Here is a 57,671-nt window from a genome sequence, read left to right on the forward strand (position 1 = left end):
TTCGATGTAATCGACTTTGAGCGCGCACGCAAAAAGAAAATAGGTGGATATTTGCGCTTGCTTAATTCACCAGAAAACATTGCAAATGAATTTACGCGGCAGCAATTCCGTGGTGGTGATTTTTTCAACATGCTCCCGTTGTATGAATCGCTCACGCTGGAAGAGGTAAACCGCAGATTGAAAGAGCATATCCGTTGGGATCAGCTGGCGATATCGCTTGTCGTGAGTCCTTAATATGGAGAGGGGAACAGGACAATTGAAGCCAATCGGGGAAATGACGGTACTTGTAACGGGCGCTAGTGGAGGCATTGGAGCAGCTATTGCAGAGCGCTTTGCCAAGGTGGGCATGAATGTAGTAATTCACTATATGAAATCGCATGAAGCAGCCAATGAAGCTGCGAGAAGATGCATGGAACAGGGCAGTGGTAAGGTCATGACGGTGTCTGCTGATCTTCGCAGCAGGGAACAAATTGAACGTATGCGTGAGAAGCTGGAATCACATGGGCTGATGCCGGATATTTTGGTGAACAATGCAGGGATATCACATTATGGAATGCTGTCCGATGTTACGGAAGAGATCTGGGATGAAGTGATGGCGATCAACCTGAAAGGTACATTCATGTGTACACAGGAAATGATGCCTCACATGATCTCCCAAAGATATGGTCGAATCATTAATGTGTCGTCTATTTGGGGACTTTCGGGTGCCTCTTGTGAAGTGTTGTATTCTACGACCAAAGGCGGTGTAAATGCATTCACCAAAGCTCTTGCAAAAGAGTTGGCTCCATCTGGAGTAACGGTGAATGCTGTAGCTCCGGGTGCCGTTCAAACATCCATGTTGAACCATCTGGATCAGGATGAACTAAAAATGCTGGAAGAGGAAATTCCGGCAGGAAGACTTGCCCAGCCAGATGAAATCTCATCACTGGTCTACTTCCTTGCACTTCCCGAGTCCGGCTACATTAATGGGCAGATTATAAGTCCAAATGGTGGCTGGCTCACGTAATATATTGAGTCAAATTCCATTTTCATTTATCTTCGAGGTAGTGTCTTGATGGAAATTAATGATTTGCAGATGATTTTCGATTAATTCAAAAATGCTCGTATATAAAATGCCAGGGAAGCACATATTACAACTGTTGATTTTAAATCTCATGCGTCAAGCAAAGGAGGATTTATCATGTCAACAGACAAAACGGTGCTCACAAGTTTTGACACTTGGAAGAAGTTTTTGGGTGACCGCGTACAGCAAGCAGAGAAGATGGGGATGAATGAAGAAACCATCAACAAACTTGCGTATGAAATTGGTGACTTCCTGGATGAGAAAGTAGATCCGGCGAACCCTTCCAACCGGGCATTGAAAGAACTATGGGAAGTCGGCGACGAGAATGAACGTCGTACGATTGCGTGCCTGATGGTCAAATTGGCCAAACAAAACGCATAAGATTACAGATGGAAAGCTCCCGCAAGGGGGCTTTTCTCTAATGATTACACATTGATTACAGACCTGTTCTTGTAATTCATTTTCATTTTATATATCATTAACGTGACCCATTTTTAGAAGATATCTCAGATTGTCGTCCAATGGACGCGTTCTGTTACTGTCGAATAATGTGGAATAATGCTTTACGGGGTGTTTAAATGGAATCTAAACAATGGTATATGGAGTATAAAATACATAAGAACAGACCTGGCCTGTTAGGGGATATTGCCTCGATGCTGGGGATGCTTGAAGTAAATATATTGACCATTAACGGTGTTGAAGGCAAAACCCGGGGCATGCTGCTGGAATCAGACGATGACGAGAAGATTCGTCTGCTGGGTGAAATGCTTGGCAAAGTGAACAGCATAACTGTGTCTGCTTTGCGTCAACCGAAACTGGTAGATATTCTGGCTGTACGTCATGGTCGATATATTGATCGTGATTCGGATGATCGCAAAACATTTCGTTTCACACGGGACGAACTTGGGTTACTTGTGGACTTTTTGGGTGAAGTATTTAAGAGGGAAGGAAATCAAGTCATTGGATTACGTGGAATGCCGCGTGTAGGTAAAACGGAATCCATTATTGCGGGCAGCGTATGTGCGATGAAACGCTGGACGTTTGTTTCCTCCACACTTCTTCGTCAGACCATAAGAAGTCAGCTATCCGAGGACGAATTGAATCCAAACAATGTTTTTATCATTGACGGAATTGTCAGTACCATTCGTTCCAGCGAACGGCATTATAATCTGCTACAGGATATCATGACGATGCCTAGCACCAAGGTCATTGAACATCCGGATATTTTTGTCCAGGAGTCCGAATATGATTTTAACGATTTTGACATTATTATTGAACTCCGCAACAATCCGAATGAAGAAATTATTTATGATACGTTTACGGCCAGCTACACCGACGAACTGTAATGCTCCGTACGGGATCATGGAATAGATAAGCAACAACCACAGAGATAAACATAAGGAGGAGATGGCATGTCTGAACTGGGTCAGCAGTTAAGAGAGGCCCGGCTGCAAAAAGGGATGAGTCTTGACGATGTACAGGAAATGACTAAAATTCGCAAGAGGTATTTGGAGGCAATAGAGGCAGGGGACTACAAAGTGCTGCCTGGCAGCTTCTATGTGCGTGCGTTTATCAAAACCTATGCGGAAACGGTGGGACTGAACCCTGATGAGCTGCTGGAGGGACATAAGAAAGATGTACCTGCAGAAGAAACGGAAGCAACAATGGAGCCGGTTATTCAGAAGCGTTCAAGTCGTCCGGTAGAGCGAAGTAACCGCTGGATGTCTGTTGCATTAATGTGGACTTTCCCGGTGTTAATTCTTGTGCTGTTGTACGTGTATGTAGTGATGAACAAGGATGATTCGAATACCCAAGGGCTGGATCAGACGAAGATCACAGATAGCCAGCAGCAACCTCAAGATAAACCGGATGAGCCTACAGATAATGGCCAAGCTTCTAATCCTCCAGCTAATGAATCGGGTAGCGGAGAAACGAATGAAGGCGAGGCCGGTGGTAACGGTGGCGGAACGGCAGAGGGACAGACTGACGGACAAACGGATGGGCAAACGACGGGTGAAAATGAAGAGAACCCTACAGATAATTCGCCAGCTTCTGTAACCGTTGCTGAAGACGGGAAATCAGGCAATATTACGAACTTTAAAGTGAACGGCAGCGCAGGGCAGCCTGTAACGGTTACGATTAAAGCAACGGGGCATAGTTGGCTGGAAGTATACAAGGGCGAGAACTCTAGTGGAGAAAAGTTGGAGTACGGAAACACCGCTGAGGGAGACAGCTATACCTTCGAATTGGACAGTGCAGGAATGTACATTAAGTCCGGTTACGCGGCAGCGACCACTATTGAGGTTGCAGGGCAGGTTGTGACCGACGGGAAAGCGACGAACCGCATTCGGTTAAGACTTGGTGAGGATACGTCCTCCTCGGGTACTGAAGGCACTTCGACGAATGAATCAGGAAGCACGACCGAAGGAACCACCGGCACTAGCGGCGAATAACCAAAGTTTCTGCGGGAGACACTAACCTTGTCTTAACTTGCAGTCAACTTTTGGTGAAGTGAGGTGGATGGCTGTGACAGTCAGCTGGATCGTAACAGGTTTGGGGATCATTGTCAGCCTCCTGGGTTATTACTTGACTCCCACTGCCTGGGGTTACGGAATTTTGGGTTTTGGACTTGCGCATGTGCTTCTGGGTGTGCTTGACATGTTCAGACAGCCTAATCGCAGCCGCTATTAGAAGGGCAGCCGCACGGCAAGCATTTTTGGCAACCATTTCAAGTGGCAGCCAAAAATGCTTTTTTATTTTGAAAAACCTCATAAAATTAGACTTTTGCTTGGCGTATCCTCTATAATGTTACAGAACATATGATTAACTGAAAGGGTGACTGGTTTGAGTTCAGAAAATTCATTTGATATCGTGTCCAAAATGGACTTGCAGGAATTGACAAATGCCGTTACACAAACGGAAAAGGAAATTGGCACGCGTTATGACTTCAAGGGCAGCAAGAGCAGTCTGAAACTGGATAAGGATGCGTTAACGATCGTATCTGATGATGAGACCAAACTCAAGGCTGTTATCGATGTACTGCAATCCAAGATGGCTAAGCGGGGTTTACCTTTAAAAAACATTGATTATGCAAAAGTAGAGCCAGCTTCTTCAGGTACAGTCCGCCAGCGTTTGAATTTCAAGCAGGGGATTGATCAGGATATCGCTAAAAAAATCAATATTCTGATTCGTGACTCCAAGATGAAAGTGAAGAGTCAGATTCAGGGAGATCAACTCCGGGTAACAGGTAAAAGTAAGAATGATTTGCAAGCAGTAATGCAATTGTTGAATGGTGCCAATCTGCCTCTGGACCTGCAATATACAAATTTCAAATAATATCTCCTTACTGTAGCTAGATGTGTTTTTTGACACTGCAATTGGCGTATATTATACTAAGTGTGCATTGCTGGCAGATAAGCATCAAAGCCCAGTCATCATCGTTTGCTGACTTTGTGAAAAGCAGTACATCTTCTGAAAGTCACCGGAACGTTTAAAACGGTTTTGCGTTTGAACGGTTGACTTTATTTTTTGCGTTTTTACATAGTGAGAGCACTTTAGTGCTGATTGACAGTGAAACTGTAAATTTCATGTTCCGGATGATGAATACGGAATTAAGATGAATGTTTGGAGTAATGGAGGATAAGAGGGAGGGCGTCTTGTGAATTTACCCAACCGGATTACGCTTGCACGAATTTGCTTAATCCCTTTTTTGATGGTGTTCCTGCTCGTGGATTTTCCGTTCTATCCAGAGCCGTTGCAATTGGGAAGCTTATCGCTTCCGTATAATCAATTGATTGCTGCTGTCATTTTTATCATTGCAGCAAGCACGGATGGAATTGACGGCTATCTGGCGCGGAAAAATAATATGGTCACCAACCTGGGGAAATTACTTGACCCGCTGGCTGACAAATTGTTGGTTACTGCGGTGCTGATTTCGCTTGTAGAAATGGGTAAGTTAGATTCCTGGATTGCTGTGGTCATTATTAGTCGTGAGTTTGCGGTTACCGGCTTGCGTCAGATTGCATTACTGGATGGTTCGGTTGTTGCGGCAAGTGCCTGGGGCAAACTGAAGACTGTCGTGCAAATTGTGGCCATTGTACTGCTGCTGCTGAATAATTTCCCGTTCTCATTCACGGGTATTCACATGGACGTTATCGCCGTTTGGGCTGCAGCAATTATTACGATATGGTCAGGTATTGATTACTTTATCAAAAACAAAGATTTGCTTCATTTATCAAAGGCGTAACGGTTTGAGGTTAAATGGGGAAGCATGAAGAAATCATTTGTATGAAGGGCAATAGGAAATTATCCTATTGCCCTTTGATCACTCACCACGTGTACAGGAGGATGCTGAATGAAGGCAGAAATCATTGCAGTTGGCACAGAATTGTTGCTTGGACAAATTGTGAATACCAATGCCCGATATTTATCCCGTGAATTGGCTGCGATCGGGATTGATGTATATTTCCAAACGGTGGTTGGTGATAATTTAAATCGACTTAGTGACGCCATTCGCATCGCTCAGGGTCGTGCTGACGTCATTTTATTTTCAGGGGGCATCGGTCCTACACAGGATGACCTGACCAAGGATGCGATCGCGGCGGTCTTGAACCGAAAGCTTCATATAGATCGAATGGCGATGGATAAAATCGAGAGCTTCTTCCGAGATCGCAATGTGGACATGACTGAAAACAATCGTCGTCAGGCGATCGTTATAGAAGGCGGGACACCGCTGGCGAACGAAACAGGCCTTGCCGCAGGAAATGCAATTTCCGACAATGGCAAGCACTATGTAGTGATGCCTGGACCACCGAAAGAGCTTATTCCTATGTTTGAACAGGAAGTTAAGCCTTGGTTGTTCCAGCATGTACTGACAGAAGAAATGCCGATCTACTCGAAAATGCTGAAGTTTGCAGGAATCGGCGAATCGGCATTGGAAGACCGACTCCTTGATCTCATTGATACACAGACAGATCCTACCATTGCTCCTTATGCAAGTGAGGGAGAAGTTACGGTACGTGTATCTACAAAGGCTCCAAGTGAGAGTGAGGCGATGCTGAAGCTGGATGCAATGGAAGTTCAGATTCGGGAACGATTGCCAGAGCATCTCTACGCGAACGAGGATGTGCCTATAGAGTACACAATTGTAACTATGATGTCTGATATGGGTCTGACCCTTAGCGCGGCTGAGAGCTGCACAGGAGGGCTCGTCATGCAGAGTCTGACATCAGTTCCTGGCAGTGCGTCGATGCTTAAGGGCGGAATTGTATGTTACTCCAATGAAATTAAGGAAAAGCTGCTCCATGTGCCGCATTCCTATCTGGAAGGTGAAGATGCACCGGGCGCAGTGAGTCCGGAAGTGGCCAAAGTGCTGGCAGAGCAGATTCGCATGATTGGGGATGCGGACTTCGGTCTGTCGGTTACAGGTGTTGCGGGACCTGGTTATTCCGAACGCAAACCGCCAGGACTTGTCTTCATCGCTCTTGCCCAACGTGGTAAAGAGACAGAAATTCATGAACTGCGCATTAATGGCAATCGGGAGACGGTTCGAATTCGTTCAGCGAAAGCGATTCTTTACCGTTTGTGGCGCAAGCTTGTGGAGATGGACTAGTTCACAGCTCGGATTGCATTTGCCAAGGCAAGCAAGTATAATAAAGGAAGACGGAAGAACCGTAGAATCAGGCTTAACAGCCTTGTTTACGGTTCTTTTTTCTGTTTATTGGAAAGTTTCCTTGAGGAAGAGGCGCCTCGGCCTTTACAAAAAAAACGAATGTATGTTCGAAAAAAAGCTTGGCAAACGTGTTAAAACAAGGTATCATTATCTTATAAACAGTAAAGGGTGTGAGCTTATTGTCAGACCGTCGTGCCGCGCTTGATATGGCGCTCCGTCAAATAGAGAAGCAATTTGGTAAAGGATCCATCATGAAACTGGGTGAGTCGACTCACATGAATGTGGAAATCATACCCAGCGGTTCCTTGGCTTTGGATATTGCATTAGGAACAGGCGGCTTGCCTAAAGGCCGTATTGTTGAAATATATGGACCTGAATCTTCTGGTAAAACAACCGTAGCATTGCATGCTATCGCTGAAGTACAAAGAGTGGGTGGACAAGCTGCATTTATCGATGCCGAGCATGCTCTTGACCCACAATACGCAAGCAAACTTGGTGTTAACATTGACGAATTGCTTCTGTCTCAGCCAGATACGGGTGAGCAAGGGCTTGAAATTGCAGAAGCGCTTGTACGTAGTGGTGCTGTGGATATTGTCGTTATCGACTCTGTGGCTGCACTGGTACCAAAAGCAGAAATCGAAGGCGAAATGGGTGATTCCCATGTCGGTTTGCAAGCACGTTTGATGTCTCAGGCGCTGCGTAAACTGTCTGGTGCAATCAGTAAATCCAAAACGATCGCGATCTTTATCAACCAACTTCGTGAAAAAGTCGGAGTTATGTTTGGTAACCCAGAAACAACACCTGGTGGTCGTGCCCTGAAATTTTATTCCACGGTACGTCTGGATGTACGCCGTATTGAGAGTATCAAATCAGGAAATGACATGATTGGTAACCGTACACGTATTAAAGTGGTGAAAAACAAAGTAGCACCTCCGTTTAAACAAGCGGAAGTGGATATCATGTACGGTGAGGGTATTTCGAGAGAAGGCAGTATTATTGACATTGGTACAGAGCTGGACATCGTCAATAAAAGTGGTGCATGGTACTCATACGAAGGCGAGCGTTTAGGACAAGGCCGTGAGAACGCGAAGCAGTTCATGAAAGAGCATAAAGATATTGCTGAAATCATTGAACAAAAAATTCGTGTAGCCAGCAACTTGACTACTGCAGTTCCTGCGCCAACTAGCGAAGAGCAACAAAAAGAAGCAGCAGAAGAACAAGAACTATTTGAAATTAACGAGTAACCTCCCAGGATTCCTGAAGCTTGTTTGATTGAGCTTGGCTCGATCTAGCTTGGGGTATGGTGTGTGCGTTCGCGCTGTCCAACAGCCTCTGTCCGAATGGGCAGGGGCTGTTGGCACGTTTACTGTTAGGGAAAGGCCGGACATTGTTTCCGGCCTTTTGTATTAGCGTCAGCTATCTTCAGTGAGAAATGCAAAGCGTTTAGTGAAGCTTCGTTGTCTCCATCGGAGATATGCTGTCCGTATGTGAAGAAGTCTTTTATTTTGCTATGTACTTGTCAGTTAGGCCATGCAGTTCAGACACACAAAATGACATGGAAGGAGAGACCGAAATGGATCAACATGAAGATGATTTATATGAAGAAGCCGAGCTGGAGGGAATCTCCCAATTCCCGGATAACGAAGAACTTACCATTACACGAGTTGAACGAACGAAGAGCAGGGAAGCTCGTTACCGGATTACCTTTGGTTTATATTCAATCACGGTGCTTGAAGATGTAATGATTAAATATCGGATGACCCGAGGAAATACATTTCTGAAAAAGGACTTGGAAGATATCATTGTAGCTGACGAGCGACAGCGGACGTATGTGCAGTCTTTGCGATATCTGGAGCATAAACCCCGCACACGCCACGAATTAAGTCAGAAACTTCGTCAGAAAGAGTTTGCTGCATCGTTGATTGAAGAGGCCCTGGATCGGCTTGAGCGGGAGAATTTGGTCGATGATGAACTGTATGCGAAGGAATGGACACGTCAGCGTATGGAGGGCCAGCGGAAGGGGAAACTGTGGATAAGGCAAGAGCTGCGTCAGAAGGGCATTGCCAGTGAGCTGATTGCTGAAGCGCTGGAAGGTGTAAGTACAGATACGGAATTTGAGACTGCTCTAACCGCCGGACGAAAAAAATGGAATCAGGTCAAAGGAGACATCAAGGAGAAGAAACGTAAAACGCTTCCCTTCTTGATGCGACGAGGTTTTTCCATGGATATGGTGCGTCGGGTCGTGAATTGTTTAATTGAAGAAGACGAGGCGGGGGACCCCGAAGAAGACGAAGCGTTGTTATGGGATTAGCAGACTGTACTCACTATACTGCATTCTCTTGACAATTTCTTTCGTCAAATACTAAAATGGACATGAGTCTGTAAGAAATGGACAACCCTTTTTCCTTCCAAAAAAGCGGTTTCTGTTTTTGAAGATTTATACCATTCATGATTATGGGTTCGCTGGAGACGGTGAATAGTACGTGGCAACATGTACACTTGAAATGAAAATCGGCGGGGGATCGCCGTGAGTATTCGTTATTCCCAAAAATATGTTAGGTTTGAAAACTGCAAATTGACCCAAGGAATGCCTTGGAGGAACCAACGAGGAGGTGAACAGTATGAATCCTGCAATCACGATCGCTCTCGTTGCAGCCGCGCTATTCATTGGGTTCGGAGTAGGATATTTTATTCGCAAATCTCTTGCAGAAGCTAAGATCTCCAGTGCGGAAGAAGCTGCTGTACAAATCGTGGAGAACGCGAAGAAAGAGGCAGAAGCACTGAAGAAAGAAACGGTGTTGGAAGCGAAGGATGAAATCCATCGCATTCGCGCCGAAGCTGAAAAAGACACTCGTGAACGTCGGAACGAAATTCAACGACAAGAAAGACGATTGTTGCAAAAAGAAGAGTCGCTGGATAAAAAATTGGAATCACTCGAACGTAAAGAAGAGCAAGTGGCTAACAAAGAGAAACGAATTGATGAGACACAGCAGCAGATCGAGATGATCTACAAAAACCAGGTGACGGAGCTGGAGCGCATATCCAACCTCACCATGGAAGACGCACGCAGCATCATACTGTCCAACGTAGAACAGGAAGTTCGTCATGAGACGGCTCAAATGATCAAGGACATTGAACAGCAAGCGAAGGAAGAAGCGGACAAAAAGTCCCGCGAGATTATTACACTCGCCATCCAACGTTGTGCGGCTGATCACGTGGCGGAGACAACGGTATCCGTTGTTACTTTGCCAAATGAAGAAATGAAAGGCCGGATTATCGGTCGTGAAGGACGTAACATCCGTGCGCTTGAAACCCTTACCGGGATTGACCTCATTATCGATGATACGCCAGAAGCTGTTATTCTGTCGGGCTTTGACCCGATTCGCCGTGAAATCGCTCGTACTGCCCTCGAGAAATTGGTGGCTGATGGACGTATTCACCCGGCACGGATTGAAGAGATGGTGGAGAAATCCCGTAAAGAAGTGGACGAGCGTATCCGTGAATACGGTGAGCAAGCTACCTTTGAAGTGGGCGTGCATGGTCTGCATCCGGACTTGATTAAAATTCTGGGCCGGTTGAAGTTCCGTACAAGCTACGGTCAAAACGTCTTGAAACATTCGATGGAAGTTGCTTATCTGGCCGGATTGATGGCTGGCGAACTCGGAGAAGACGTAACCCTGGCAAGACGTGCAGGTCTATTGCATGACATCGGTAAAGCGCTGGATCACGAAGTGGAAGGATCACACGTCGAAATCGGCGTGGAACTAGCGAAGAAATACAAAGAACATCCGGTTGTAATCAACAGTATCGCGTCCCATCACGGGGATTGCGAAGCGACTTCGGTTATTGCCATGTTGGTTGGTGCAGCAGATGCGCTTTCCGCAGCAAGACCAGGCGCACGCCGCGAAACGCTGGAAACGTATATCAAACGACTGGAGAAGCTGGAAGAGATTTCGGAATCGTTCGAAGGTGTCGAGAAATCGTATGCCATTCAGGCCGGACGCGAAGTTCGCGTTATGGTACAGCCTGAGAAAATCGATGATGCTGAAGCATTCCGCCTCGCGCGTGACATCACGAAGATGATCGAGAACGAACTCGATTATCCGGGTCACATCAAGGTCACCGTCATCCGGGAAACCCGTGCGGTTGAATACGCAAAATAGAGCATTACGGAAAAGTGGCCGCAGTAGTGGGCCACTTTTCCTGTTGATAGCCTGTTAAAAGGCATTTTCATAATAAAATGAATGAGCAAGAGATAGAGGTCCTGCGAAGTTTCGGATGCTTTGAAGAAGGCTGCGCTTGGTAGGGATTAAGGAGGCAGTAAAATGAAAGTTTTGTTTATTGGTGATATTGTGGGGAACGTGGGGCGTAAGGCATTGAAGGAAAACCTCCCCTACCTCAAAACGAAGTATAAGCCACATGTGGTCATTGTAAATGGTGAAAATGCAGCGGCAGGCCGGGGCATTACCGGTGCAATTGCGAATGAATTTTTCAACTGGGGTGTGCATGGTATCACCCTCGGTAACCATACCTGGGACAATAAGGACATATTTGATTTTATAGATGATGAGCCACGTATGATTCGTCCTGCGAACTTTCCTCCAGGAACACCGGGGCGCGGTTACACGGTAGTCAAAGGCGAAGGCAAGGAGTTGGCGATTGTGAATCTGCAAGGGCGGACGTTCCTGCCTGCTCTGGATTGTCCATTCCGCGTTGCCGATGAAATTGTGGATGAACTGCGTCAAGACCATAAATGCATTCTGGTCGATATGCATGCTGAAGCAACGTCAGAGAAGATTGCTATGGGTTGGCATCTCGATGGACGTGCTTCGCTGGTCGTAGGTACACATACACATGTGCAGAGCAATGATGATCGTATTTTGCCAGGAGGAACAGCTTATTTAACCGATGCGGGCATGGTAGGGCCGCGTGACGGCATATTGGGCATGGAGCGTGAAGCGGTGCTTCGCAAGTTCTACACCCAGCTTCCGGTACGATTTGTTGTTGATGATGGCAAATGGCATTTCCATGGTGTTTTTGTGGAGATTGATGAAGCCACAGGTGCTGCAACACGCATTGAGAAAATTCGTCTGATGGAGGACGAGTGGCGCATGGAATAGGGGTTTTGTCTCATTTTGCAGGGAAACCCATCTAAAAAGAAGGAATTTTTTTGCCTCCCGCGAATAACATCTAGTAAGTGGAAACAAACATTCAACATTCCCAGGGAGGTACTTACCATGGATGTATTAAAAGTTTCAGCAAAGTCCAATCCTAATTCTGTAGCCGGCGCTCTTGCAGGGGTTCTTCGTGAACGTGGAAATGCTGAACTGCAGGCAATTGGAGCAGGAGCACTGAACCAAGCCATTAAAGCGGTAGCGATAGCCCGGGGATTTGTAGCACCAAGCGGAGTTGACTTGATTTGTATTCCAGCTTTTACAGACATTGTGATCGACGGTGAGGATCGAACAGCCATTAAGTTGATTGTGGAGCCCAGATAATACATGCACTTATGCATTGAACCTGTTTACGAAGTAGACAGGTTTTTTTGCGTTTTGTTTTATTACTGTGTAGAAGGAGAGATTGTGATGCATAACTGGCAAGTAGCCGATTTTCATTGTGATGCTTTAAGTAAAATGCTGATGAACCCTAGCTTTTCATTTGAAAATGCTTCACAGCTGGATGTAAATCTGGACCGAATGAGGGCTGGCAACATTGGTTTACAGGCCTTTGCCATCTATTTGCCCGAAGTGCTTGGCAGAGGCAAGTTTGAACATGTGATGGGCCAGTTGGACATCTACCGAAAGCGAGTGGAGATGACTAAAGAACGAGATGAAGGCACACATACATTGTTATGGAGGGAGCAACTTACACAGGTAGGCCAGACGGACAAACCATGGGGATTAATTACACTTGAAGGTGTCGATGGATTGGAAGGCAACCTCTTTTATCTGGAGTTATGTTATCAGATGGGTGTGCGGATCATTGGGCTTACCTGGAACTATGCCAATTGGGCAGCTGATGGTGTATTGGAGAAACGTGGGGCGGGACTTACGGAGAAGGGCAGGGAGCTGGTTCACCTTTGTAACCAAATTGGCATGCTGCTGGATGTGTCACATCTGACCGAAAAAGGGTTCTGGGAACTTGCTGACCTTAGTGAGCGGCCTTTTATCGCTTCTCACTCCAACAGTTATGCCATATGCCCGCATGTGCGCAATTTGAAGAATGATCAGATTCGGGCCATTATTGCCCGGGAAGGACGTATCGGATTGACGTTTGTACCTTGGTTTGTGAAGCAGGAAGGCGAAGTGCGTATCGAAGATCTGTTGCCACATATTGAGCAGATTTGTTCCCTGGGTGGGGAGCATCATCTGATGATGGGGTCTGATTTTGACGGGATTTCTACGTATATCCATGACCTTGAACATACCGGGCAGTATCCTAAACTAATTAATACGCTGCTTAAGCACTACGACGAATCACTGGTTCGCGGTTGGATGTGGGGCAATGCCATGAATTATTTAAGGGAAAACTTGCCTGAGAAAAACTTGAAGATGGAACATTCAAAATGATGAAGCTGTTGGTATCTTGAAGAGTCTCCTGAAGAGTCTTCTGAAAAAAACGGGATGGAAGCAGAAAGCGTCCATGTCCAGATGGATTTACTAAATTCAGGAAAATAATGATTGCAAAATAAGTGTATTTCATGAATTTTCAGCAGTTCGTTTTCATTTCACTTCAAAAAGGGGTATAATACCATAGGAATGTTAAGAGCCTGGCTACAGGCCATAGATAAACAAGGAGTGAAATTCACAATGAGCAAAACAGTACCTGTGGGCGTATCTGCCCGTCACATTCATGTATCTCAAGAGCATGTAGAAATTTTGTTTGGTAAAGGCTACGAATTGACTGAGTTTAAACCTCTGTCCCAACCTGGGCAATATGCTGCTAACGAAACAGTAGCGGTTATTGGTTCGAAAGGACAGTTTGATAAAGTGCGTATCCTTGGACCTGTTCGTCCGGAAACACAACTGGAAATCTCGATGACAGACTCTTTCGCTATTGGTGTTAAGGCACCTGTACGTGAATCCGGAAGCATCGAAGGTACTCCAGGTATCACGATTAAAGGACCTGCTGGCGAAGTTACCATTGATAAAGGTGTTATCGTTGCTGCTCGTCACATCCACTTCCATACTTCTGATGCTGCTAAATGGGGTATCGAGGACAAACAATTACTGAAAGTTCGCCTGGGTGGAGATCGTGGTCTGGTACTGGAAAATGTACTGGCTCGTGTATCTGACTCCTTTGCACTGGACATGCATATTGATACGGATGAAGCTAATGCAGCTGGCGCGCGTAACGGCGATACTGCTGAAATCATTGATTAATCACATAGAACAACATTCAGCTGTGATCCTGGCGGCTTGATGAACTTATAAACCTGAGTATATCCACAGCGTCGACTACATTCGATCTGAGGGTAAGCTCAGGTTTTTGTGTATTTTCGGGTTGTTTAGCAGACTTGCACAAATTTCAAGATAGGCGAAGGGGGAGCGGCTTTGGATGTGGAACTACAGCCCAATTCATGTTATAATTTGCTGTAATGCTCTTTTGATGTATAAAGCGTGCAAATCACGTGAAACAAGATGAAATAACGATTTTTTATTAATAGAGGCTGTAAGGAGTGACCGAAGGAAATGGCTAAAGACTCAAAAAAGGATTACTCCCAATATTTTGATTTCTCCGATGCCAAAGTAATTTCGCAAGATGAATTCAGCAAAAAAATAAGAATCCGGGGCCGGGAGATTAACATCAAATCGGAACCCAATCATCGTCAGGAGAAACAACGGGGCAAGCAAGACGTTCAGGTGCTTTACGAAACGGCCTTACCCGATGAACTGAAAAGCGTGGGGAAAGGCAAACATTATATCGTATATACGTATGGATGCCAGATGAACGAGCATGATTCGGAGACCATTAAAGGACTGCTTGAATCGATGGGGTATCAGGCTACCGAGGATCGCAAAGAAGCGGATATCATACTGCTGAACACGTGTGCGATTCGGGAAAATGCGGAAGATAAAGTGTTTGGTGAGCTGGGTCACCTGAAAACCCTAAAAACCGAGCGTCCAGGCTTGTTGCTGGGTGTCTGTGGTTGTATGTCGCAGGAAGAAGGCGTCGTCAACCGGATCATGCAGAAGCATGGCTTTGTGGATATGATTTTTGGTACACACAACGTACATCGCTTGCCACATCTGATTCAGGAAGCGCTGTTCAGTAAAGAAATGGTTGTTGAGGTATGGTCCAAGGAAGGCGATATCATCGAGAACCTGCCGAAAAAACGTGAGGGCATGCGCGGCTGGGTGAACATTATGTATGGTTGCGACAAATTCTGTACATATTGCATCGTCCCGTTTACACGGGGTAAAGAGCGCAGTCGACGTCCGGAAGATGTCATTGCCGAAGTTCGCGAACTGGCAAGACAAGGCTTCAAGGAAATCACACTGCTCGGTCAGAACGTCAATGCCTATGGCAAGGACTTTACAGACCTGAAGTACAGCTTCGGTGACCTGATGGATGACATTCGCAAAATCGATATTCCACGGGTACGATTTACAACGAGTCATCCACGTGACTTCGATGATCATCTGATCGAGGTGCTTGCGAAGGGCGGGAACCTGGTGGAACACATCCATTTGCCTGTGCAGTCTGGCAGCACGGAAGTGCTGAAACGTATGAGCCGCAAGTACAGTCGGGAACACTACCTGAAGCTTGCTGACAAAATTAAAACTGCGATTCCGGATGTCGTGTTAACCACTGATATTATCGTTGGTTTCCCGGGGGAAACGGAAGAACAGTTTGAAGATACGCTGTCACTGGTCAAGGAAGTTGGTTACGACTTTGCCTATACTTTCATCTACTCTCCGCGTGAAGGTACACCTGCTGCAGTGATGGAGGACAACGTGCCAATGGACGTGAAGAAGGAACGTTTGAAACGCTTGAACGAGACGATCAACGCATACAGCCACAGCAGCAATGAAAAGCAGCGTGGCAAGGTTGTTGAGGTACTTGTCGAAGGTGAGAGCAAACGGAATTCTAATGTTCTGGCAGGACGTACACGCAGCAACAAGCTGGTGCATTTTGAAGGACCTAAAGATTTGATCGGTACTTTTGTACATGTGGAAATCACCGATCCAATGACTTTCTATATTCGGGGCAATCTGCTCTCAGAGCCAGTAGCCGCCAATCAGTAATACACAAACCTAATAAGATGAATCTTGGTGGCTTAATATAAAGGTTTGGACATACAGCGCAAGTAGCGAAGGGAACGGAATCGATTCTGTAGAAGCGAAGCGTTCGCCTTTGTCTCCGAATTTTAAACCTTTGAAAAATATAATCAAGAAAATTCGGAGACAACAGCGATCAAAAGAACGATCCGTAACCGTAGCGGTCATGGAGCAATCGTCTGAATTTATATTGAGCCAGGTTTTCATCTTATATCATCTCATAGAATGGAGCGATTTCGAGTGGCGCAGGAAGAAGTGCAGTACAACCATTATGGAATGCCTACCTACGATACGCGCAATCTGGTCATAAGCGACGACATTATGGGAAAAGCCAAAGAATTGGCTGATATGCTTGGAACGAGCGAGGAAGTTAAACAGTTCCAACAGGCGGAGTCCAAAATTCGTGATCATGAACGCATCCAGCAATTGATTGCAACGATCAAGAAGAAGCAAAAGGAAATCGTTGCTTTTGAAAGCTTCAAAAATGCAGACATGGTCAGCAAAATTGAACAGGAAATTGAGGATCTGCAGGGAGAGTTGGACGGCATTCCACTCGTTACGGAATTCCAGCAAAGTCAAAGCGATATCAATTATTTGCTTCAGCTTGTTATTTCTGTAATTCGGGATACCGTCTCCGAGAAAGTGAACGTGGAGGCTGGTACGGATTCACCTCCGACCAGCTGCGGGTAAATGAAGTGAAGGGTGCGGACGCAGTCCGTGCCTTTTTTGATCATATCATGCTCCACGTTGTGGGGTTATTTTGTGTGGTGGTCTGTTCAAGACAACTTCACTGGATAAGACCTGTTCCGTAAGAGCAGGCTTAATATAATGACGAAGCACTTTAGATCAACTACGAAGAGAACCAATGCTGGGAAAATCATCATAACAACATACATCATGGGCTTTATACTTAAAGTGCACTAAAGGGGAAATCATAATGGGTATTTTGGACAAAATGGTTGAAGAAGGAAACGGAAGATTTTGGGGTTTTCTCGGTTGTCGTTTTATTAAAGGCGACGGAAAAGAAGTTCAGATCGCGTTGACAGCGGGCGAACACCACACCAACTCCATGGGGATTATTCATGGTGGTGTGTTGACATCCCTGATGGATCAGGCGATGGGCATGGTAGCTACAGCCGCAATGGAGGTAGACAGTTGTGTGACGACCAATCTGAATGTACATTTTTTGGCACCTATGAGACAAGGTGAATTAATTGTGACGTCCACGATACTGCATCAGGCTGGCCGCAGTGTGACGGCACAATCCGAGGTGCGTGATGCATCAGGTACGCTGGGATGCATGGCGACTGCGACATTCCGCATAGCGCGAGCAAAAACGCAAAGCACGGAATCTCAAGGTTGACAAAAGATATTATTATGTCATAATGAAAATATCAAAATGAGAATAGTCGGTGGTGCCCATGAGCGAAAACTACGAACAATTCAATGCTGAAAGCGATGAACAGGCAGCACGTGCCTATAGTTCCAAGAAATATCGTACTCCCGATGGCGTTCCCGCCGATATCGTCATGTTCACCTTGACCAAGCGGGAGCGCAAGACGGTAACCAAGACACTTCCCATCCGGGAGTTGAAGGTAATGCTGATCAAACGCAAAGGTTGGCCTTTTGCCGGAAGATGGGCATTGCCGGGTGGATTTTGTCAGGAAAATGAATCCATCTATGGGGCTGCTAAGCGCGAGTTAATGGAAGAGACAGGTGTGGACGGTGGACATCTGGAGTACTTGAATGTATATAGTCAGCCTGGGCGTGACCCCAGAGGATGGATTATCTCACATGCGTTTTTTGCGCTGGTAGAGGAATGGATGCTGGAACACCGTCAGGCAGCGGATGATGCTGAGGATGTTGGATTGTTTTCGATTCAGGAAGCCTTGCAAGAGCTCGAGCTTGCCTTTGATCACCGGACGATTATAGAAGATGCGTACCGGCGTATTCAGCAGCAAATGCTGGAAACGACGATTGCACGACAGTTCCTGCCTCGTGACTTTACACTAAGCGAGTTATACCAAGTGATTCAGAGTGTTGTACCTGACTTTGAAGAGCCGAACTTCATTCGTAAGATCACTTCAACTCGCAGCCGCAAAGGCATAGTGGAAGAGGTTAGGGATGAGGAGGGCAACCTGCTAAGCTCCAATCAATACTCACAGCGGCCGGCGCAGCTATACCGTTTTACCGAGCTTGTACCTCGTCTTTCCATCTATACTTAATTCGCAAGCGAATCATGATGAATTGAATCAGGATCAGCCTATTCTCAAAAAGGGAGTGTGGACGATGAAAGCACTGATTGTAATTGATTTTACACGTGATTTTGTGACAGGTTCGTTGCCTGTAGGCCAGCCTGCTGTGGAGATTGAAGAGACGATCGCATCGATAACGGAGGCTTATTGCAATAATAAACATGAAGTTATTATGGCTGTCGATTTGCATGAAGAGAGTGATCCTTACCATCCGGAAACTGCCCTTTTTCCGCCCCATAACATCAGGGATACGGAGGGAAGACTGCTTTATGGTCGTCTAGCTCAGGTCATGAAAGAACGGGAAGCTCAGATCCGATGGATGGATAAAACAAGATACAGCGCATTCTGCGGCACAGATCTGGAGCTGCGACTGCGTGAACGTGGAATAACAGACATTGCACTGATCGGTGTATGTACGGATATTTGCGTACTGCACACGGCAATGGATGCTTATAATAAAGGTTTTCACATAACGGTATATGAAGATGCTGTAGCGAGCTTCAATCAAGCGGGACATGATTGGGCGCTTGGACATTTTCGTTCCAGCCTTGGGGCTCAGGTAATCAAAGCGAGCGATACCGTTATCGCAGGCTTGAACCTGTAAACGAACCTTTCATCATATCCTGCTGAACGAATGTTATGTTGCTGAGGAATATGGTGAATAGGAATAAACCGGAGACTTATGCAATGGTACGTTTACCAGAATCATGAATCATGAGGATTGAGTCTCCACATGTTGACCCGTGTCTGCAGGCTGGGCCTGTGGCACAAGCGGAAGTCAGAGAGGATGAGACAAATGCAGACGACTAGCCTGGCTTTACATACGGATAAATATCAAATCAATATGATGTACGCTCACTGGGTGAATGGAACTCATAAACGGAAAGCGGTGTTTGAAGCCTATTTCCGCAAGCTTCCTTTTGGTAACGGATATGCCGTTTTTGCCGGATTGGAACGGATTGTGAATTATATCAGCCAGCTTCGTTTTACGATGGAGGACATCAAATATTTATCCAAACAAGAGGAAAATTACGATCCGGTCTTTCTGGAAGAGTTGCTCCAGTTTTCATTTCAGGGGACGATTCATTCCATGAAGGAAGGGGCACTCGTTTTTCCTGACGAACCGCTCATTCGGGTAGAAGGCTCCATTATGGAGACACAACTGGTGGAGACGGCGATACTTAACTTCATGAATTATCAGACGTTAATTGCAACGAAGGCATCCCGGATCAAACAGGTGGCGAGTCAGGACACATTGCTCGAATTTGGAACACGACGGGCACAGGAAGCGGATGCGGCCATTTGGGGGGCGCGTGCCTCCTATGTGGCAGGATTCCATGCTACGTCCAATATGCTGGCTGGAGAGCGCTTTGGAATTCCAACAGCAGGGACACATGCCCATTCATGGGTGCAAAGTTTTATGAGTGAGCAGGAGGCGTTTGACGTCTATGCCAAAGTGCTGCCAGATCAAGTGACACTGCTGGTGGATACTTTCGATACATTAAACAGTGGTGTTCCCCATGCAATCAAGACAGCCAAGAAGCTGGAAAGCCAAGGCAAAAAAATGAACGCGATTCGTCTGGATAGCGGTGACCTTGCGTATCTTTCCATTCAAGCCCGGCAGATGCTGGACGACGCTGGACTGGATTACGTCAAGATTGTAGCTTCCAACGACCTGGATGAAAATACAATTTTCAACCTTAAGGCGCAAGGAGCTCGCATCGATACATGGGGAGTAGGTACACAGCTAATTACAGCTTCCGACCAGCCTTCTTTGGGTGGTGTGTACAAATTGGTGGAGCGTGAAGTGGATGGTGCCATGCTGCCTACGATCAAAATCTCGGCCAATCCTGAAAAAGTCTCCACACCAGGTAAAAAAGAAGTCTTTCGGATCATTGATCCGAAAGATGGCAAGGCGATTGCAGATTATATCTGCTATCCAGGAGAAGAGCAGCCGCTACAGGGTGGGCCGCTCAAGCTGTTCAATCCGCTACACCCTTATCTGAAGAAGACAGTAACCCGCTACGAAGCAGTGAATATGCTGGAACCGATCTTTGTGAATGGGCGCAAAGTGTATGAACTGCCTACCCTTGATGAGATCCGCAGTTATCACCGGGAGCAGATGGATCTGTTCTGGCCTGAATATCTGCGTAAACTCAATCCTGAGATTTACCGTGTAAATATCAGCCCTGCGGCCTGGAATATGAAGCAGAAGCTTATTGCTGAACACGTGCAGTCCACGGAAGAATGAACAACTAAAGGGCATAACCGGAAGAAAGTATACCGTGTTATGCCTTTTTGCTCTTCCGCCATTATGTCCAACAGGACGTCGGACTGTGTGTGAAACATCATGGACAGACTGTGCATGAACTGCGGTATACTATACCTTCAACGGACGCAGGCTCACAAGGGAAATTTAAAGCAATTATTTCTCGGGAAAGCGCAGGAGACGCCAAATCCCGCATCTTTCCGAGCTTGCCTTTCGACATAATCCATTTCTGTGGCTGTTTCAACAGCGCATCGGCCGGGGATGAAAGAAAGAGGAGGTGCAACCATGAGATGGATGTTGGCATTGATCTGGGTGGCCTTTATTGTGTATGCCTGGTTGTGGGTACCTGGGCAGTCACTTGGGAGTGACCCTGTGTTTTAAAGAGCTGGTTACACTGCAAAGCAAGGAACCCTGGCTGCTGACCGTATTTTCGTGGCTTGGGATTTATCCGGCGATTTTCGCTTGTCTTTTGTTAAGGAAGTCAGTGAAAGCGAGAGGATCTCATGTACCTGCTTGGCCCTTTGTACTGCTGTCTTTCGGTTTGGGAGCCTTTGCGCTGCTGCCGTATTTTGCATGGTCCTCGCCAACGTACAGAGGTTCGGGCTACGAATGCCTCTCCTTTGGCAGTCAGCGTGAATCGGGTATTGGACGTGTGGCAGCTCATAAGTTGACCCATGTGATCTTGTTGCTGCTTATACTGGGTACAGGCTTCTATGCAGTGCAGTGACTCAAGGCAATCCTGATGTATACATGGAAGCGTTCAGGGATTCTTCCTTTGTACATATTATGACGATTGATTTCGTCATGCTGACATTACTTTCCGTGATCGCATTGTTCAGGGATGCTTCTGGCACTCGTCGTTCTCGCGGGTGGGCAGTTGCAGGGGTAATCCCATTGATAGGCCCACTCATTTATTTAATGACAAGCCAGAGAGCTTGAGTTTGACGGATTCCCTACTTATGCTTGTTTAAGCTGAAGGCGAACAATTCACCAAGTGAATAGAAATATATGTAAATTATAACTAAGGAGAGGATATCGAATGGAAAATACTTTTCCTGCCTATGTCGTACGTAAAGAAGAACAGGGTGGCGTAAAGGCTGCTATGGAGCAGCTGACGAAAGAGGATTTGCCTAATGGTGACGTAACCTTACAGGTTCAATACTCAAGCGTCAATTTTAAAGATGGACTTGCCACAACAGAAAAGGGTGGTGTGGTTCGCGCATATCCGATCGTGCCGGGAATCGATCTTGCAGGGATTGTAGAGGAATCCGTGAGCGGTCGGTTTGCACCGGGGGATCGGGTAATCAGCACAGGTTTCGAGCCGGGCGTGTCTCATTTTGGCGGGTATAGTCAATATGCGCGTCTGCGCAGCGAATGGCTCGTTCCTCTACCGCATGGACTCAGTGAGAAGGAAGCGATGGCGATTGGAACGGCAGGGTTCACGGCAGCACTTTCGGTAGATGCATTGCTGCGGGCTGGAGTGACTCCGGAAATGGGCAATATTTTGGTGACGGGAGCAACCGGAGGGGTAGGCAGTATGGCGGTGGCTATTCTGGCGAAGCTGGGATTTGAAGTGACAGCAAGTACAGGCAAAAAAGATCAACAGGAGCAATTGCTTCGGGATTTGGGCGCCTCACATGTCATTTCACGCGAAGAAGCGGATGCGCCAGCCAAGGGTGCGATGGGCAAACAGCTCTGGGCAGGTGTTATTGATCCAGCCGCAGGTCCGGCACTGGCGGAGCGTCTGAAGCAGATTCAATACGGAGGCGCTGTCGCCGTATCAGGCTTAACCGGAGGAGCTGCATTCGAGTCCACCGTATTTCCGTTCATTTTGCGGGGGATTCAATTGATTGGGATTGACTCTGTCTATTGTCCGATGGAACGGCGGGAACGGATATGGAAGCTGCTTGGCGGAGAATGGAAGCCGGACCGGGCACTGGAGCTGGGGATTCGGGAAATCTCATGGGCACAGCTGCCTCAGACACTGGAGACGATCCTCAAGGGCGGTGCTGTAGGTCGTACTGTAGTCAATACGATGTCGGATACGTCTGCCGAATAAGATTCTTTTCTCCTAGACATGCTAACTCTACCTGAGAGCGTCACGGTGAATGTGGCGAGAAAGGAAGGATGAGTATGCGTGTTGGCGGAAAAGGATTGCACCCTAACTCTGGCCGTGTGAAGTCTGCCCTGTTCAGTATAATCATGGTGATGTGTGTATTATCCCTAGTGGCTTGTTCAGCATCATCTGTTGAGCAGGAGCGGAAAATATATACCCGACAAGCGACAGATGAAGGCATTGTACGGGCAAAGAGCCAGGGCCACGGGTTAAACGGTCCATTGATTCAGGAGCTGGATGACGCTTTTACTGCAAAAGGCATCAAATTGATGAATAATATGTCTGCAGATGATGGTGAGGACGGAATCTCTTACATGTACTTGCTGAATGGAAGTGGCAGACATATTGTAAAGGTCCACATTTTCAGGGATGTCGGTACACGAATTGCGCGGATGAATGAAATGTATGGTAATGATGGCGATGAGGCTGTGATGGAAAATGTTCTTGGCAAAACAACGATCCGCAGCAAAGATTACGTTTCACTGGTCTATACGGCTTCAGGTGGAGAAAAGGACGATTATGAAGAGAACGTCATGCAGGTATTCCAGCATGTGCTTGAGCAACTGAAGTGATAGAGACGTCTAAAATAAACCCGAAAAACCCGTCTGATCATTCAGACGGGTTTATATATTTCACGCATAACATGCCTAAGCTCTGGCAAAATGAGTTTTTCCATTGCCAGCTTGACCGCTCCTTTGGAGCCTGGCATGGAGAATACGGCCGTACGCCCAATCGTTCCGGCAACCGCCCGGCTAAGAATGGCAGCAGAACCGATATCCTCGGTATAACTGAGGAAGCGAAAGATTTCTCCAAAGCCCGGCAGCTCCTTATCGAGTAGTGAGGATACAGCCTCATATGTTGTATCACGGGGTGCAATTCCGGTTCCGCCACTGAGCAGTACGGCTTCGATATCGTCACGAACCGCTGCATCTTGCAGGATGCTTTGAATGGTTTCGGTTTCATCCGGTGTAATAATATAATCAACGATTTGATAGCCTGATTCAGTCAACAGCTTATGCATAAGCTGTCCGCTTGTATCAGTGTCCTTGGTGCGGGTATCCGATACGGTTACAATCATGCAGGATACCGTGTCAGGGGCTTCCTGACGATGTTGTTCCACTGAATTGGTCATAACGCATCCTCCTCCAATCAACATGTTCTCATAGCATAGACCATTCAGTAGAATGAGGCAATGCACTTACAAATAGAAGGCCAGGATTGCACAAAGATTGCAGGATAGTGTACACTCGCTAGGATAGAGATAGACCAGTTTCATTGGACAAATAGAGAGGTGAACAACGATGAGTGAATTAAAAGCAAATGAATCATCCATACCTGTATATATATTGTCAGGCTTTTTGGGAAGTGGCAAAACGACACTGCTTGTTCAACTGATTGAACATTGGCAAAAGCAGGGTCTCCGTCCCGCAGTGGTCATGAATGAATTGGGGGAAGTCAATCTGGATGGTCAGATGGTGGATTCTACCGTTCCCATGACGGAAATGTTAGGAGGATGCATCTGCTGTACCGTGCGCGGTGACTTGGGGCTGCAACTTGCCGATCTCGTGCAGGAGGAATCGCCAGATGTCATTATCATTGAAGCAACGGGAGCGGCGAATCCGATGGAGATTCTGGATGCAGTAACGGAAACGTCCCTCTATATGCGACTGGAGCTGAAAAGCCTGATTACCGTGGTGGATGCCGCGCATCTGTCAGGGCTGTACCAGGAGCAGAAGGGACAAACCTTCAAACTGATGCAGGAGCAGATTCGCTGTGCTTCGGTACTTCTCCTGAACAAAACGGACCGGGTGAACGAGCAGCAGTTGGCAGATCTACGGGACCTGTTGGCACGCTGGAACGGTTTCGCTCCGGCAATATCTACGGTGAAGTGTGAAGTCGACATGGATATGCTGCTTCGCAGTGGAGACAATGTGCATGCCTATCAATCTGTTGATGAAACGAGTAAACATGCGAATAAGGAACAAAACGTGCATTCCGAAGCTTGTGCAGAGCATAGCTGCAGCCATAATCATGGACATGAACATCATGAGCATGTGGATCATAATCACGAAGCCCATCAACATTCCGACGTGAATGTCCATGGTCATCCTCATGATCACGACCATAATCATGCCCACTCCCACGCTTCGCATGAGCACGTCATGGTGTACACCCACTATTTCACTAAGCCGGTGAACAGTGAGGCCTTTGAGCGTTTGATATCCGAGTTACCACGGGACGTGTACCGGGCAAAAGGGATTTTAACTTTTAGTGATACGTCCAGTCGGTTCTGGTTCCAATACGCCTATCGGGAATCGGATTATATGAAGATCACCCCTCAGGGTGATGTACCGAACGTAGCTGTGTTTATAGGTGAGCACTTTGATCAAACGGTCATTCGTAACCAATTGCTGGAATTAGAAGCGACAAATGAGGCTTAAATGATTCAAGGTTCCTCCAGACGGGGTATTAAGAAGCATAGCAAACTTAGTCTGGGAGGTAACTTTAAATGACACAACAACAATATCAACAATGTATCGATGCTTGCCTGGAGTGTATGAATGCTTGCAATGTATGTTACATATCGAGTCTGAAGGAATATGATCTGGCAATGTTGCGTGATTGCATTCGTTTGGATCGGGAATGTGCAGAAATCTGCAGCTTTGCTGCTCAATCCATGACACGCGGAAGTGATTTCATCGCCGAAATTTGCGAACTGTGTGTGAAAGCATGTGAAGCTTGTGCTGCTGAGTGTGGTAAACATGAACATGATCACTGTCAGGCTTGTGCAGAAGCTTGCCGCGAATGTGCAGAGGCTTGCCGTATGATGGCTGCAGTAGCATAAATATATTCCCATTGGATTAAACATAAAAAGCCGAGTAATATGCATGATATTAGGCTGATCCCCTCATAGTAGGAAACGAAATAAGGACATCCGATAGATGGACTTCAACGTTGCTTGCTAGAGGGGATTTTTTACGAATACATCATGGTAAGGATTTTCACAATCAGATGGTCAGAACAACTACCGCTAGCACGCTCTTCATTGGAAAATGCATGTAACAGGTTGCCAAAGCCGAACTTGATCTGTATAATGATGGAAATGAATTGAAATGATGAATATCCGTGATCGGGAGAGTAGCCAGAATTCATGCAATGACAGCGAGCCGGGGTAGGTGGAAGCCGGTATGACATGACCTGAGTGAAGCGCACCCGTGAGATGGTTGTCCGAAGCAATGCCTGCATCCTTGAAAGGTGCAGATCATGGGACTAGAGGGCAATCCGGCAGCGGCCGTTAATCGCACCGAGCGGAGCAGGCTGGGAATGCATTATAATGTGCATTTCGCAACCTGCTCACCTAGAGTGGTACCGCGGGAACTGTGAATATCAGCTCTCGTCTCTGATATAGAGACGAGGGCTTTTTTTTGTTTTCTATATTACGGCTAAATACGATAATGACTAGGAGTGTTCAACATGTTGATGAAACAGGCAGCAGCACATCTTGCTCCCTTAACGGGACTGGAGCAAGACGAGGTGTTGAAATTATTGGAGGTTCCACCACAGGCGGAGATGGGGGATGCGGCGTTTCCCTGTTTTACTTTGGCCAAGTCACTGAAGAAAGCGCCCACGGTTATAGCGGCTGAAATCGCAACTGGATTGCAGAGAGTTGGGCTGGATGCTTCACCAGCAGGGCCCTATGTGAACATACGTTTCAATCGGGAGGATCTGGCGAAGGAGCTGTTGCAAGAACTGGGACATAAAGCATTTGGCAAGTTGCAACTGGGTGCAGGTGCACGCGTCGTAATCGACATGTCGTCCCCCAACATTGCCAAGCCATTCGGAATTGGTCATCTGCGCTCCACCGTGATTGGGGCGGCATTGTATCGGTTATATAACGAGACAGGCTATACTTCGGTCAGTGTGAACCATCTGGGCGATTGGGGAACGCAGTTCGGCAAACAAATTGCAGCGTACAAACGTTGGGGCAATGATGAAGCGCTACAAGCTGAGCCGATTCGGACATCATTGGAACTGTATGTGCGTTTTCACGATGATGCGGAGAATGATCCATCTCTGGAGATGGAGGCAAGAGATTGGTTCCGCAAGCTGGAGCAAGGGGATGAAGAGGCGCAGCGGTTATGGGCCTTTTTTGTAGAGGTGAGTATGAAAGAATTCAACCGGATGTATGAGCGTCTGAATGTACAGTTTGATCATACGTTGGGTGAGAGCTTTTATAATGACAAGATGGGTACGGTGGTCGAAGAACTGAAAGGCAAAGGGTTGCTGGAAGAGAGTGAAGGGGCTTTGGTGGTACGTTTGGAGGATGAGAATATGCCGCCTTGCCTGATTATCAAAACCGATGGAACAACCATCTACCCAACACGGGATCTGGCGACAGCCGTTTATCGTCATGATGTGATGAAGGCGGATAAGATGCTGTACGTGGTTGGGGGTGAGCAGAAGCTTCATTTCCGTCAGGTATTTGCGGTATTATCCCGGATGGGGTATGCGTGGTCTGAGATTTGTGAACATATTCCGTTTGGTTTGATGCGTTTTGAAGGACGGAAGATGTCTACCCGCCGGGGGAAAGTCGTCTTTTTGCAGGAGGTACTGGATGAGGCGGTTGCTCGGGCATTACAGATTATTCAGGAGAAAAATCCGAATCTTCCGAATTCGCAGGAGGTTGCGGAAGCGGTTGGTGTAGGTGCGATTGTATTCGGAGATCTGCGCAATAACCGGTTGAACGACGTCGATTTCTCGCTTGAAGATGCGGTGAGCTTTGAAGGGGAGACAGGACCTTATGTGCAATATACACACGCCCGGATTAACAGTGTGCTTGCGAAGGCAGCAGAGGTGGAACGCATGGAAAATGAAAACCATTCGGAACAGGCTAACAGCATAAATGCTGCAGCCAGCGCAGAGAACAAGCCAGTCATTGTCGGTGACACTTCATGGGCATTGCTGAAACTGCTGGCGGATTATCCGCAGCATCTGGAAAAAGCAATTCTTCGCAACGAACCTTCGGTCATTGCCAAATATGCGATCGATGTTGCCCAAGCATTCAACCGCTTTTATCATGCAGAACGGATTGCGGATGCGTCGACTGACGTGAAACCCTTCCGGGTGGCGCTAACAGAGCGTACAGCGGAGCGTCTGGCCTACAGCCTATATTTACTTGGGGTTCAGGCTCCTGAACGGATGTGACGCCTATGGGATGGAGGGAAAGTGGAATCTTCGATAAAGCAGGAAAAGCCGCAACGGGCTCAACAGGACGAGATATATCACTTCAACGCGTGAGCAAACGACTTGGGGATGTGCAGGTACTGAATGATATCAATTTGGAAGTAGGTCAGGGAGAGTGTATCGTCCTGGTCGGCAGAAATGGCTCAGGCAAAAGCACGTTGCTACGTGTGCTGGCGGGGATATTACTGCCTGAATCCGGTTCGATGCGCAAGCCCATGCATGGGCGGATTATGTATGCACTGGATGGTCTGCCGCGCCTACCCTTCACCTCAAGAGAGTACCTGTGGGAAATGGGACGTATCCGTGGCATGCACCCTGAAATATTGCATGAACGGATCGGCGAACTGAGTGAGCTGTTATTCTTGGGCACGGCGCTGGATCAGAACCTGCCACAGTTATCCAAAGGTACATTGCAGAAGGTGAATCTGATTCAGGCTTTGCTACCTGGCGCTGGTGGGTTATTGCTGCTTGATGAACCATTGTCCGGTCTGGACGTTCCAGCACAGGAAGCAATCGTAACCTTGCTCGGACAGTGGAAACAGGAAGGCAGCTCAATTGTTACGGCTTGCCATGAGCCCTTGCTGATTGAACGTCTGGCCGATCAGGTCATCGTGTTACAGAAGGGAGCAGTGCTGCGTCGCTGGAGTCAGGAAGATTTGCAGCAAGCTGGTGAGCCTGTTGTGAGCATCCAAAGTGTGATGGAAGGGCAGGAACAATCCGCTATCGATACGCTGCTTATTGAACAACCGGGAGTCATTAATTGCAATCGCAGCGTTGTTCATCAGGATTATGGACGCGAAGTATGGAATTGGAAGGTTTCACGAAGTTCGACAGACCGGTTCATTGGAAAGATTCTGGCTGTGGGCGGTTCCATCGTGTCTGTGCAGCCGGAAGAGAGCCGATTAAATATGGAAGGATTGATGGAGGGGCACCATCCCGGTGAATCCGTAACCAGGGAAAGGAACGACCAAAATTCCTGCCTGTCCCCTGAAGGAGGTGGCCTCCAATGATGCACTTGACCCGTTATTTGTTAAAACATTACATACGTTCACAAAAATATGTTGCGCCGGTGATCTTTTATATCATTACGATGCTGCTCATCTATTCCTACAAACCTAACCCGGTTGCGGACAGTTACAGCGTTACGGCCATGCTGCTCTTCTTTGGCGCGGCTTGGCTAGGCTTAACGGTAATGAATACGGAACCTGCGGGGCAGTATCAATTGCTCGTTCTGCATGCAGGAAGCAAACGCAAGGTTGTCTTTGCACAATTGATCTGTGCGTTAATCATGCAATTCGGGCTGACTGCAATTACCGTGTTATATCCGGTTGTTACGGGTATGTTTGCAAGGCTACCGAGTGCTGGGGAGTGGATCATGGCTTGGGCCGGGCATCTGGCGTTGTCGCTCTTGGGTCTGGGGCTCAGTGTTTTCTTTCAAAAATCATACATTCCCATGCTGAGTCGCAGTATGCCGCCTTTCATTGTTGTGTTGTTATTAGCGTTAGTGCAAGGTTCATTAAGCGGACATTTACCTGAATCCATGCAATGGGCTGTCAAGGTTCTGCCTCCGGCATTTTATCTGGTTCGTGAAATGATGTTATTTGAAGAATCGAAGTTGGGGGCTGTTGTTTTGACGACAGTGTGGGCTATACTCTATTCCACAGTTCTACTCATCATTCATATATGGTTATCGGGAAGAAGGGATTTGCGGAGTTAGAGGCTATTATAATGCTTAACTTGAATGTTGGTCTATGTTTCGTTACCATAGAGGGACGTTGGAAGGTAAGTAATGTACGGAGATAAAGGGGGCGCTCGCTTATGCCAAATACAGACATCCAGCATGGTGACATGCTGGACAGCGAACACTCCAGGGAATTGTTTGCCTATTACGGATTGGCTGTATATTATGGACAGGCGCTTGAACAGCAATTGGTCAATCTGATTTTATTAATGAAAATGTCTCAGGGCAAGGTTGTATCCGAAGAAGAGCTGGAAGATCTGTACGAACGGAAGATGAGCAGTTCACTCGGACAACTCATTCATGAGGTGCGCCATCATTTCACCTTTTCTGAGGAAGAGACTCGTCAGTTGAATGAACTATGGAAGCAGCGTAATAGCATTGTACATCACTATTTTAAGGAACGAATTCATGAGACATTCAGTCCTGAAGGACGATCACGCATGATCAAGGAACTGGAAGACTTCAAAGACCGTGCGCAGGAGCTGGAGATTAGTCTTCAGCAGTACACAGGTGCCTGGATTGCAGAGCTGGGGCTGGATGCCGAATCCGCGGCAGCATTGCACACACTCGAACGTATGCATGCAGAGAGTATACACGCCCGGGCACTGGAAGAGGATGAATCATTGTGATGGAAGGCAAGTCCCGGATACGTAAAATAAAAAGCAAACACTGGCTGGTAATCTCCATTGCATCCCTCGTGTTGATTGGGCTCATATGGACTATAACTACGGCTTCGCTCATCTGGGCTTACACCGATGAGGAATCCTCCAGACAGAGTGATGCTGCCATTATCCTCGGTGCAGCCGTAGAAGGGGATAACCCTTCACCCGTATTTCGCGAACGTATTGAGCACGCCATTTTATTATATCGTCAAGGGACGATCAGCCATCTGCTCTTTACTGGTGGTTCTGGTCGGGCTGGAGAGCGCCCTGAAGCCGAAGTTGGACGAGATTACGCCGTTGCACATGGTGTAGATCCGGCAGATATTCAAATGGAGACGGAATCAAGAATTACGGAGGAGAATCTGGTGAATTCGATAAGCGTCGGGGAACAGGTGGGGTTTCACACCTACACGATTGTAAGTGATCCGTTACACATGAAACGGGCGATGAAACTAGCTAACGGACTCGGTATAGATGCTGTCCCATCCCCGACACAAACGACGGCTTACCAGACCTGGCGCAGCCAATTTCCCTTTCTGGCAAGAGAGACGATATTATACATGGGATATATGGTCAAAGGATGGATAGACAATCTGCAGCAGCACGGAGAGTGACTGACTGCAAGATTGTCTTTTTTTTGTGCAAGTTGCCCATCGTATCTATGTACCGGGATAATTGATCGCTGCACTAACCAGCGCAGCCACTCCAAAACCGATGAACCACCAAGGCCAGCGCCGATTATTGCTTTTACGTATGCCGATATACAAACTGATAATCCCCGCAAGTAATACTGCGGTAGCCAAGCTGCTGCCAACGATCCAGCCGATGCTCATATATTTACCTCCTCTATGTGGAATGTAATGAATAGTTGCCTATGGTGAGCTTTCCACCTCTGACCTCAGCTTGAAATGGATAAGTTCCGTTACGATACGTGTGTTGATTGTGATTGGATTGAAGCGGAAAATCACTGCTAAATCGACCACCGGCCTGCTTGAAGTCTAACTTGAATCCATCCTTGTCTGGTGGGATTCGCACTTCAACGTTACAGCCTGTGGAGCGACTATCCAGAGATTGAAGCATCGTTGATGAGTTTATGCTAAGTTGGCTGCCTGTCACTCTGGATTGAATATGTGAGAACTGACCGGATAACTGGATAGGTGAAGAAGTGGCTTTTAGTTGGATATGGTTTGCATGCAGGTCTGTTGCTGTAACCCGACCGCCCACTGATTGCAGACGGATATGTTGGGCATGCCCGGATAAGGTGAGATTGCCGGATGTACAGTGACAATCCCAGTGTTCGGAAGAAACGTTATCCACAACAAAGCGGGAACCCACCCCGTTGATCGACAGTCTTTTCAATACCGTAGGCGGCAGTACAATGTGGAGCGATGTGAGATGGAAGTTTATACCCAGGGGAAAAGCTTGTTTTCGTCCATCGATGAGATGTAATAAACCATTGCTGACTTTAGCTTCAAAACATCGAGTCCTTGGGAACCGAGCGGAGCCCCGTTGAGTAACACGGATAACAGCTTCTGTACCCTGGCTAATATGCACTTCGCCTTGCATCCATTCCAGAGAAAGGGCGTGAATGGGGGCTTCAGATAACCATTCTTTGCAAATCATATGTCCATTAGGTTTCAAAACGGTTATCCCTCGTTTCTGCCATTGTCTTGATCATCCAACTTAGGGTAAGAGCCGATCGCAGCATGTTGGTCCAGAATACGTTCAATGAGCGATTCACTCACAATATCCGCACCAAGCATATTCATCAACCGCTGTAAAAAATAAAGACGCTGCTTCGTTTCGCTGGAATTGCGGCCGAACAGTGTGGGATTAATCCATATATTGACCAGCATCATGAATACTTCTGCACAAGCTTCGGGATCTTCAGTATGGATAGACCCATCTGCAATGCCTTCTCGCAAAATCGTTGCAATCACCGGAGCATCTATTCGCACGGCCTGTTGAATACCGCGTACAATAAATACCGGATTTTTAATCTGGGTTCGAAGTACGCGATCCAGGGAATGGGCCTGCTGATCAGAGACGACATACTCCAGAATTCGAACTAACTTTTCTCGTGCTGTAGTGGCCGTTGTATTTGAAACTAATCGATCCAGCATCTGAGCTGAATAGTTGAATTGTTGCTCCATGACCGCGTCCAATATATCCTCTTTAGATTTAAAGTGATGATACACAGCTCCCTTGGACATGCCTAGGGCAACAATGATGTCCTGAATACTTGTCTTCTCAAATCCTTTATCTGTGAACAACTGGGCAGCGACGTTCAGAATCTGCTGTACCGTTTGTTCAGGGTGCTTGTTTCTTGCCATAATAACCTCCTTATATTTAGATACCGACCGTTGGTATGTATAATACAGGCAGATGTTTCTATTGTCAATAAGAGGAAACAGACAAAATAAAAACCGATATGCCGCAGACCAAGAGGTCCGCATGCATATCGGTTTGGTTAATGAATTATATGTTCATTTATTTCTGTTCTACTTACACGCCGCCTCCAGCAAACGAGGAAGTGGTTCGAATAGCCTCGCCCAGTGCGTTGTTTCCACTCGTATCCGGTGTTGATTGAGCACCTTGCTGTAACTGATACATCTGATAATAGCGTCCCTTGAGTTCCATCAGCTCATCATGTGCACCTTGTTCCACAATACGTCCGCGGTGTAGGACCAGAATCTGGTCTGCTGAACGAATGGTGGACAGACGGTGGGCGATGATGAAGGTGGTACGTCCTTTTTTGAGGACTTCGAGCGCATTTTGAATTAAGGCTTCCGTTTCGGTATCAATGTTAGCTGTAGCTTCATCTAGAATCAGGATCGCTGGATCGAAGGCCAGTGCACGAGCGAAAGAGATTAATTGCCGTTGTCCGGCAGATAACGTGCTTCCTTTTTCGATAACCGGCTCGTCGAATCCTTGCGGAAGATGGGCGAGAATTCGTTCTGCACCTACGTCTCGTAGCGCCTGTTCAATCTGTGCACGCGTAATCTGCTCATCCCCGAGACTGACATTGGAAGCCACGGTACCCGTGAACAGGTATGGGTCCTGAAGTACAATGCCCATATGTTCGCGAATCCACTGTTTAGGCAGATCCTTCACGTTCTGACCGTCAATCGTGATCTTGCCTTTCTGTGGATCATAGAACCGGAACAGCAGGTTGATGATCGAGCTTTTACCGGAACCAGTATGGCCCACGAGGGCGACCGTTTGACCTTGTGATGCTTTGAACGAGATGTTGTTCAGCACATAATCTTTTTTGTAAGCAAAGGATACATCGTCAAACACGACATTACCCTTGTATCTCGGCATCGAGCCATCGGTTACCGGTTCACCTTCCTCATCCATCAACTCAAAGACACGCCCGGCAGATACAAGGGAGGAATCCAGGTTAGCCAGTTGGTTCACCATACCCGTAATCGGCTGGAACAAGCGACCGAGGACGTCAACGAATGCATACAGCACACCCAGCGAGATGATACTTGTGCCGTCCAGCACACTGGAACCGAAGTACCACAGGACTACCGCAAAAGCCATATTCCGAAGTACGTTAACCAGGTTGTGTGAGGTGAAAGCGTTCAGGTTGAGCATTTTGTTCTGGTGTTTCATATAATCATCATTCAGATCCTCGAATTCCTGCTTGGTCTGCTTCTGATGACGGAATACCCGGATAATGGACATCCCCTGGATGGATTCATTAATAATGGCATTAATCTCACTTAGTCGTGAACGGATAATCGTATTGTAACGAGTCGCGATTTTACGATAGAGCACAATCCACAGAATCAGCATCGGTACAACGAATAGTGAGATCAACCCGAGGCGGAAATCGAGCAGGAAGAGTGCAACATACACTCCCACAATGGTAATGATCCCTGAGAAAAAGTTAGACAGAACCGCAACGAACAGATCCTTGACGGCTTCGGTATCGTTGGTGACCCGGGAAACCACTTTACCCGCGGGCAGATTATCAAAAAAGTGTACCGGCAATCGTTGGATGTGTGCATACACATCGTTACGCAGTCTTTGAATGACTTTGTTGGCAGATGATTGCAGCCAGTATGTTTTACCAAACTCCATAATGACCGAGATGACAAGGAAGATCATGTAATACACAATCAGTTGATAAATACTTGGCATTTCTGGTTTGTAAAAGGCAAAGAGTTCACCAGCGGATAAAGGCTCCGCCGCATATTGACCCGTCACTTGTCCTGCGCGTATAACCGTCAGTGTTCCGTCTGCAAAGGTTCGATCCCCATCTGGGGCACTAACGGGTTCATTCACAAAATAAAAACTTCTTCCGGCCTGCAGTACGCGTATCTCTGTACCTTTTGTTTCATTTGGTTCAAACCGGCCTTCACGTTTGTAGTTCTTTCCATTGTAGACCGCCGCTTCGTCTGAAGCAGTGGTCTCATAGAAAGGCTGCTCAATGGCGAGCAGATGATTGTCGATCATGGACTTGGCGATGAAAGGGCCGGCAAGCTCAGCCGCAACCCCGATTGTAAGCATAATTAAAGCGGCAATAAACGTACCTTTGGCTTTTAGAGCGTATTGAAGCAGCCGTTTGCCTGTATTAGACTTCAAAGCGTTGACCTCCTACGTGGACAAATTAGACTCCACCTGCTGCCGTTCATACTGTTCACGGTACCAGCCGTTCATAGCAAGCAGTTCCTGATGGGTTCCTTCTTCCGTAATTTTCCCGTGCTCCAGTACGATGATCCGGTCAGCGTGTTCGATAGCGGACAGGCGGTGAGTCGAGATCAGCGTTGTTTTGTTAGAGCGTTTGTTGCGTATATTTTCAATGATTTTGGCTTCGGTTCGTGCATCAACGGCAGATAAGGCATCATCCAGAATCAAAATGTCCGGATCAGCGATAAAGGCACGCGCCAGCGATACCCGCTGTTTCTGTCCACCAGACAGCGCAATTCCTTTTTCACCAACGAGTGTGTCCAGACCATCGGATAACGTACCCAGATCCCCATCAAAGGCTGCGGTACGAATTGCTTCCATAATTACGCCATCATCTGCACCCGGCTTGCCGAATTGAATGTTCTGACGGACGGATTTGGAGAACAGCACCTGTTCCTGAGGAACGTATCCAATCCAACTGTGTAAGTCGTCTTTGGCGATATCCTGAATTGGATGACCGGAGATGCTTAACTTACCTGATCCGGCCGGGTATTCATGAAGCAATTGTTTGAGCAGGGTGGACTTGCCGCTACCTGTACGTCCCACGATACCAAGTGTCTGCCCGCGTCGAAGCGAAAAGCTGACATGGCTGAGATTGTCGATGGTAGAACTAGGGTAACGGAAGGTGACGTCCTGCATCGCAATCTCTTCCGGATTCGTAATGTGAGCAGGCTGCTCAACATCTTTTACGGCAGGTTCTACAGATAGTGTCTCGTTAACACGATCGAGTGAGGCGCTACCACGCTGCATCAAGTTAATCAATTCGCCAATGGCGAACATTGGCCAGATCATCATCCCCAGGTACATATTGAACGATACGAGATCCCCCAGGGTAATTTCATTATGAAAAACAAGATAAATGCCGTAGGCAAGTGCTATCACATAACTGAGTCCGACAAATAACCGGATGGTGGGTTCGAACAGCGCATCCATCTTGGCAACCGCCAGATTTTTGCGGTACACATCTTCGGTGACATCGGCGAATCTTTTCTCGTCCAGACGTTCCTGCACATATGCCCGCACGACTCGAATGCCGGCAATCGATTCAAGCACCTGATCGTTCATGTCCCCGAATGCATCCTGTGCCAGTGTGTATCGTTGATGCACAGCTTTACCATAGATCATCATGGCGATGGCGATAAAAGGCAGAGGCAAAATTGCAGCCAGGGTCAGTTTCCAGCTAACCAGAAAACCCATGGCGAATAATACGGTCGCCAGAAAAGCAGTGGAGTCGGTTAGCGTCAGCATGCCGAAGCCTGCTGTGGTGGCAATGGAACGAAGATCATTCGTAGCACGTGCCATCAGATCGCCAGTTCTGTTTTTCTCAAAAAAAGGCGGGGTCATCCGCAATAAATGGTCCATAAAGCGTGACCGCAGCAAGCGTTCAACCAGATTGGCACCGCCAAACAGTTTGTGCATCCATATGTACGTTGTCAGATAGATAATGATGACCGATCCTAGAATAAGTAAAATGTAACGTGTGAGTGAGGCGCCGGTAATGGAACCGCGTACAATCTCGTCAATGGCATTGCCCAGAAGACGAGGTGGCAGCAGTTCAATGATGCCCACCATAATAAGCAAGGTGACACCAATGAGGTATCGTTTGCGTTCCAGCCGGAAGAACCAGGCCAGATTTTTAAGTACAGAGAACAAGTGGTATCCCTTCCTTTCAAGTTCGTGAAATGTATGTTCCGTTCATATTCAGCCATTTGAGCCCACAAAAAAAGACATACCGCACGCAGGCGGTATGTCTTGGGTATCATTCATACGGCAGCATGGCTCCGAGAGCAGAGCCACCACCGTAGATAAAGTTCAATTGTGAGAGTGCAAAACAGTAAACCTGATTCGAGGCTTCTGTGATGCGGTCTTATGAACGGAATAACGATTTCATGGGTGCTCCGGTATTTAGTTGTATGTTGAATTGATGTAGATCGTCATAGTTAAACACCGTAATCACCCTTTCTTTTTTGGTAATAAATTGCATGTGGTTCTCGTATGTTTGCATCTTAACATCGGCTTTTACAATCTGTCAAACGTTTTTAAAAAAACGAAGATGATGCGGAATGTGATGGAATAATGACAAGTGAATGAATTTTTTTTGCGTATTTAGGGTGGTTGAGGTTTGTAATCAGGCCATTGTAGCGATATGATGGAACATATATATAGAGAAGGAGCTGACACCAAATGAGTACCATACATGTATCTGACCGCGCTGCTCGCTGGTATAAGGAAGAACTGAATTTGAACGAAGGAGACAGCATTCGATTCTTCGCCCGTTATAGCTCCGGCGGAGGTCTTCATCCCGGCTTTTCCCTCGGGATCGCCGTGGAGGAACCGAGACATCCTGCTGATCAAACGAAGGTATCGGGTATCCAATTTTTTATGGAAGATCATGATTACTGGTATCTGAAGGGTCATCAACTTCATGTAGATGTTGTTGAAGAAGGGCAAGATATCGAATATCGCTACACTGAGATTTAACGTGATATCTCTGCGTATATAGAATGGCTCATCACCGGACGCACCGATTTTCGAACAGGAGGAGATACGAAGTGAATCCGCCAGCCCGAGATTTGGCCCAGTATATCGCGAACCGCTCTCATATTGTTGTAAAAGCGGCGGTTCGGGCCGAGAATGAACAAGGGGAATTATTGCTGATCCAGCATGCTGAACACGGACATTGGCGTATTCCTGCGGGACAGATGCGCCCGGGAGAAGCTATTGAGGACACCGCGCACAGGGAACTGTGGGAAGAGACGGGGTGGACCACGGACCATATGACACTTGAAGGTCTGCACTCCGGTCCGAATCTGAGACATTTGCATGCCAGTGGGGATGAAGAATATTTTGTCATTGCCATGTTCAGGGCACACATTGTTCAGGATTCGCTCGTAGAATCACGAGTGAATAGCGAAGCAGGACTGAAGTTTTTTGATCTCAAATCATTGCCCAGGCTGAATGATCTTAGCCGCTTATTGCTGAGGTACTCCGAGATAGAATAAATACAACAAAGAAAGAAGCCTTTCCTGCCGGGAAGGCTTCTTTCTTTGTTGTGGAAATCAGCAATCTATGGACCAATATCCATGAGTACGATGACCCTTCTCGTGAATCAGGGTTCCTGTCATACCTAGACTTGATCAAGTGGTTCTTCATCATCCATTGCAAAATCAAAATCGTCAATATCGAATACCTGTACAGGGGAAGACGATTCAATAATACGTGCAATCAATTCGACCTGATCGGTAAGTATGGGGGTATCCAGACGCTGTGAAGTGAGAAGTAGTTCGGTCTCAATTGGATCAAAATATTCACCATATTGTGCGGTATCAACCGCATTAATGATAGCGATGGACACCTGATCACCAAACAGAATGGATGGACTTTTGGCCCAGGGAACAGCCAAGGCACGCTCTATTTTTTTCTTATTCAATGGTTCTTCAAAATAAGAAATGATTTCGTTAATTTTCGATTTTACATGTTGGTCATCTGCCGGATTATCCATCAAAGGGTCAGGGCTGGTCTGAAATTCATATAACTCAAGGATGGTGGTATAAGGAACAATATATTCAACAGGCGCCGGCGGCGCGAGCAATTGACCGTAAATTGCCACCATCACGGCTTCTGTAACAAACTGACGTGACATGGGTTCCTGAATCCTCCTGCGGCCATTAATAGTTGCGAGGTGAATCAATTTTATTCTGAATGAAGGATCATCCAATTGATTTCTCTGCTATGGACTTGGGTGCTTGAATTGCATGAATAGAAGTATATCATACAACGGTGGGAAAAACAGCCAGTCGGCAGAAGGATGTCAAGTCCCAACTTTGATCATGATTTCCCCAACAGTAAGGATAAAATTCCTGCTGCAATCAGGGGGCCGACCGGCACACCCTTGAACAAGGCAACTCCAAGCACAGTACCTATAAGCAGTCCGGCAACGACAGTAGGCTGTGTACTCATTAGCGTAGCTCCTCGTCCTCCCAGATGGGCCACGAGTAATCCGACACCAATGGCGAGCAATGATTTCCAGTGCAGAAAAGACTCTCCAATCGTCTGCAAACTAATCTTGCCGCTGGCGAGTGGTGCCATAACACCAATAGTCAGGATGATGATACCGATCGTGAGACCATACTTTTCCAGCCAAGGAAAAGCCTGATTCAGGTTCAGTACCCGTAGCAACAACAGAAATACCATGGCTACGGTTACGGGTGTATTACTGCTGATAATACCTAGCGCGGCAAACACGAGCAACAGCAGTGAGGTCATATCCATCGATTTCATTCCCTTTCGGTCTGCCCGCGATGACGACCTACGATATGTTCTGCAATATATCTTCCATGCCAGCGCCCTGATTCAATAAATACTTCATTGGCGTTGCGCCCGGATGCGATTACTCCGCCAACGTATATGCCTGGAATGCTGCTCTCCATTGTCTGCGGATCATATACCGGTTTATCCATATCCTCGGACATCTCAACACCCACGGAAGAAAGCAGCTTGCGGTCAGGACGGAAACCGGTTAAGGCGAGCACAAAGTCATTGTCCAGTTCACTTGTTGATCCATCAGAATGCAGCAGACGAATCGAATCATCCAAAATTTCATTTACACGTGAGCCAAGATGAAGTGAGATTTTGCCTTTCTGTACCATGCTTTCGAACAATGGACGAACCCACGGTTTAATGTGTTCCGAAACACCGCTCCCACGATAAACCATGTCAATATGTGCGCCGACACGAACCAGCTCCATGGCAGCATCGACAGCTGAATTACTGCCTCCAATGATGGCGACACGTGTACGTGTATAAGGATGAGCTTCGCGGAAATAATGCGTAACTTTATCCTTGTCTTCTCCAGGGATGCCAAGATAGTTAGGGTGGTCAAAATAACCTGTAGCAACAACGACATTTCGTCCTTCATGAACGACTGCCTGCCCACGCCGATTGACCGTATGTACCTCGAACGTGCCATCGTTCTTGTGTTTGATCTCTTGGGCTTCCTCATAGTTATGAACACGCAGGCCGAAATGTTCGACTACCTTGCGATAATAGGCGAGTGCCTCGTAACGAAAAGGTTTGTCGTTCGGTGTGCTGAACGGAACATTCCCAATCTCAAGCAATTCCGCTGTACTGAAAAACTGCATATGGGTTGGATACAGATAAATAGATTGGACGATATTGTACTTCTCAACAATTACAGCGGACAGTCCCAGCCGTTCGCATTCAATGGCAGCAGACAGACCGCATGGGCCTCCGCCGATAATAATGACATCTTCCATGTTCTTAATCCTCCTTATTTCAAGCATTATAATCCTACCGTAAATACGGGCTCAATGCCAGTTCTAGAAGGATTCTGACGTAAAGAAATGATCCTGATCCTGGGGAATTGACTTGGAAGAGGAAAAAGAATAATATCAAATTAGATAATTATCTAAATGAAAGTGAGTGAACATAATGCAACTGGAGAAGATCGTGGCTTACCATAAAGCTCTGGCTGATCCGACCCGGCTTCGGATGCTGCTGCTGCTGTCCCAGAGAGAACTTCATGGTCAAGCGCTTGCTGAGAAGCTTAACCTGTCACAGCCAACCGTTACACATCATGCATCCAAGCTAAGAGAAGCGGCGCTAATCAAGGAAAGAAGAGAGAAAAATACGGTGTTTTTCTCACTCAATCCCTATTTTATCCGTGAGCACGCACAGGCTTCAGTTGATTTTATTTTTAGACAAGAGGAGGTTGCCGATATGAGTGATGTGAATGAGACGCTGAAGGCATCCGTGATGCGGAATTTTTTCTCGAAGGATGGACGATTGCGTCAGATCCCGGCTCAATATAAGAAAAAGCTGATTGTGCTGGGTCATTTGGTGGAGCAGCTTGAATTCGGACGGAAGTATACAGAGAAAGAGATCAATGCATTCATTCAAAACTATCATGAGGATTTTGCCACCATTCGTCGGGAGTTTATCATGCACCAGTTCATGTACCGTGAAGATGGGATCTATGAGCTAAATCCGAAGGAGATGTGGACACGGTGGGATCAAGTGAATTAAGTGAAAAATAATTAGACTTGACAAAAGCGGTTGAAGCTGTGTAACATGATGGATAATTCTACAAGGGAGGCGATGTTAAATGACAAATCTAATGGCAGTATACGTTAATTTGAATATGAACAGCGTCTCCGGAACGGATCAATGCATGTAATTTTACGGTAGAAGGGCAGTATTGTTCGCAATATTGTCCATGTACGTAAAATACAATAACATGCACAGATGAAGCCACGGGTGACGTACCCGTGGCTTTTTGTATGCCGAAAATGGGTTGTTTCTGGATAACGAGTATTGGATTGTCGTAATGATGTATCCGATATGAATGCCATACAAACAACCGTCTATTCGGCTAACTTCTTGTTGCCGCGGGTGCAGTGCTGCTCGTGGCTTATTTGGTTTTGATGCCGGACCGGAGCGTTCATTGTTGATTGTTGTCAATGTCATGAAGGATAACACACCATTTATCGGGAGGAATTTTTATTTTGAATAACACAATGGAGAAATACGGCTGGTCTGCAAAGTGGCAGGAGCTGTGGCAGCAGACGGGTACGGAAGAACAATTAAGAAAACCGGCAAGAATTATTGCGGATCACGGGCAATTGCTTCGCCTGATTACGGCTGAGGGAGAATGCTGGGGACGGGTATCCGGGCGGATGCGTCATGATAATGTGGAGTCAGGCATTGTACCGGCCGTTGGGGACTGGGTCGCTGTTACAGGGCAAGCTGGAGAAGAAGCCATCATTCACAGCATTGTGCCACGTCAGAGCAGGGTATCCAGACAAGCCGCTGGTCCAGTGACCAAAGAGCAATTGATTGCGGCGAATGTGGATACATTGCTAATTGTTGCCGCTCTTAATCATGATTTTAATCTGAGACGGCTCGAAAGGTACATTATGATGGCCTGGAATGGTGGCGTCAGACCGGTCATCATTCTAAGCAAAAGCGATCTGTGTGAGAATGTGGAAGAACAAATTTCGCTGGTGGAGGACATTGCTCCAGGGATTGAAGTGTTGGCACTGTCAGCTGTTCAGGATCAGGGTAAATCTTTACTTGAAAAATTTCTGTCTCCAGGCACAACGGTTGCCTTGACAGGTTCTTCTGGTAGTGGCAAGTCTACTCTCGTCAATTGGATGATGGGCGAGAGTGTACAGCTCACGCAGGCTGTTCGTGAGGACGATAGTCGTGGCCGACATACAACCACTCATCGGGAAATGTTTGTACTGCCGCAGGGAGCGGTATTGATTGACACGCCAGGAATGCGTGAACTTAATCTGTGGGATGAAGGTCAGGATGGTTTGTCACACGCCTTTGGTGAAATTGAGCAGCTCGGTACGGAATGCAGGTTCCAGGATTGCACACATACCCGGGAAGCCGGTTGCGCTGTGAAGGAGGCCATTCAGGAAGGTTCATTGGATGAAAAAAGGCTGGGTAACTACTTGAAAATGCAGAAGGAACTGAAGTTTCAGCAACGCAAAGAAGAGATAGCATCCAAACGACGGACCGCTTCAAGCAAACCTGTCAGTTCCCGCAAACCGAAACATGTCCGTAGTACAAAAGACTGGGAAGAGGCCTGAGGCCAGGTGGGCATCCCTCTGTATCCTGCATAGGATAGTTCAGGAGGGATGTCATCATGCCAGAGTACAGCATCATCGTGGACCTATCGGAACACATGTTATATCTTTCGGATGGCTCTCAGGTAGTTAAAGGCTATCCTGTAGCTATAGGCAAGATGCTTACGCAGACGCCTAACGGTGTGTTTACGATTATTAACAAGCAGGAGAATCCTGGAGGGCCATTTGGCGTTCTGTGGATGGGGTTGTCTGCGCCGCATTATGGGATTCATGGAACCAATGATCCTTCATCCATTGGCAAGTCCGTTTCTCATGGATGCATACGGATGTATAACTCGGATGTGCTGGACCTGTCTTCCAAAGTATCGGTGGGTACACAGGTAACGATCCGGCCCTAGGGCCGGATTTATCTGAAGAAGGGGATTGTAAAGCCACGGAAGTGATAAGAGAAAGTGAGTGATTACATGTGGATTAGACCGGCGCGTGAAGGGGATGCGGAAGCTGTAGCTCATGTACATACAGAGAGTTGGAAGACGACATATCGGGGGATCGTGCCTGATGATTTTTTGGATAATCTGACTACGGAATCAAGGCTGTCTCAATGGAAGCGAAATATCCGCTCTGGCGAAAAGGATCAGATTCTGGTGGTGGCTGAACAGGACGACGGGGAAATTGTCGGATTTGCCTGCGGTGGAAAAGAACGTGAAGGCAAGTTGCCTTATGATGCTGAGCTGTATGCCATTTATTTACTGAAAGAAGTGCAACAAACGGGGATTGGCCAGCAGCTGGCAAGGCATGTCGTTCGTTATCTCCATTCCCTAGACATGAAAAGCCTGTTAATCTGGGCACTGGAGCAAAATTCAGCCTGTCGTTTCTATGAAAAGATGGGCGGAATCCCTGTCCAAACACAGCAAATCCGGATTGGCGGTCAAGATTTGGCAGAGATTGCTTATGGATGGGATGACTTGGCACTTTTTGGAGGGAATGACTTGCCCCGACAATTGAATGATTGAAAATATGGCTGAATGTATGGGCTATTGATGCTTTTTCCCGTGAGAGTCTGGAAGAGTTCATACGTTCTTCACGTTTGCGTAATCCTTAACAAGGTTAATGAACTACTACACCGCTTTGAGGTGTGACATTCAATCTTGATTGGGAGGCGTTATTCAGATGACTTTAATGGAGACAGAACATACAACATGGACGAAACAATTTATTAATGGCGAATGGGTAGAAGGCTCCGGCGAGAAAACAGTGGAAAATAAAAATCCGTACACGGGAGAGGTCATCGCAACTTGGCGATCCTCCAACAAGGAAGATATAGATCAGGCATATGAGGCGGCCCGAAAGAGCTCGGTGGAATGGAAGAAGTCACTTCCAGCGGTAAAAGAAGGTGTACTTCGCAAAGTCTCGGCTTTAATGGCAGAGCACAAAGAGGAAATTGTAAAACTTCTGATTACGGAATCCGGGAGCACACGCATCAAGGCCGAGGCAGAGTTTGCTTCAGCAAAACGGATTGTGGATGAAGCTGCTTCGTTCCCTTATCGGATGAAGGGGGAAATTCTGCCTTCAAATACACCAGGAAAAGAGAATCGTGTTGTGCGTGAGCCCAAGGGAGTCATCGGTGTCATCGGCCCTTGGAATTTCCCTTTGCATCTATGCCTGCGTTCCGTAGCTCCGGCTATTGCTTTGGGTAATGGAGTCGTTATTAAGCCTGCGTCCGATACCCCGATTACAGCTGGCTGGCTTATTGCGGATCTGTTTGAGCAGGCTGGATTGCCTGAAGGCGTACTGAATGTGGTTGCTGGAAGTGGGAGTGAGATTGGGGATTATTTTGTAGCTCATCCGGTACCCAAAGTCATTTCCTTTACAGGCTCCACGGAGGTGGGGCAGGGCATCGGCAAACTGGCGGGTGAGCATTTGAAAGAAACCGCGCTTGAGCTTGGTGGCAACAATGCAATGGTTGTCCTGGAAGACGCGGACATTGAGCGCGCTGCCGAGTCCGCCGTATTCGGAAAATTTCTGCATCAGGGGCAGATCTGTATGGCCCTTAATCGAATTATTGTGCATGCTGATATTTACGATAGGTTCGTAGAATCTTTTCTCGCTAAAACGAAAAAAATTCAGGCTGGTGATCCTGCTGATGCCCAAACGCTGGTAGGCCCGCTCATTCGTGAGAAGGAAGTGGCCCGCCTGCTGGACTTGATTAAGGGAGCCAAGGCGGAAGGAGCAAGATTGCTGCTGGGTGGCACAAGCAAAGGCAGTGTGCTGGAGCCAACTGTGCTCGCGGATGTGAAACCTGATCAGCATATTGTACAACAGGAACTTTTTGGACCTGTCGCGGTAATCATGAAAGCGCAGGATGAGCAGGAGGCCGTGCGCTTGGCAAATGATACGCCTTATGGATTAAGCGGCTCCGTATTCACCGGAAACCTGGAAAGAGGATATCAAGTTGCCCAGCAGATTGATTCGGGCATGGTACATGTAAATGATCAATCCGTGAACGATGAGGCTCATGTCATGTTTGGGGGAGAAAAATCATCGGGTATTGGTCGCTTCGGTGGCGATTGGGCTATTGAAAAGTTCACGCGGACACGCTGGATCAGCATTCAGCATCAATATCGGGATTATCCTGGAGTGCAATAGTTCGACAGTGAATGAATATTGGGAATCAGTCTGTTTTATAATCAGATAGGGTTCGAGAAAGAGTGACAAAGATTGCGCAAAGTTCGCCTCAAGCTTGATGGGGCGGTCTTTTGCATGTTTTTACACGTTTGAAAAATAGGTGAGGAAATGATGTGGAAAAGCTGTTTGGCGTACCTGCAATCTGGTTATTTATGGATACACGGGCAGAACAGATCCGTAAATCCAATAGGTAAAGGGGCCTGAACTTCATGTCCATTGACCGTTTCATTCTGAGAAAGCTGAATACCTGTCAGGAAGAAAATACACGTGATAATCTGGTTCGGTTGTTTGTCATTCGAATCCAAAAGGCCGAGATGGAAGAAGAACACGAAACCGCCTATATCGTCAGCAGATTGCATTAGAAATAGATAAAAGAGATTTGGTACACAAAAAAAGGAAGCTTGTCCTTAACGGCAAGCTTCCTTTTCCTTATGTTCGCGAATGAATGAATTCGCAGTTTCCAAGTTGAAATAAACAACTGACTCATCTTAATAAAGCGATAAGGCGAGGGAGTCATTTTCGCTACGGCTGTGAAGAATGGCTTCACCACCGACAATCTCAATACTAATCAATGATTGCAGACATTTCTGTAAAGCACGTTTACCGTTGCTAATCTTATGCTCAAGGGCACTGCTAAGCAATCGGAGTGTCTTTTGCACAGGTTGTTTGTTTTCTTGATTGAAATATACAGGGATTGATTTGTTTTGAAAAGTTATTAGTGTTCTCACTAGAAATCACCTCACGAGAGTTATTTCTTACTGGTTATATTAAATTCCAATGCTTAAAATTACCTTAAAATCAGCTTATGAAAACATAAAGGTGGGCAATGTTTGAAAAGTGTTCACAATTCAATTGTGGGCGAAGCAATAAAAAGTCCCGAAAAATCAAGCTTTAAATTCCATTTATATGGAAGAAACAAGTATGGTTTCGCATCCTTGCAATAATTAACGTGACTACTGCCTCGAAAGTTCTGAGTCGAATGGAGGATATTTTAATATATACGTGGGTCATATGTAACAAAATTACAGGTTGCACATTGCAAACAGGGTGTTTATGTAAGAAAATAGGGATGGAATAGCGTTTCATCTGTTTTTTTTTAATTTAATTTGGCACTAGGACAATTTACATATGAGACCATGGGAGGGATTATTTTGATTCTTACCGTGTATTCCGGCCGGGAGGAAGGCGAGTGGTTCGACATCGAGGTCCCAGATGAATGTACTATTGAACATCTGAAGACATTGTTGGGAGTTCGTATTTTCGGCCAGGCACCGGGAGAGGGCATTCAGTATATCCTTGAAGCCAAATTTCCGGAAGGATTGTGGTTCTCGCCACAGAACACTCAACAGTTAATGGAAACAGGGCTGCGTCAAGGAAGCTGTGTACGAGTCCAGCGGGCATTCTCCACCACTTCTGAAGAAGCGCCTGTGTATGGAAGACGTTCATTGTTTCAGCAGGACAGCAACGAATGAACAATCTGGACGTATATATTGATTACGGCAATGAAATATAAGGAGGTCTTCTCTTCGTGAATGTGTTATATCAGCGTTCTCCAAGAATGACACCGGTTCTCAAGGAAGAAAAGCTGGAGATTCTCAGACCTCCGGCAGAACCCAACAAACCTACATTTTCGATGATTTCTATTATAGTACCCATCATGATGACGATGGTTAGCATCGGTTTCTACGTATATATCAATATGAGTGGCAAAATGGGCAATCCCAATTATATGATGTTTCAGATGATGACGGTTATGATGATGCTTACTTCATACACGATTCCGTTTTTTGTATATCTGAGCAACAAGAAGTCCTATCGCAAAAAGTTGGAAGAGCGTACTACCATGTATCGTGCACAACTGGAGAAACATCGTGAAGAGCTGAAGGAAGCTCAAGCGGAGCAAGTGAAGAGTCTGTATGAAATTCATGGGGATCCCAATGTATGTCTTCAGTTGGTGAAGAATCGCAACAGTTCGTTATGGGAACGTTCCCCGGAAGATGATGACTTCTTGCAGGTGCGAATCGGCACAGGCGAAATTCCGTTTCGAATCAAACTTCAGGTTCCTCGTGTGGACGGTTATGAAAAGGATGAGTTAATTGAAGCGGCTCATGAATTGGCAGCTGAGTTCGAGACGGTGCCCGAAGCATCGATTACACTGCCTTTATTTCAGTCGAAAGTGATGGGGTTGGTCGGCAATCGTGAGGAAGTACTTGCTTCATTGCGCGTAATTATTTCACAACTGACCGTCCGTCATTCACCGGATGAATTAAAGATTGCTGCCTTTTATGAAGAAAAGGAATCAAAGGAATGGGATTGGCTGCGCTGGTTGCCCCACATTTGGGATGAAGATCAGGGACAACGCTATATGGCCGACAGGCACAGCGGTGCGCATCAATTGGCGGACAGCTTGTTTTCCGTGTTGAACCGACGGCGCAATAATAAGGAAGATCGCTACAAGAAAACCGTGCAAACTCCATGTTATGTGGTGGTTCTCTCGGATACGCAATTAATAGAAGAAGAGCCGTTGCTTCCCCTGCTGCTGGAATCAGCTCAGGAGATCGATGTATGTACCATCATATTGGCAAACCGTAAGGAATCGCTACCCATGCATTGTCAGTTAATTATGGAGGCTTCCAAAGGCAAGGGGCTTTATATCAAAAAAACTGAGGATGCCGACGTGATCAGGCAAACGTACACGCCGGATATGATCTCCAGAGAGTCCGCAGAGGCACTCTCTCGTTATATGTCACCAATCCGTCTGAAACGTTCCTCGGCTTCGGATATACCACAGGTGCTTCCACTGTTCGATATGTTAAGTACATCACGAGTGGAAGATCTGGACGTGGTTACACGTTGGGGTCAGACACGATACCCGGACACCCTTCCCGTACCTATGGGCGTGCGAGCTGGCGGCAAGAAAATTGCAATTAACTTACATGATAAAATTGAACGTCAAGGTCATGGACCGCATGGTCTGATCGCAGGGACTACTGGTTCAGGGAAAAGTGAAGTCATCCAGTCAATTGTGGCCTCTTTGGCTGCCGAGTTCCATCCGCATGATCTGGCCTTTATGTTAATTGACTATAAGGGCGGCGGGATGTCGAATACATTTGTGGGCCTGCCTCACGTCGTCGGCACAATCACCAATCTGGATGGAAATTTGATTGAACGAGCGAATATTTCACTTCGGGCCGAGTTGGTAAGAAGGCAAAAAATATTAAATGATGCAGGAAATCTTCAGCACATTGATGAGTATTACAAAATTCTGCGTTCCAGACATGAACAGCCGTTGCCGCATTTAGTTATCATCATTGACGAGTTCGCGCAATTGAAGCGTGATCAGCCGGAGTTCATGGATGAATTAATCAGTATAGCGGCCATCGGCCGGACACTGGGCGTACATCTGATACTGGCAACCCAAAAGCCAGCTGGTGTGGTCGATGATAAAATCTGGAGTAATTCCCGTTTCCGTATCTGTCTTCGCGTTCAAAGTGAAGGGGACAGCCGGGATATGATCAAAATTCCTAATGCGGCCTGGATCACCAAGCCGGGTCGTGGATATTTCCAGGTAGGCAGTGATGAAGTGTTTGAGGAAATGCAATTTGCCTGGAGTGGTGCGCCGTATAATCAACAGGAAGATACAACGACTGTATTGCCTGTTATGGAAGTCCGTTTGAATGGGAAACGGGAGCCACTGTTGACTGGAGAGCGCAGGGCTGTGCTCAAAGGGGAAGATGTGCCCAAGCAACTTCAGGTATTTATTGATTATGTGGCAGAAGCGGCAGCAGAGGCAGGGATTACCCGATTACCGGGGCCTTGGTTGCCACCCTTGCCTGAGACACTGGAATGGGAAAGCCTTAACGACTGGCAGGAAAAAGAGAATCGTGAGGCATTGCTTGACGGCGGTGCCAGTGGCCTGAAACCTGTGGTTGGCCTGCTGGATGATCTGCCTAATCAACGACAGCAGCCGCTAGCGCTTCCGGTGGATCAGGGACATTTGGTTGTATACGGTATGCCTGGTCTGGGGAAAACGACGTTTGTGCAAACTTTGCTGATGTCGCTGGCCCGTTCTCATCGAACTGAACCTTGGCATGGCTATATAATCGATATGGGCAGGATGATGAAGGATTTCGCAAGCTTGCCTCAGATCGGCGCGGTAATGATGTCTGAAGAGGAAGATCGGATCAAGCGCTTATTCCGATACATCCTGAAATTGTCTGCACAACGCAAAGACATGATCTCGGAAGCGGGGGTTAAAACGATCTCAGCCTACCGTCGCACAGCCCATGCAGCTGTGCCGCAAATTGTAGTTGTTATTGATGGTTATCTTTCTTTCCGCAATGCGTATCCCGAGGAGAATGAACTTCTGGAAACGATCCTTCGTGAAGGCGGTAGCCTCGGAATCACATTCATCCTTACGGCCAACCGCGTCACGGATGTATTCGAGAAATTCAGAAGCAATATTCCCAATGCGGTTTCGTTTGAATTATCTGATCCAAGCGACTATTATTACGCAGTGGGACGACCGTCCAAGGCACCTAGCCAGCTTCCGCCTGGTAGAGGACTGGTCAAAGGACAGGTTCCTCCATTGATGTTTCAGGCGGCTTTGCCGTCATCCGGGGCAGATGAAGGTAAGCGTTCGTCCGCTCTGCGCCGTACGATTGCAGAGATCAGAGAAAGCTGGAACGGAGAAGAAGCGCCGCAGATTGCACCGCTCCCAGAAGAGGTTAAACTTAAAGATGTGCTTCTTCGCACAGGAACCTTCGGGCAAGTCGGAGATGTCTCTACCTTAACGGTGCCCGTAGGTTTGTTGACCGATGATCTGGAACCCTTCCAGCTGAATCTACGCGAAGGGCCGCATTTCATGGTTACGAGTCCGATGGAAGGCGGCAAAACGACATTTTTGCTAACCTGGATGTTATCACTTGCGTATCATGCGTCTCCTGAAGACGTGCAAATATACACGGTAGATATGCGGTATGGTTCTGGAGGACTGGGGGAAATCAGCAGTTTGCCCCATGTCCGTGGACATGTATCACGTGAAGAACAGCTTGCACCTGTGATCCAACAGTTGTACGATGAAGTTCTAAAAAGAGGCGAGCTAACCGGTGGTCCGGAGATCGTTCTCGTTATCGATGATGCGGATACGTTATCCAAGCAATTAAATGATTTTAATGTGAAGGATCAATTGGGGGCGATCGTTCGTCAAGGCAGGGATCGAGGCATACATGTAATTCTGTCAGGTGTTCCGGCAGACTTCCCAACCTTTGGTTCTGACTGGGTGAATGATGTGAAGGCTTCCCAGAGCGGATTGCTGTTCGGGACTTTAGACCCTAACGATCTCTCGTTCTTCCGTATACCTTATTCGGAGTCCGGGGGGAGTTCAACTGGGCTGAAGGTACTGCCTCCGGGTCAAGGTTATTATGTAAAACGTAAATATTCCAGGGTTAAAGGTGCAATTCCATGTGATGGCACCTGGAAAATGACCGATTGGATTTCTGAAATTCGTGACCGATGGCATGTTGTAGTTTGAGGGGAGGTGGCTCATAATGTTGACGGTTCATGATTCCAAGCAAAAGGTAGTCACTTTGCAAATAAAAGAGCTTTTTTTCCTGGCCGGTATTCTCGGTTCAGACCGATTGCTTGGCGTGGAAGATCCGTTCCGCGGATATATGGCGGAAGACATTGCTTTGGAGTGGGAACGCGTAAAAACATCCCTGCTCGACAAAGGATATCTGATTCAGGATCAGGACAGCAATGAGCTGATCATGACACCGACCGTTTTCTCCAGGGTAGCCATTGCGGGACTGTCCGACAGGGCTTGCTGGATTCGCTACACGCACAGCGGCAAGTCGTATGAAAGTTATGTGCACTGCACGGATGAACGTGTCGTTGAAGTATCCCGTGTTGCAGACGAACCGGATTCGTTCCGGCTGAGTGATTTGGGAAACGTTCGTGAAGCAATTGATTTTCTGATTCAAAGGATGAATTGGAGTGGTCATTCTCCGGCGGAAAAGCCGGCCCTAATGTGCTCCAAGAAAAAATTCTATGATGTGATGAATGATCTGAAGAACAAAGAATTACAGGCAGTGGCTGATGAGTTGGTACAGGAAACGAGCGATCCCGAGGGGGCACTGGCGCTTGCACGCTGTCTGGTAAACAAGGAATCAGAGGGGGAACTGCGGTTGCTCGTATGGAACGGAGAAGGATGGAAATCACAGTCTGCGGCTTTCGCTGCAAGCACGGTATCCAACTGGCTCTTCCGCATGAGTACTGCGGCTTCAGATGATTGGCTTGTTGCAGCACTGACGACGAGAGAACAGTTTCACGAGATGCTGCTGGACTGGCTTAAACAGCCTGCAGGGGAAGAGGAAAGGTGATGGTAAATGCGCATTCGTGTGGAACCGGATGTGCTTCGGGCACTGAGCAGGCAGATTCAGTATGCGGCGGAGCAAATACAGCAAAAGATGACAGTATTGGATCAGGCCATTCATTCGCTGGAGTGGGATTTTGAAGCCCGCGCCGCGGTAATGAATGAATGGAATCACAGCAAGCGACTCTGTGAAGCAGCAGTACGTCGTTTTATGGACTTGAGCGTACAGCTGGGACGCAAGGCGGTGTTATTCCAGCAGGTGGACATGGAGTATCGTACAGTGTTGAGTCATGTGAACACAGCCTATGGCAATGCGGTCAATATGTTGAATGTTCTTCAGACGGAGCGTGCAGGAGAGATTATGCCTGCGCATTCGGCAACTGCTGCTGTTGTATCCGATCCATTTTCCGCGGTAGCAGCAGTATACCGTGTACAGGATGCCGCACCGCCTGACGGCTCACCGGCGACTCTAATCCAGGCGATGCAGCCTGAACCTGTGGCGTGGAGATTCACAGATCCCTCCTTTCGTGGGAGAAGAGGAACCGAACCTGTGGTTTCCTGAGCTCACGGGGGATAAGGCTGAATAAGCACACAGCAGAAAGTGATTTTTTTTATAAACAGGATGTTAAGTGAAGTTTAGAATGCCAAAAATGGGGTAAATAGGATTAGGTCCTTCGGCTTTTGTCCGATCGATCCTTGTATAGTACAATTTGAACAAGTGAATTTAATTGCACAAACCAAGGAGGAATTTACAAATGGCAGGACGTATTTTAGTTACCCCAGAACAGCTTGATCAGGTTTCCAACCAATTTAAACAAAGCGGTGAGCAAAGTCAGCAAATCGTTTCTACATTGACTCAATCCATCACAAGTATGGAAGGACAATGGGAAGGTATGACGAAACAACGCTTCTTCCAGGAATTCCAGGAAGCTAGCAAACAAATGCAATCTTTCGTTCAAACGCTGAATAGCATCAGTGCGGAACTGACGGCTATTGCCAACAAATTCCGTACGGCTGACCAAGCTCGCTAATCTGCGATACATAGTTCGGGCAGGTTCCATATCCGAATTCGCCCAGAATCATAAGCAGGAAGCAAGCTGAAGATTTACAATTACAGCAAAAACCGGGCGTTTTCACAACACCCGGTTTTTGTTGCACTATGACAGAATGACAGAGAGAGGGATGAGCATGTCTTTTCAACCAAATCCCGGGGATGAAGTGGTGATTAATGACATTGCCTATACCATTGGGCAGCATCCAGCTGCACCCGGTCTGGCTTACGCCCAAGCCGGAAGGCAGGGGATCGTCTATCAATTGTTGCCCCGTAACGGTTCCATAAGTGGGGCCAAAGCACTAAAAGTATTTTTTCCGAAATTTCGTATCCCGGCTATGGTGTATCAGTCTGAGCATATGGAGTCTTATAGTGAACTGCCAGGTTTGCAGGTATGCAAGCGTGATGTGCTCACTCCGGAAAGAAACGGAGCGCTCATTGGAGAACATCCCGATCTGTTGTATGCGGTATTGATGCCATGGGTGCATGGTCTGACCTGGTTCGATGTAATCAGCGATCAGAAGCAGCTGACAGCAGAGGAAAGTCTGAAGTTGGCGAGAGCCCTGGCCGGGACCGGTTCGGCCATGGAACAGCGTGGACTGGCTCATTGTGATTTGTCTGCACCCAATGTGATGATTCCGTTTTTTTCCGAAGTGGAGAACCTGAGAGGGGTTTCAGCAGTTGAACTGGTAGATGTAGAGCAGATGTACGGTTCCAGAATGGATCGTCCGGATGCATTGCTTGCCGGTTCACCGGGTTATGCGGCCCATCGGACAGTGCACAGCGGTTTGTGGAGTGCGTATGCCGATCGTTTTGCCGGAGCAGTTATCATTGCTGAAATGTTGAGTTGGTCTGATGCAGCGATTGTGGAGAAAGCATGGGGAGAAAGTTATTTTGACCAGCACGAAATGCAGACGGTAAGCGAACGTTATTATGCGATGCGAGAGTCGCTTCAGAAACGATGGGGCTCCAAGGTATCCGATCTGTTTATTCGTGCCTGGGAGAGTCATGATCTCAGCAGTTGCCCTACGTTTGGCGAATGGTTTGTGGCGCTGGCTGCTGTGGACATCAGTCTAGCAAGCGCAGCATCTGTTGAAGATTCTATAGACAAGGCTTCAGACCAGACGGATGCGGTGGAGACGAATCAGATCAAAGGGACAGAAGCAGCAAGCGGTACATTGGATAAGCTGGGATATTCGGATACGAACGTGACCGCTGCGGAACCTTCGCCAGGTCAGGAAGCGGTCGTAAATCGTCTCTTCATTCAAGCGAGAGCATTGGAGGATGAAGGCAAACCGGCTGCGGCGTTGGAGGTATATCGTTCACTGTATCATTTCATTCCGGACAACAGTGCGATGCAGATGGAAGTTGAGGCTGCGATTCAAGAGCTGAACGCCAAGCTGAATCCCAAGAAGGATGAGGCCGCTCAGCCAGCCAAGGTTCCTTTTTACCGCTCTAAAAAGTTTATGATTTCTTCGGCTGTGTTGATTGTTCTGCTAGCTGGAACTGTGCCGACGGTTAAAATACTGGCCGATCAGGCCGAGGTTAAACAGAAGGAGCAGGAGGCAGCTGCCAAACAGGCAGAAATGAAGGCTGCGGAAGAAGCTGAAGCTGCGAAGGCGACTGCTCTGAAGCAACAGGAAGAAGAAGAGAAGCAAAAAGCGGCAGATGCGGCGAAGTTTGATGCCGAGGAAAAGAAAAAGCTGGCTGAAGCGGAGAAAAAGCAGGCAGAGGCCAAGAAGAAAGAAGAAGAGCGTAAAGCGCTTCAGGCCAAGTATGATAAGCAAGCGAAATATGAGGCTTATCTTGCCAACCAGAAACAACAGAAGCTTGATGCAGCCAAGAAGGCGGAACAGGAAAAGTACGACAAACAGGCTAAATATGAAGCCTATCTGGTGTGGAAAAAAGAAAATGACGCCAAAATTGCGAAGCAGGAAGCGGAGCGTAAGGCAGCAGCCGAGGCTCAGCGCAAACAGGAGGCGGCCCAGAAAGCTGCGCTCAAGAAAAAACGTGCCCAGAATGTCGTCACACTGATTGCCCATTACAATAAAACGTATAATGCGCAAAAAGGCAGAAAAATTGAGAATGCCGAATCCTACGCGCGTGATTTCAAAAATCTGTACAACACCGATGCGACCTATTTCAAAGGTGTCGGTAAAGTGGCAGCACGAATGAATGCGATCAATAAGTTCTTGAGCAATACCGATTATACATTGCCAAACTTGTAAAATAACGTGAACGACGGAGGTGACACATCCCAGATGAACTACACGATTCAAGCATCCCAGCGCACACCCGCACTGATTATCTATTTAATTGATATTAGCGCCTCCATGAACATGGTTCTGGACAATCGTCGGCGGATTGATGTCGTCTATGATGCCTTATCTCTGGCTATTCGCCAAATGGTGTTTCGTTCGACCAAGGGGAACCGATTGACACCCCGCTACAGGATCGCCATTCTGGCATACAGCGACGATGTGTACGATCTGATGAACGGGATTAAGGGCATCGACGAAATCGCTGCTGTGGGCTCTTTGCCCGACTTGACGCCGAAAAGATTCTCGGATTCAGCGAAGGCTTTCCTGCAAGCCGAGAAAATTCTCCAGGCTGAAATTCCGAATATGCAGGATTGTCCTGCGCCGTTAGTATGTCATATGACCGATGGGGTAGCCACAGGCGAAGATCCGGAGCCGATTGCCAAAAGAATCATGGGCATGAGTGTGCCTGATGGCAATGTACTCGTTGAGAATATTTTTATATCCGATCATCTGCTGGAAGGCCCTATTGCGGAGCCGAGAAGATGGAAGGGCATATCCCAGGAGACGGTCCTTCAGGATGAACATGGGGAGAAGCTGCGTAATATGTCCTCGGTTCTGCCGGAAAGTTATCGTGAAATGCTGGTTGAGGCTGACTATTTGCTTGCACCCGGCGCACTGATGATGCTTCCTGGTACTTGTGCAGAACTGGTATCCATCGGGTTTCAGATGTCCGCTGCTACGCCTGTGAGATAGGAGGGGAATCATGAGAGCGATGCGTTTGGCAACGTTGTCTGCTGGAGATAAGGGGGGCCATGCCGACCACTATCAGGGCAACTTTCGCTATGTGAGTGTCCAGACGGGGGAACAGCCGCTGACCCGTTATCAAGGTGCATTCAAGTGCAGGTATGGTTATGGAAGAGCGGCGGAGACCGTTAATCAGGGAGACACCGGCCAGGATTTTGCTGCTGTTCGCATGAATGGTAGTGTGTGTACTTTCGTATTATGTGATGGGGTAGGCATGAGTTATCTTGGTGATTTTGCTGCACGCTTTCTGGGGAACGCCTTGCTGGAATGGCTGGAAATGACTCAGCATCCTTCTTTGGGAGCTATGGAGCGTCTGCTTCAAGACTTGACAAGTCCGGCATCCGAACAGCTGGAGAAGTTGCAGCCTTTGGAAAACTCGCCGTTACTGCTGCGGGAAGTGCTGATGGAGAAGCGAAGCAGGGGAAGTCAGGCCATGTATGTGTGTGGACGCATCGAGCTCTCTGCAGGCAATCGAAAAAGCAAGGTGTGGATAGCCTGGCAAGGGGACTCCCGCATCCGTCTCTGGCGTAACGGTCAGGAACAATCGGCAGAGTTTCAGGTGAACTGCCGTACGAATGAGCGTTGGTCTACATTGGAAGGGCCGGTTGGTGGTAAACCGCATTTCTATGAGGCGAAACTGTCTGCTAATGAAGCGATTCGTCTTCAACTGTACACGGATGGTCTGAATGATCTGGATGCCATTCAGGCTTATATTCCCGATGAAGACATCCAGGTGCTGCTGGATGCCAGACATACGGGTGGGCTTGAAGATGATGCCGCTTTCATTGAGCTTGAATGGTGAGGTCGGGTGTAGTATTAGAGGGTAACTCTGATCAAGCTGCTGAAAATGGTGAGCATCACCTGCGAAAAAACTTGTCCTTGTTGATTTAAAAGACACTCTTTTTGGGTAATCTTGTGAAGAATCTACTTACAGAAATTGCATAACGTACATTCTTACATAATTACTGAGCGAGAAGGAGTGGAATGGATAATGACACAACATAACGGCAAGTCTCGGTTCGAAGGCAAGGTCGCCATTATTACGGGTGCTGGTTCGGGGATTGGCAAAGCTGCAGCGCTCAAACTGGCGAGCGAGGGAGCGTATGTTGCGCTGCTCGATCTGGTTAATGATCGGATCTCGGAGACAGAGGCAGAAATCAATAAGATTCGTGAAGGTGCGGCAAGAGCATTTGATGTAGATATCTCCGATCCTGCCCGGGTGGAAAAGGCAGTTCTGGAGACCATCGAATTGTTCGGCGGTCTGGATATTGTTTTTGCCAATGCTGGCATTAATGGCGTATCGGCTCCGATTGAGGAAATTCAGGTTGAGGATTGGCAGCAGATTATTACGACGAATCTGAACGGGACTTTTTTTACCATCAAGTATGCACTACCTCATATGAAGAAACGCGGGGGCGGAAGTATCATTATCACAAGCTCCATAAATGGTAATCAGCGCTTCTCCAGCTTTGGCATGTCGGCGTACAGTACGTCCAAGGCAGGACAGGTTGCTTTTGCGAAGATGGCTGCACTGGAACTGGCGAAGTTCAAAATTCGTGTCAATGTCATTTGTCCTGGAGCGATTGCAACGAATATTGACCAAAGTACGGTCAAAACGGATGAGTTGCAGCAAATCGTCATTCCGATGGAGTTCCCGGAAGGCCAACAGCCGCTTGCGGATGGGCCGGGTCAGCCTGAGCATGTTGCTGATCTGGTAGCTTTCCTGGCTTCTGCCGAGTCCAGACACATTACAGGTGCGGAAATTGTCATTGACGGTGCAGAGTCGTTGTTAAGTTAATGAATATAACTGTGAAGTCGTTCCTTTGGAACGGCTTTTTTTGATATAATACTAACATTCGAATAGACGCGTGGTACATCAAT

General features: G+C 47.2%; 59 protein-coding genes and 1 pseudogene. 49 read left to right on the forward strand and 11 right to left on the reverse strand.

The annotated features are described in order from the left end of the window. The 25 genes and pseudogenes from AMS66_RS34195 to AMS66_RS27965 all read left to right on the forward strand — a co-directional run. Positions 1-234, forward strand: a pseudogene (locus AMS66_RS34195) (EF-P 5-aminopentanol modification-associated protein YfmH); the annotation flags it as partial. 1 nt (position 235) lies between these two features. Beyond that, positions 236-1,006 (forward strand): elongation factor P 5-aminopentanone reductase, encoded by a 771-nt coding sequence (ymfI, locus tag AMS66_RS27855; RefSeq protein WP_053783845.1) that lies wholly within the window; start codon positions 236-238, stop codon positions 1,004-1,006. Positions 1,007-1,180: 174 nt separating this feature from the next. Beyond that, on the forward strand, positions 1,181-1,444 hold the full coding sequence (locus tag AMS66_RS27860; protein WP_053783846.1) for a DUF3243 domain-containing protein: 264 nt from the start codon (positions 1,181-1,183) through the stop codon (positions 1,442-1,444). 197 nt (positions 1,445-1,641) lie between these two features. Beyond that, positions 1,642-2,409 (forward strand): DUF3388 domain-containing protein, encoded by a 768-nt coding sequence (locus AMS66_RS27865; RefSeq protein ID WP_053783847.1) that lies wholly within the window; start codon positions 1,642-1,644, stop codon positions 2,407-2,409. A gap of 66 nt (positions 2,410-2,475) precedes the next feature. Beyond that, on the forward strand, positions 2,476-3,516 hold the full coding sequence (locus AMS66_RS27870; protein WP_053783848.1) for a helix-turn-helix domain-containing protein: 1,041 nt from the start codon (positions 2,476-2,478) through the stop codon (positions 3,514-3,516). A 73-nt stretch (positions 3,517-3,589) separates the two neighbouring features. After that, a complete protein-coding gene (locus tag AMS66_RS33005; RefSeq protein WP_167434746.1) occupies positions 3,590-3,754 on the forward strand; it encodes a hypothetical protein in 165 nt (54 codons plus the stop codon). A 153-nt stretch (positions 3,755-3,907) separates the two neighbouring features. Further along, positions 3,908-4,399 (forward strand): YajQ family cyclic di-GMP-binding protein, encoded by a 492-nt coding sequence (locus AMS66_RS27875; protein WP_017689115.1) that lies wholly within the window; start codon positions 3,908-3,910, stop codon positions 4,397-4,399. A gap of 322 nt (positions 4,400-4,721) precedes the next feature. Then, positions 4,722-5,309, forward strand: a complete 588-nt coding sequence (gene pgsA / locus AMS66_RS27880; RefSeq protein WP_053783849.1) for a CDP-diacylglycerol--glycerol-3-phosphate 3-phosphatidyltransferase — start codon at positions 4,722-4,724, stop codon at positions 5,307-5,309. Positions 5,310-5,417: 108 nt separating this feature from the next. Beyond that, positions 5,418-6,674 (forward strand): competence/damage-inducible protein A, encoded by a 1,257-nt coding sequence (locus AMS66_RS27885; RefSeq protein WP_053783850.1) that lies wholly within the window; start codon positions 5,418-5,420, stop codon positions 6,672-6,674. Positions 6,675-6,913: 239 nt separating this feature from the next. After that, the gene (recA, locus tag AMS66_RS27890) at positions 6,914-7,978 is read left to right on the forward strand and encodes a recombinase RecA (RefSeq protein WP_053783851.1); all 1,065 of its coding nucleotides are present in this window, start codon (positions 6,914-6,916) and stop codon (positions 7,976-7,978) included. 329 nt (positions 7,979-8,307) lie between these two features. Next, positions 8,308-9,045, forward strand: coding sequence for a regulatory protein RecX (locus AMS66_RS27895; RefSeq protein WP_053783852.1), 738 nt, complete (start codon positions 8,308-8,310; stop codon positions 9,043-9,045). Positions 9,046-9,355: 310 nt separating this feature from the next. Continuing rightward, positions 9,356-10,897 carry a ribonuclease Y gene (gene rny, locus AMS66_RS27900; protein ID WP_053783853.1) on the forward strand — a complete coding sequence of 514 codons (1,542 nt, stop codon included), beginning with the start codon at positions 9,356-9,358 and terminating at the stop codon, positions 10,895-10,897. A 162-nt stretch (positions 10,898-11,059) separates the two neighbouring features. Beyond that, positions 11,060-11,854, forward strand: coding sequence for a TIGR00282 family metallophosphoesterase (locus AMS66_RS27905; protein ID WP_024630289.1), 795 nt, complete (start codon positions 11,060-11,062; stop codon positions 11,852-11,854). Positions 11,855-11,971: 117 nt separating this feature from the next. After that, positions 11,972-12,232 carry a stage V sporulation protein S gene (locus AMS66_RS27910; RefSeq protein ID WP_007430104.1) on the forward strand — a complete coding sequence of 87 codons (261 nt, stop codon included), beginning with the start codon at positions 11,972-11,974 and terminating at the stop codon, positions 12,230-12,232. Between the two features lie 87 nt (positions 12,233-12,319). Then, on the forward strand, positions 12,320-13,303 hold the full coding sequence (locus tag AMS66_RS27915; protein WP_053783854.1) for a dipeptidase: 984 nt from the start codon (positions 12,320-12,322) through the stop codon (positions 13,301-13,303). 240 nt (positions 13,304-13,543) lie between these two features. Next, positions 13,544-14,116 carry a phosphate propanoyltransferase gene (gene pduL / locus AMS66_RS27920; protein ID WP_053783855.1) on the forward strand — a complete coding sequence of 191 codons (573 nt, stop codon included), beginning with the start codon at positions 13,544-13,546 and terminating at the stop codon, positions 14,114-14,116. A 309-nt stretch (positions 14,117-14,425) separates the two neighbouring features. Further along, on the forward strand, positions 14,426-15,982 hold the full coding sequence (miaB, locus tag AMS66_RS27925; RefSeq protein ID WP_053783856.1) for a tRNA (N6-isopentenyl adenosine(37)-C2)-methylthiotransferase MiaB: 1,557 nt from the start codon (positions 14,426-14,428) through the stop codon (positions 15,980-15,982). Between the two features lie 258 nt (positions 15,983-16,240). Next, positions 16,241-16,705, forward strand: a complete 465-nt coding sequence (locus tag AMS66_RS27930) for a RicAFT regulatory complex protein RicA family protein (protein WP_407944577.1) — start codon at positions 16,241-16,243, stop codon at positions 16,703-16,705. A gap of 247 nt (positions 16,706-16,952) precedes the next feature. Further along, positions 16,953-17,378, forward strand: a complete 426-nt coding sequence (locus tag AMS66_RS27935) for a PaaI family thioesterase (protein WP_053783858.1) — start codon at positions 16,953-16,955, stop codon at positions 17,376-17,378. Between the two features lie 58 nt (positions 17,379-17,436). After that, positions 17,437-18,240 (forward strand): NUDIX hydrolase, encoded by an 804-nt coding sequence (locus AMS66_RS27940; protein ID WP_053783859.1) that lies wholly within the window; start codon positions 17,437-17,439, stop codon positions 18,238-18,240. Between the two features lie 64 nt (positions 18,241-18,304). After that, on the forward strand, positions 18,305-18,874 hold the full coding sequence (locus tag AMS66_RS27945; protein ID WP_053783860.1) for a cysteine hydrolase family protein: 570 nt from the start codon (positions 18,305-18,307) through the stop codon (positions 18,872-18,874). Positions 18,875-19,066: 192 nt separating this feature from the next. Further along, positions 19,067-20,521, forward strand: a complete 1,455-nt coding sequence (locus tag AMS66_RS27950; RefSeq protein ID WP_053783861.1) for a nicotinate phosphoribosyltransferase — start codon at positions 19,067-19,069, stop codon at positions 20,519-20,521. A gap of 502 nt (positions 20,522-21,023) precedes the next feature. Continuing rightward, complete coding sequence (locus tag AMS66_RS27955; RefSeq protein WP_160319741.1) at positions 21,024-21,266, forward strand: hypothetical protein; 243 nt, start codon at positions 21,024-21,026, stop codon at positions 21,264-21,266. Between the two features lie 312 nt (positions 21,267-21,578). Continuing rightward, positions 21,579-22,598, forward strand: coding sequence for an oxidoreductase (locus tag AMS66_RS27960; RefSeq protein WP_053783863.1), 1,020 nt, complete (start codon positions 21,579-21,581; stop codon positions 22,596-22,598). Positions 22,599-22,666: 68 nt separating this feature from the next. Then, positions 22,667-23,227, forward strand: a complete 561-nt coding sequence (locus AMS66_RS27965) for a hypothetical protein (RefSeq protein WP_144424626.1) — start codon at positions 22,667-22,669, stop codon at positions 23,225-23,227. Positions 23,228-23,268: 41 nt separating this feature from the next. Here AMS66_RS27965 and AMS66_RS27970 read toward each other — a convergent pair whose 3' ends face one another. Then, positions 23,269-23,787 (reverse strand): MogA/MoaB family molybdenum cofactor biosynthesis protein, encoded by a 519-nt coding sequence (locus AMS66_RS27970; protein WP_053783865.1) that lies wholly within the window; start codon positions 23,785-23,787, stop codon positions 23,269-23,271. A 169-nt stretch (positions 23,788-23,956) separates the two neighbouring features. On the opposite strand from AMS66_RS27970, the gene AMS66_RS27975 reads away from it, so the two are divergent. From AMS66_RS27975 to AMS66_RS28005, 7 genes are all read left to right on the forward strand, one after another. Next, on the forward strand, positions 23,957-25,096 hold the full coding sequence (locus AMS66_RS27975) for a CobW family GTP-binding protein (protein WP_053783866.1): 1,140 nt from the start codon (positions 23,957-23,959) through the stop codon (positions 25,094-25,096). Positions 25,097-25,164: 68 nt separating this feature from the next. Next, the gene (locus tag AMS66_RS27980; protein ID WP_053783867.1) at positions 25,165-25,500 is read left to right on the forward strand and encodes a four-helix bundle copper-binding protein; all 336 of its coding nucleotides are present in this window, start codon (positions 25,165-25,167) and stop codon (positions 25,498-25,500) included. A 629-nt stretch (positions 25,501-26,129) separates the two neighbouring features. Continuing rightward, a complete protein-coding gene (gene argS / locus AMS66_RS27985) occupies positions 26,130-27,860 on the forward strand; it encodes an arginine--tRNA ligase (protein WP_053783868.1) in 1,731 nt (576 codons plus the stop codon). Positions 27,861-27,865: 5 nt separating this feature from the next. Next, positions 27,866-28,909 carry an ATP-binding cassette domain-containing protein gene (locus tag AMS66_RS27990; RefSeq protein ID WP_053783869.1) on the forward strand — a complete coding sequence of 348 codons (1,044 nt, stop codon included), beginning with the start codon at positions 27,866-27,868 and terminating at the stop codon, positions 28,907-28,909. Then, positions 28,906-29,616, forward strand: coding sequence for a hypothetical protein (locus AMS66_RS27995; protein WP_053783870.1), 711 nt, complete (start codon positions 28,906-28,908; stop codon positions 29,614-29,616). The genes AMS66_RS27990 and AMS66_RS27995 overlap by 4 nt, the downstream gene beginning before the upstream one ends. 101 nt (positions 29,617-29,717) lie before the next feature. Next, on the forward strand, positions 29,718-30,269 hold the full coding sequence (locus tag AMS66_RS28000; RefSeq protein ID WP_053783871.1) for a hypothetical protein: 552 nt from the start codon (positions 29,718-29,720) through the stop codon (positions 30,267-30,269). Next, a complete protein-coding gene (locus tag AMS66_RS28005) occupies positions 30,269-30,916 on the forward strand; it encodes a YdcF family protein (protein WP_053783872.1) in 648 nt (215 codons plus the stop codon). Before AMS66_RS28000 ends, AMS66_RS28005 begins: the two co-directional genes overlap by 1 nt. Positions 30,917-30,961: 45 nt before the next feature. Here the strand turns inward: AMS66_RS28005 and AMS66_RS33010 are convergent, their stop codons facing one another. The 5 genes from AMS66_RS33010 to AMS66_RS28025 form a co-directional block, all read right to left on the reverse strand. Further along, complete coding sequence (locus AMS66_RS33010) at positions 30,962-31,135, reverse strand: hypothetical protein (RefSeq protein ID WP_181014172.1); 174 nt, start codon at positions 31,133-31,135, stop codon at positions 30,962-30,964. Between the two features lie 13 nt (positions 31,136-31,148). Continuing rightward, entirely contained in the window at positions 31,149-31,925 is a 777-nt protein-coding gene (locus tag AMS66_RS28010; protein ID WP_201782227.1) for a DUF4097 family beta strand repeat-containing protein, read from the reverse strand. Positions 31,926-31,948: 23 nt separating this feature from the next. Then, the gene (locus tag AMS66_RS28015) at positions 31,949-32,635 is read right to left on the reverse strand and encodes a TetR/AcrR family transcriptional regulator (RefSeq protein ID WP_053783874.1); all 687 of its coding nucleotides are present in this window, start codon (positions 32,633-32,635) and stop codon (positions 31,949-31,951) included. Positions 32,636-32,807: 172 nt separating this feature from the next. After that, positions 32,808-34,898, reverse strand: coding sequence for an ABC transporter ATP-binding protein (locus AMS66_RS28020; protein WP_053783875.1), 2,091 nt, complete (start codon positions 34,896-34,898; stop codon positions 32,808-32,810). A gap of 12 nt (positions 34,899-34,910) precedes the next feature. Continuing rightward, a complete protein-coding gene (locus tag AMS66_RS28025; protein ID WP_053783876.1) occupies positions 34,911-36,656 on the reverse strand; it encodes an ABC transporter ATP-binding protein in 1,746 nt (581 codons plus the stop codon). 531 nt (positions 36,657-37,187) lie between these two features. On the opposite strand from AMS66_RS28025, the gene AMS66_RS28030 reads away from it, so the two are divergent. Both AMS66_RS28030 and AMS66_RS28035 read left to right on the forward strand, forming a co-directional pair. Next, positions 37,188-37,484 (forward strand): HesB/YadR/YfhF family protein, encoded by a 297-nt coding sequence (locus tag AMS66_RS28030; RefSeq protein WP_024630313.1) that lies wholly within the window; start codon positions 37,188-37,190, stop codon positions 37,482-37,484. Between the two features lie 71 nt (positions 37,485-37,555). Continuing rightward, a complete protein-coding gene (locus AMS66_RS28035; protein WP_053783877.1) occupies positions 37,556-38,005 on the forward strand; it encodes an NUDIX domain-containing protein in 450 nt (149 codons plus the stop codon). A 125-nt stretch (positions 38,006-38,130) separates the two neighbouring features. Here the strand turns inward: AMS66_RS28035 and AMS66_RS28040 are convergent, their stop codons facing one another. The 3 genes from AMS66_RS28040 to AMS66_RS28050 all read right to left on the reverse strand — a co-directional run bounded on the left by AMS66_RS28040 (position 38,131) and on the right by AMS66_RS28050 (position 40,279). After that, entirely contained in the window at positions 38,131-38,646 is a 516-nt protein-coding gene (locus AMS66_RS28040; protein ID WP_053783878.1) for a hypothetical protein, read from the reverse strand. 185 nt (positions 38,647-38,831) lie between these two features. Next, a complete protein-coding gene (locus AMS66_RS28045) occupies positions 38,832-39,275 on the reverse strand; it encodes a DUF441 domain-containing protein (protein WP_024630316.1) in 444 nt (147 codons plus the stop codon). Between the two features lie 5 nt (positions 39,276-39,280). Beyond that, complete coding sequence (locus AMS66_RS28050) at positions 39,281-40,279, reverse strand: YpdA family putative bacillithiol disulfide reductase (RefSeq protein ID WP_053783879.1); 999 nt, start codon at positions 40,277-40,279, stop codon at positions 39,281-39,283. Between the two features lie 175 nt (positions 40,280-40,454). Here AMS66_RS28050 and AMS66_RS28055 point away from each other — a divergent pair, with 175 nt between their 5' ends. Further along, positions 40,455-41,048 (forward strand): DUF2087 domain-containing protein, encoded by a 594-nt coding sequence (locus AMS66_RS28055; RefSeq protein ID WP_053783880.1) that lies wholly within the window; start codon positions 40,455-40,457, stop codon positions 41,046-41,048. 153 nt (positions 41,049-41,201) lie between these two features. Here the strand turns inward: AMS66_RS28055 and AMS66_RS32555 are convergent, their stop codons facing one another. Beyond that, on the reverse strand, positions 41,202-41,489 hold the full coding sequence (locus AMS66_RS32555; RefSeq protein ID WP_144424628.1) for a hypothetical protein: 288 nt from the start codon (positions 41,487-41,489) through the stop codon (positions 41,202-41,204). A 50-nt stretch (positions 41,490-41,539) separates the two neighbouring features. Between AMS66_RS32555 and rsgA the strand changes: the two genes are divergently transcribed. The 5 genes from rsgA (at position 41,540) to AMS66_RS33015 (ending at position 45,663) form a co-directional block, all read left to right on the forward strand. Further along, positions 41,540-42,619, forward strand: a complete 1,080-nt coding sequence (gene rsgA, locus AMS66_RS28060; protein ID WP_053783944.1) for a ribosome small subunit-dependent GTPase A — start codon at positions 41,540-41,542, stop codon at positions 42,617-42,619. Between the two features lie 56 nt (positions 42,620-42,675). Next, entirely contained in the window at positions 42,676-43,014 is a 339-nt protein-coding gene (locus AMS66_RS28065; protein WP_053783881.1) for a L,D-transpeptidase, read from the forward strand. Between the two features lie 66 nt (positions 43,015-43,080). After that, on the forward strand, positions 43,081-43,629 hold the full coding sequence (locus AMS66_RS28070; RefSeq protein WP_053783882.1) for a GNAT family N-acetyltransferase: 549 nt from the start codon (positions 43,081-43,083) through the stop codon (positions 43,627-43,629). 157 nt (positions 43,630-43,786) lie between these two features. Next, positions 43,787-45,262 (forward strand): aldehyde dehydrogenase family protein, encoded by a 1,476-nt coding sequence (locus AMS66_RS28075; protein WP_053783883.1) that lies wholly within the window; start codon positions 43,787-43,789, stop codon positions 45,260-45,262. 248 nt (positions 45,263-45,510) lie between these two features. Then, positions 45,511-45,663, forward strand: a complete 153-nt coding sequence (locus AMS66_RS33015) for a hypothetical protein (protein WP_181014173.1) — start codon at positions 45,511-45,513, stop codon at positions 45,661-45,663. A gap of 126 nt (positions 45,664-45,789) precedes the next feature. Here AMS66_RS33015 and AMS66_RS28080 read toward each other — a convergent pair whose 3' ends face one another. Beyond that, positions 45,790-46,029: a hypothetical protein gene (locus AMS66_RS28080; RefSeq protein WP_024630323.1), complete on the reverse strand. Its 240-nt coding sequence runs from the start codon at positions 46,027-46,029 to the stop codon at positions 45,790-45,792. A gap of 423 nt (positions 46,030-46,452) precedes the next feature. Here AMS66_RS28080 and AMS66_RS28085 point away from each other — a divergent pair, with 423 nt between their 5' ends. From AMS66_RS28085 to AMS66_RS28125, 9 genes are all read left to right on the forward strand, one after another. Beyond that, on the forward strand, positions 46,453-46,773 hold the full coding sequence (locus AMS66_RS28085; RefSeq protein WP_053783884.1) for a hypothetical protein: 321 nt from the start codon (positions 46,453-46,455) through the stop codon (positions 46,771-46,773). 56 nt (positions 46,774-46,829) lie between these two features. Then, on the forward strand, positions 46,830-50,834 hold the full coding sequence (essC, locus tag AMS66_RS28090; RefSeq protein WP_053783885.1) for a type VII secretion protein EssC: 4,005 nt from the start codon (positions 46,830-46,832) through the stop codon (positions 50,832-50,834). A 16-nt stretch (positions 50,835-50,850) separates the two neighbouring features. Beyond that, positions 50,851-51,681 (forward strand): hypothetical protein, encoded by an 831-nt coding sequence (locus AMS66_RS28095; protein WP_053783886.1) that lies wholly within the window; start codon positions 50,851-50,853, stop codon positions 51,679-51,681. A 6-nt stretch (positions 51,682-51,687) separates the two neighbouring features. Beyond that, positions 51,688-52,236, forward strand: coding sequence for a WXG100 family type VII secretion target (locus AMS66_RS28100; RefSeq protein WP_053783887.1), 549 nt, complete (start codon positions 51,688-51,690; stop codon positions 52,234-52,236). 193 nt (positions 52,237-52,429) lie between these two features. Then, on the forward strand, positions 52,430-52,705 hold the full coding sequence (locus tag AMS66_RS28105) for a WXG100 family type VII secretion target (RefSeq protein ID WP_017689071.1): 276 nt from the start codon (positions 52,430-52,432) through the stop codon (positions 52,703-52,705). A 157-nt stretch (positions 52,706-52,862) separates the two neighbouring features. After that, positions 52,863-54,953 carry a serine/threonine-protein kinase gene (locus tag AMS66_RS28110; protein ID WP_053783888.1) on the forward strand — a complete coding sequence of 697 codons (2,091 nt, stop codon included), beginning with the start codon at positions 52,863-52,865 and terminating at the stop codon, positions 54,951-54,953. A gap of 33 nt (positions 54,954-54,986) precedes the next feature. Continuing rightward, positions 54,987-55,739, forward strand: coding sequence for a vWA domain-containing protein (locus AMS66_RS28115; protein WP_053783889.1), 753 nt, complete (start codon positions 54,987-54,989; stop codon positions 55,737-55,739). A gap of 10 nt (positions 55,740-55,749) precedes the next feature. Continuing rightward, positions 55,750-56,592 carry a hypothetical protein gene (locus AMS66_RS28120; RefSeq protein ID WP_053783890.1) on the forward strand — a complete coding sequence of 281 codons (843 nt, stop codon included), beginning with the start codon at positions 55,750-55,752 and terminating at the stop codon, positions 56,590-56,592. Between the two features lie 189 nt (positions 56,593-56,781). Continuing rightward, positions 56,782-57,588, forward strand: a complete 807-nt coding sequence (locus tag AMS66_RS28125; RefSeq protein WP_053783891.1) for an SDR family oxidoreductase — start codon at positions 56,782-56,784, stop codon at positions 57,586-57,588. Positions 57,589-57,671: the final 83 nt, after the last annotated feature.

The organism is Paenibacillus xylanivorans (assembly GCF_001280595.1).
Taxonomy (GTDB): domain Bacteria; phylum Bacillota; class Bacilli; order Paenibacillales; family Paenibacillaceae; genus Paenibacillus; species Paenibacillus xylanivorans.

Coding starts and splice junctions, on each gene's coding strand:
- ymfI (WP_053783845.1), top strand. CDS start 236: ATGGAGAGGGGAACAGGACAATTGAAGCCAATCGGGGAAATGACGGTA.
- AMS66_RS27860 (WP_053783846.1), top strand. CDS start 1,181: ATGTCAACAGACAAAACGGTGCTCACAAGTTTTGACACTTGGAAGAAG.
- AMS66_RS27865 (WP_053783847.1), top strand. CDS start 1,642: ATGGAATCTAAACAATGGTATATGGAGTATAAAATACATAAGAACAGA.
- AMS66_RS27870 (WP_053783848.1), top strand. CDS start 2,476: ATGTCTGAACTGGGTCAGCAGTTAAGAGAGGCCCGGCTGCAAAAAGGG.
- AMS66_RS27885 (WP_053783850.1), top strand. CDS start 5,418: ATGAAGGCAGAAATCATTGCAGTTGGCACAGAATTGTTGCTTGGACAA.
- AMS66_RS27895 (WP_053783852.1), top strand. CDS start 8,308: ATGGATCAACATGAAGATGATTTATATGAAGAAGCCGAGCTGGAGGGA.
- rny (WP_053783853.1), top strand. CDS start 9,356: ATGAATCCTGCAATCACGATCGCTCTCGTTGCAGCCGCGCTATTCATT.
- AMS66_RS27905 (WP_024630289.1), top strand. CDS start 11,060: ATGAAAGTTTTGTTTATTGGTGATATTGTGGGGAACGTGGGGCGTAAG.
- AMS66_RS27910 (WP_007430104.1), top strand. CDS start 11,972: ATGGATGTATTAAAAGTTTCAGCAAAGTCCAATCCTAATTCTGTAGCC.
- AMS66_RS27915 (WP_053783854.1), top strand. CDS start 12,320: ATGCATAACTGGCAAGTAGCCGATTTTCATTGTGATGCTTTAAGTAAA.
- pduL (WP_053783855.1), top strand. CDS start 13,544: ATGAGCAAAACAGTACCTGTGGGCGTATCTGCCCGTCACATTCATGTA.
- miaB (WP_053783856.1), top strand. CDS start 14,426: ATGGCTAAAGACTCAAAAAAGGATTACTCCCAATATTTTGATTTCTCC.
- AMS66_RS27930 (WP_407944577.1), top strand. CDS start 16,241: ATGGAGCGATTTCGAGTGGCGCAGGAAGAAGTGCAGTACAACCATTAT.
- AMS66_RS27935 (WP_053783858.1), top strand. CDS start 16,953: ATGGGTATTTTGGACAAAATGGTTGAAGAAGGAAACGGAAGATTTTGG.
- AMS66_RS27940 (WP_053783859.1), top strand. CDS start 17,437: ATGAGCGAAAACTACGAACAATTCAATGCTGAAAGCGATGAACAGGCA.
- AMS66_RS27945 (WP_053783860.1), top strand. CDS start 18,305: ATGAAAGCACTGATTGTAATTGATTTTACACGTGATTTTGTGACAGGT.
- AMS66_RS27950 (WP_053783861.1), top strand. CDS start 19,067: ATGCAGACGACTAGCCTGGCTTTACATACGGATAAATATCAAATCAAT.
- AMS66_RS27960 (WP_053783863.1), top strand. CDS start 21,579: ATGGAAAATACTTTTCCTGCCTATGTCGTACGTAAAGAAGAACAGGGT.
- AMS66_RS27965 (WP_144424626.1), top strand. CDS start 22,667: ATGAGTATGCGTGTTGGCGGAAAAGGATTGCACCCTAACTCTGGCCGT.
- AMS66_RS27970 (WP_053783865.1), bottom strand. CDS start 23,787: ATGACCAATTCAGTGGAACAACATCGTCAGGAAGCCCCTGACACGGTA.
- AMS66_RS27975 (WP_053783866.1), top strand. CDS start 23,957: ATGAGTGAATTAAAAGCAAATGAATCATCCATACCTGTATATATATTG.
- AMS66_RS27980 (WP_053783867.1), top strand. CDS start 25,165: ATGACACAACAACAATATCAACAATGTATCGATGCTTGCCTGGAGTGT.
- argS (WP_053783868.1), top strand. CDS start 26,130: ATGTTGATGAAACAGGCAGCAGCACATCTTGCTCCCTTAACGGGACTG.
- AMS66_RS27990 (WP_053783869.1), top strand. CDS start 27,866: ATGGGATGGAGGGAAAGTGGAATCTTCGATAAAGCAGGAAAAGCCGCA.
- AMS66_RS27995 (WP_053783870.1), top strand. CDS start 28,906: ATGATGCACTTGACCCGTTATTTGTTAAAACATTACATACGTTCACAA.
- AMS66_RS28000 (WP_053783871.1), top strand. CDS start 29,718: ATGCCAAATACAGACATCCAGCATGGTGACATGCTGGACAGCGAACAC.
- AMS66_RS28005 (WP_053783872.1), top strand. CDS start 30,269: ATGGAAGGCAAGTCCCGGATACGTAAAATAAAAAGCAAACACTGGCTG.
- AMS66_RS33010 (WP_181014172.1), bottom strand. CDS start 31,135: ATGAGCATCGGCTGGATCGTTGGCAGCAGCTTGGCTACCGCAGTATTA.
- AMS66_RS28010 (WP_201782227.1), bottom strand. CDS start 31,925: ATGATTTGCAAAGAATGGTTATCTGAAGCCCCCATTCACGCCCTTTCT.
- AMS66_RS28015 (WP_053783874.1), bottom strand. CDS start 32,635: ATGGCAAGAAACAAGCACCCTGAACAAACGGTACAGCAGATTCTGAAC.
- AMS66_RS28030 (WP_024630313.1), top strand. CDS start 37,188: ATGAGTACCATACATGTATCTGACCGCGCTGCTCGCTGGTATAAGGAA.
- AMS66_RS28040 (WP_053783878.1), bottom strand. CDS start 38,646: ATGTCACGTCAGTTTGTTACAGAAGCCGTGATGGTGGCAATTTACGGT.
- AMS66_RS28045 (WP_024630316.1), bottom strand. CDS start 39,275: ATGGATATGACCTCACTGCTGTTGCTCGTGTTTGCCGCGCTAGGTATT.
- AMS66_RS28050 (WP_053783879.1), bottom strand. CDS start 40,279: ATGGAAGATGTCATTATTATCGGCGGAGGCCCATGCGGTCTGTCTGCT.
- AMS66_RS28055 (WP_053783880.1), top strand. CDS start 40,455: ATGCAACTGGAGAAGATCGTGGCTTACCATAAAGCTCTGGCTGATCCG.
- AMS66_RS32555 (WP_144424628.1), bottom strand. CDS start 41,489: ATGACATTGACAACAATCAACAATGAACGCTCCGGTCCGGCATCAAAA.
- rsgA (WP_053783944.1), top strand. CDS start 41,540: ATGGAGAAATACGGCTGGTCTGCAAAGTGGCAGGAGCTGTGGCAGCAG.
- AMS66_RS28065 (WP_053783881.1), top strand. CDS start 42,676: ATGCCAGAGTACAGCATCATCGTGGACCTATCGGAACACATGTTATAT.
- AMS66_RS28070 (WP_053783882.1), top strand. CDS start 43,081: ATGTGGATTAGACCGGCGCGTGAAGGGGATGCGGAAGCTGTAGCTCAT.
- AMS66_RS28075 (WP_053783883.1), top strand. CDS start 43,787: ATGACTTTAATGGAGACAGAACATACAACATGGACGAAACAATTTATT.
- AMS66_RS33015 (WP_181014173.1), top strand. CDS start 45,511: ATGTCCATTGACCGTTTCATTCTGAGAAAGCTGAATACCTGTCAGGAA.
- AMS66_RS28095 (WP_053783886.1), top strand. CDS start 50,851: ATGTTGACGGTTCATGATTCCAAGCAAAAGGTAGTCACTTTGCAAATA.
- AMS66_RS28100 (WP_053783887.1), top strand. CDS start 51,688: ATGCGCATTCGTGTGGAACCGGATGTGCTTCGGGCACTGAGCAGGCAG.
- AMS66_RS28105 (WP_017689071.1), top strand. CDS start 52,430: ATGGCAGGACGTATTTTAGTTACCCCAGAACAGCTTGATCAGGTTTCC.
- AMS66_RS28110 (WP_053783888.1), top strand. CDS start 52,863: ATGTCTTTTCAACCAAATCCCGGGGATGAAGTGGTGATTAATGACATT.
- AMS66_RS28115 (WP_053783889.1), top strand. CDS start 54,987: ATGAACTACACGATTCAAGCATCCCAGCGCACACCCGCACTGATTATC.
- AMS66_RS28120 (WP_053783890.1), top strand. CDS start 55,750: ATGAGAGCGATGCGTTTGGCAACGTTGTCTGCTGGAGATAAGGGGGGC.
- AMS66_RS28125 (WP_053783891.1), top strand. CDS start 56,782: ATGACACAACATAACGGCAAGTCTCGGTTCGAAGGCAAGGTCGCCATT.